Here is a 57,671-nt window from a genome sequence, read left to right as displayed (position 1 = left end):
CGCGGGTCTGATCTACAACCGTGGTTCTGTCGATGGGCACCGCCTGAGGCACGTACTGAAACACGGGAATCGGGGGGTGACCGACCCCTCGAAGGTGACTCACACCCAGTTCAACAGCCACGGCCGCGATCTCTTGCACACCATTGATGAAGCCTGGCTGCTCAGGGGAAAGCCACTCACCGTCAATGGACGAGACGAGTACATCGTCCCTATGGGCAGACCGGTCGGTACACAGGGGCAGACTTCCGTCAAGATAATTACCGAAGAGGGTTCGAGTAGGATCGTCACGGCGCACCCGGTATAGGTCGCTCCTAATCGCCTTGAGGGGATGCAATCCGTGATTCTGTGCAATGCCTGCAACGTGGGTCGCGTTTCAGCGTTTCGATTCACTGGCGACGGACGTCGCCTCTGGGTCTGCCACGAATGCGATGCCGTGTGGCTCGGTGACGCAGCGCCCGAGGGGCCCCCGGACGGAACGCTCTATCAATATGTCCAGCCCTACCAGGGCCCGGGAACTCCCACGGATTGGGAGCAGATCGAACCCGTCAGGGAATGATTCTGAGCCGCTGTGCATTCAGTTGGCCCTGAATGCACAGCGGCTCAGGTGCATTTTTCAACCCGCTTCAGGGAACGAAGCGGCGTTGCAGCCCGACCTGACCTTCATAAAGGGAACGATGATGCGCATGTCGTACATCCGCCGTGCGGTGGCCGCGGCGATTGTCGCTTGTCTTACCGGTGCGTGCGGGCAGAGCACCGGAGCGGGCAGCGTGGCTACCGCCGACGGGACGCCTTCGGCGAACGGCACTTCACGTCAACCGTGGACCGAGGCGGATCTTGATCGAGTCGCGTTGGACAAAAGCGACGGCGAGAAGTTCGGCAGCATACCGATGAGCACGAGCCCGTCCGAGAGAAGGGCTCAGCCTGTCGAGTGCAGTCCGATCGCCCAGACTCTCGGGCGGAGCAGCAGTGCCTATGCGGCCAACGCGCGGATCAATCGCACGTACAGCGGCAAAGGGGCCCGCCGTGGGGCCGTCATGACCCTCGCCTCGCACAGGATCGGCGATGCGAAACGGGTCGTGCAGGAATTCAGGAAGTCGGCCGACAGCTGCACCGACTTCACGGAAGGCCGAATGTCCTACGAAGAGGTCGAGGTGCAACCCGACCCAGGATACGGGGACGACTCGGTCTCCATTCGGTTGGTCGAGGTCGTTTCGTATCCGGACGGCGTGAAGATCCGCGTCCCCCACGCGGTCGTGGTGCTGAGGGAAGGCACGACGGTCGCCATGTTCCACAACTTCGAAAGGCCGAACTCCTCGGTCAGGAAGAAGCCGACCGGAATCCCGGACGAGCTGATCAAGGCGCAAGTGGAAAAGATCCGACACTTCGACGGAGCGAAGTAACTGTCGTCCGTCCGTCGCCGCTCGCCACTCGATACGCAACACCCAACGGGAGAAACAGACGCGCATGTCTACCAGAGCACGCAGGAGAACAGGCAGGCCGTGGCGGCAGGTGGCTCTGGCCACGGCCGCGGTGCTGACGGGCACCCTCATTCAGGCGGCGGGTGCTCCCGCGGTCGCCCAGGCGTGGCAGAAGCCCGCGCTGCCGAAGGCGGAGAAGCCGGTCGCCGGGGGCCCGGCGGGCAAGGCGGTGCCCCGCAAGGTCATGAAGGGTCCCCGCACCCCCGCCACGGCCCCGGCCACGGCCTGGCCGAAGGCCACGGCCGCGACGGTGACCCTGCAAGAGGACGCCACCCGCGTCAAGGGCACCCCCCTCACCCTGGACACCCGCGGTACCAGGGCCAAGGACGCCGCGGACGGTACCTACACCGTCCGGGTCCTGTCCAGGAAGGCCGCACGCAAGACCGGTGTGGACGGGCCCGTCTTCACCCTGACACCCGGTGAGGGCGGCACCCACCGCTCCGGAAAGGTCCGAGCCGGGCTCGACTACTCCTCCTTCGCCGGTCTCTACGGCGGCGGCTACGCCTCCCGTCTGACCCTCGTCGAACTGCCTGCCTGCGCCCTGACGACGCCGCAGAAGAAGCAGTGCCGTACGACGCGGCCGGTGACGACCGTCAACAACGCCGACAAGCAGACGCTGACCGCGAAGTCGGTCTCCCTCACCTCCGGCTCGGCGACCGTCCTCGCGGCCACCACCTCCGCGAGCAGCGACAAGGGCGACTACAAAGCCACGTCCCTGTCGGCCTCCTCGACCTGGAACACGGACCTGAGCAGCGGCTCGTTCGCCTGGGCGTACGACATGGCGGTGCCCAAGGTGCCCGGCGGGCTTGTGCCGCAGGTCGGGTTGTCGTACTCCTCCGGCGGTGTCGACGGCCGGACCGGCAACAGCAACAACCAGGCGTCCTGGGTCGGCGACGGCTTCGACCTGGCGCCCGGCTTCATCGAGCGCAGCTACAAGAGCTGCGAGAAGGACGGGGCGACCAACGCCGACGGGAAGGACCCGGGCGACCTGTGCTGGGCGTACGACAACGCCACCCTGTCGCTGAACGGCTCCGGCGGTGAGCTGGTGCCGAACGGCACCAACTCCTGGAAGCTGCAGAACGACGACGGCACGAAGGTCGACCGGCTCCACGGTGACAGCGACAACGTGCGGTCCAACGGAGCCCGCGATGACGAGTACTGGCGGGTCACCACCCCCGACGGCACCCGCTACTACTTCGGCTACAACCGGTTGCCCGGCTGGGCCAGCGGCAACGAGACCACGGACTCGACGTGGACCGTGCCGGTCTTCGGCAACAACGCCGACGAGCCCTGCCACGCCTCCACGTTCGCCGCGTCCTGGTGCCAGCAGGGCTGGCGCTGGAACCTCGACTACGTCGTGGACCGGCGCGGCAACGCGGTCGCGTACTACTACGACAAGGAGACCAACTCCTACGGCCGCAACCTCAAGGCCGCCGACGACACCCCTTACGTCCGCGGCGGCACCCTGGACCGCGTCGAGTACGGGCTGAAGTCCAACGCCATGTACTCGGCGAAGGCGCAGGCCAAGGTCGACCTCACCAGCAGCGAGCGGTGCATAGCCGACAGCTCCACCACCTGCTCGTCCATCTCCACGGGCTCCCAGTACTGGTACGACACACCCTGGGACCTGAACTGCGAGGCGGGCACCGACTGCGACAACGGCCGGTACTCCCCGGCGTTCTTCACCCGCAAGCGCCTCACCGAGGTCGCCACCCAGGTGTACGACGGCAGCGGCTACAAGAACGTCGACTCCTGGAAGCTGACCCACCGCTGGGGCATGGCCGACACCGACTACCAGCTGCTGCTCGACTCCGTCCAGCGCACCGGTCATGACGGCACGTCCTCGATCACCCTGCCGAAGACCACCTTCGCCTACAAGCAGCTCGCCAACCGGCTCGACAGGACCGGCGACGGCTACGCCCCGTACATCAAGTCCCGGCTGTCCACGATCGCCGACGACTCGGGCGGCCAGATCGACGTCACCTACTCGGCCCCCGTCTGCGACTTCGACGCGTTGCCGACCCCGCAGACCAACACCACCCGCTGCTTCCCGCAGTACATCGGCGGCAGTTCGAGCGACGACCCCGAGCTGCAGTGGTTCAACAAGTACGTCGTCGACTCCGTCACCTCGACCGACCGTACCGGCGGCTCGCCCGACCAGGTCACCATGTACGACTACCTGGACGGTGCCGCCTGGCACTACGACGATGACGACGGCATGTCCAAGGCGAAGCTGCGGACCTGGTCGCAGTGGCGCGGATACGGCCACGTACGGGTGCGCACGGGAGGCCAGGGCGGCGCCTCGGCCATGAGGACGCAGACCGACTCGTACTTCCTGCGCGGCATGGACGGCGACCGCAAGGACCCTTCCGGCGGCACCAAGTCCGTCAGCGTCACCCTGGGCGACGGCGAGGGCGACCCGATCACCGACCACGAGTCGCAGGCCGGGTTCGCGTACAAGACCGTCACCTACTCCGGCCCCGGCGGCAAGGTCCTCGAGAAGACGGTGAGCCGGCCCTGGTACAAGGAGACCGCGAAGAAGGTCCGCGACTGGGGCACCGTCACCGCCAACTTCACCGGCACCGCCTCCACGAAGTCCTGGACCTCGCTGGACGACGGCGAGGGCGCCAAGTGGCGGATCACCTCCGGTTCCGAGACCCACGACCCCGCCACGGGTCTCGTCGTGCAGAGCGAGGACCTGGGCGACACGACGACCGCCGCCGACAACCAGTGCACCCGCACCACCTATGTCGCCGGCAGCGTGCCGCTGGCCACCCCGGCCCGGGTCGAGACGGTCGCCAAGGCGTGCGACGCCACCCCCAGCCGTCCGGCCGACGTCATCTCCGACGTCCGCACCGCCTACGACGGCGGGGCCTACGGCGCCGCGGCGACCAAGGGTGACCCCACCAGGACGGCGAAGCTCAAGACGTACAACGGCACCACCGCGGTCTATCTGGAGTCCAGCTCCACCTTCGACGGCTACGGCCGGGCGCTGACCACCACCGACCTCACCGCCGACGTCACGGTCACGTCCTCCGGGGTGCTCACCCGGACCGCCCGCAGCGGCGGACGGACCACCACCACCGCGTACACCCCCACCTCGGGCTTCCCGACGAGCAGCACGGTGACCACCCCGCCGGCCACGGCCGGGGACAGCGCCACCGCCCAGACCTCGACCACCACCTACGAGGCGCTGCGCGGACTGCCGCTCACCGAGACCGACACCAACAGCAAGGTCACCTCCTACGCGTACGACGCGCTGGGCCGTGTCACCAAGGTGTGGCTGCCGGACCGGACGACGGGCCAGACCCCGAGCAGCGAGTTCACCTACACCATCACCGACGGCAAGCCGGTCGCGGTGGGGACGAAGACCATCGGCAACTCGGGTGCCCAGGACACCTCCTACACCCTCTACGACGGCTTCCTCCGCCCCCGCCAGACGCAGTCGCCCGGCCCGGACGGCGGAACGCTGCTGACGGACACCTTCTACGACGAACGCGGCCTCACGACGAAGGAGTTCGCCACCTACTACGTCACCGCCGCGCCGTCGACCACGCTCTTCAAGCCCGCTGACGCGCTGAGCGTGGAGACCCAGAACCGGTACACCTATGACGGCCTCGGCCGGGTGACCGAGCTGAAGGCGATCGCCGGCAACGGCGACGGCGGAGAGGTCCTCGGCGTCACGAGGACGCTCTACGGCGGCGACCGCACCACGGTCATCCCGCCCGTCGGAGGCACCGCTCAGACCGCCGTCACCGACGCCCGCGGCCGCACCACCGAACTGCGTCTGCTGCACTCCCGTTCCGCCGACGCCGCCTACGACACCACGTCGTACGCGTACTCGCCGCGTGGTGAGCTGATCAAGGTCACCGACCCGGCGGGCAACGCCTGGACGTGGACGTACGACCTGATGGGCCGGCTCACGGACACCACCGACCCGGACAAGGGCGCCGGTCACCTGGAGTACGACGACCGGTCCCTGATGACCACCTCGAAGAGTCCAAAGGGCGTCCTGGCCTACGTCTACGACGGCCTGGGCCGCAAGACCGAGATGCGGGACAACTCCGCGTCCGGGACGCTGCGTGCCAAGTGGGTCTACGACACCATCAGCGGCGCCAAGGGGCAGCTCGCCTCCAGCTCCCGCTTCAGCGGCGGCCAGGAGTACAAGACGAGCGTGGTCGCCTACGACCGGCTGTACCGCCCGCTGCGCACCTCCGTCACCATCCCGTCCTCCGAGGGCGACCTCCAGGGCACCTATCTCTCGTCGACCAGCTACAACGCGTCGGGCACGGTGCAGGGCATCGGTTACCCCAAGGCAGGTGACCTGGCCGCCAACACCGTCACCTACACCTACGAGGACGGCACGCTGCGGCCCATCGGGATCAGCGGGCCGCTGAACATGACCGCGAGCACCCGCTACAGCCTCACCGGCAAGCCGCTGCAGTACTCCATGGCCGCGAACGGCGGGAAGGCGACGTACGAGACCAACACCTACCAGTGGGGCACCCAGCGGCTGGCCACCTCCCGGGTGGACCGCCAGGACATCGCGGGGGTCGACCAGCTCAACACCTACAAGTACGACGAGGCGGGCAACGTCCTGTCCGTCTCCGACACGTCCCGCTCCGGCACCGACAACCAGTGCTTCACCTATGACCACCTCGGTCGGGTGACGGAGGCCTGGGCCCAGTCGACCACCGGCTGCGTCGCCACCCCCAGCGCGAGCACCGTGGGCGGTCCGGCCCCGTACTGGACGTCCTACACCTACGACAAGGTGGGCAACCGGCTCACCGAGACCCGGCACGCCACCGAGGCAGGCGCCTCCGACACCAAGCGGGAGTACGACTACCCGGACCCGGGTGCCGTGCGCCCGCACGCGCTGACGTCGGTGGACAACACCGCCGGGACCGTCAAGTCCCGCGACAGCTTCACCTACGACGACGCGGGCAACACCCGCACCCGGCTGCTGGCCGACGGCACCTCCCAGACCCTGGACTGGGACACCGAGGGCCACCTGACCAAGGTCACCGAACCCGTGGAGGGCGGCAGCGACAAGGTCACCGAGTACCTGTACGACTCGGAGGGCAACCGCCTGATCGGCCGGACCCCGACCGAGACCACGCTGTACCTCGGCCCCACGGAGATCACCCTGGCCAAGGGGTCCACAGCCCCCAAGGCCACCCGCTACTTCGACCTCGGCGGCGGTCACACGGCCGTCCAGGCCAACGACGGGAAGATCTCCTTCACCCTGGCCGACCACCACGGCACGGCCCAGCTGTCCGTGGACGCCACCACCCAGGCCCTGACCCAGCGCCGCACCCTGCCCTTCGGCGGCCCGCGCGGCACCCGGCCGACCTCGTTCGCCGGAACCAAGGGCTTCGTCGGCGGCACCATCGACAAGGCCACCGGCCTCACGCACCTCGGCGCCCGTGAGTACGACCCCGACCTGGGCCGCTTCCTGTCGGTCGACCCGGTCTTCACGGCCGACGACCCGCAGCAGATGCACGGCTACGCCTACGCCAACAACAACCCCCTGACCCACTCCGACCCGGCGGGCACGGAGATCGGGTCCAAGCCCAACTCCTGCCAGTACTCCCTCGCGAACTGCAGCAAGAAGACCCAGAAGGAGGTCGGCTACGACGCGAAGTCGGGCACGACCGACTACCGCCGCGGCAACATCTACAAGCGCTCCCAGGCGGCGAAGAAGTACTGGGTGTCGGCGAACACCCCTGTGTCGAACGACCTCGATCACCTGGCGGACGATTACTGGAGCCCCCGGATGAACGGGGAGTTCACCGACGACTTCTGGTACAACCCGGTCTACGAGTCGTCCCAGAAGGGCCGGGAGGGCACCGCCTGCTTCGGGCGTGAGGGTTGCCGTCAGGCCTACCTGTACGTGCTGCACGGCGGCAAGGACGTCGAGAAGGCCAAGGAACTCGCGGCCACCTACTGCGTCTACAACGCCGACGAGTGCAACGAGAAGGCCGCCGCCGTCGCCCGGGGCAACGTCATCAAGGACGCCGTCGCCACCGCCGTACTGGGCTACCTGGGCGGGGCCATGGGCGCGAGGCCCTGCAACAGTTTTGTCCCCGGCACCAAGGTTCTGATGGCCGACGGCACCACCAAGCCCATTGAGGAGGTCAAGACCGGCGACAAGATACTCGCCACGGACCCCGAGACCGGGCGGACCACGGTCAAGACGGTCACCGCGGAGATCACCGGCAAGGGCCGGAAGAACCTGGTCAGGATCACGCTGTCAGTGGAGGTCGACGGCGAGAGGCGGACCGCCACGATCACCGCGACGGACGGCCACCCGTTCTGGGTTCCGGCGCTGAACGCCTGGGCCGACGCCACCGACCTGACCGTCGGCGAACGGCTCCGCACGTCCACCGGGGCTCTGGTCGAGATCACTGCGGTCGACCGCTGGACCCGGCCGGCCACCGTCCACAACCTCACCGTGGCCGACTTCCACACGTACTATGTGCTGGCCGGCGTGACTCCGGTGCTGGTGCACAACTCCACCGCCTGCGGTCCTGCTCAGTCCGTCAGGAACCTGCCGGAGGTCGCGGCGCCCAAGCCCCTCAAACCCGCTCAGGTCGAACAGGCATGGGCTGATTTCCTGGGCCCCGGCCCGTACACGAACATCCACCCGCGTACCGGGCAGCCGGACCCCAGCCGCCTCGTCTCCGCCGACGGACGCCGCAGCATCCGGATGGGGGACCACGAGATGAACAGCAAGCCCACCAAGTTCCATTACCACCAGGAGACCTGGGACTGGAACTCCGTCACGAACGAATGGACGGTCAGCAACACCATGCAGCGTGTCCCGTTGGGAGTGAAGTGATGCGCGTGGAAGTCCTCGAGATCCTGGATCCCGCACAGCGCATCGTGCGCTTCCGCTGCGAGTCCGGTACTGCCTCGGGCCGCTGGATGGGGTCGGCCCTCGTCGAGGCGGGTCGATATGACGTCGAACTCGAGGTTCCGGAAGAAGTCGTTGAATGGACGGCGGAGGCTTCGGGCACTGCGTCCCTCGCCGAGGCCGCCGGGACGGAGCGCGCCGCTCTGATCACGGGTCAGGTCGTCGGGTACGACGACGGCGACGACCCGGTCGTGGAGATCAGAGTGGGGCCGGACATCCTGCTGGTCGAGATCCCGGAGCGCAGGCAGGAGTTGCTGCGAGAGGGTTTCATCTCTTTCCGGGCACCCGAGATCCAGCTCTACCCGTACGACCTGTGACCGCTTGACCTGACGGCGGCAGCGAGGTCACGACACCGATGCCGCCGCCGACGACGCCCCGGACCCCACCCGGTCCGGGGCGTCGCGGCGTGTCAGGCGGCGCGCCCAGCGCTGGGCCGGTGCCTCGACGCAGTAGTACGTCAGGGCGCACACCGGCAACAGCAGTACATAGAAGGCCACCTCGCGGATCAGGTCGTCGTGGGGGCGGCGGCCGAACGTGTGGTCGCTCACCGCCAGCAGCAGCGGATGCACGAGGTAGACCGAGTAACTGATCGTGCCCAGGAACGTCAGCAGACGTGGGATCCGCCGACGGCGCACCGCCAGCCCGATGCCGAAGGTGACCACGGCCAGCAGGAACGACACGATCCACGCGCGCCGAGTGAAGTGCCCACCGTCGCCGTCGACATACGCGCTCCCGACCGCGCAGGCGACCACCAGGGCCGCCGCGCAGCCCGCCCACGCCCAGCTGCTCTGCCCGGTGTCGGCCCGGTACACCGCCGTACCGAGGAACATCACGGCGAGGATCACCAGCCCCTCCCACACCGGGACCGTGCCGTTGAGGGCGACCAGGGTCAGCGCGAAGCCCCCGCCCAGCAGGCCCCCGAACACCCGCAGCACGCCCGACCCGGTGCTCGCGCAGCAGATGGCGACGGCCATCACGACCGCCGCGAGGGCGATCAGCCGACCGGTGCCGAACTCCTCCGAGAGTGCCGAAGCCGGCAGGGCGAACCCCGCCGCCACACTCAGCGCGGCGAGCCCCGCCAGGGTGACGGCTACCGCGCCGGACCGCCGGTGCTGACGCACCGTGAAAAGTCCGACCACCAGGAGGTAGAAGGCCATCTCGTAGGAGAGCGTCCACAGGACGAGCAGCAGGTTGGGGGTGCCCAACAGCTCCTGGAAGAGGGTGACATGGGCCAGCGCCACCGAGGCGAGGCTCTGTCCGTGGAACTCCCGGATCTCCGCCAGACCCAGGTGGTCGGCCAGCAGCAGACCGGCGACGACGACCGCGCACAGAGGGTAGATACGGAAGAAGCGGCCGGTCCAGAACGTCCCCACCGAGCCCCTGCGTTCCAGCGACGCGGGGATGATGTAACCGCTGACCAGGAAGAACACCATGATGCCGTAGCGGCTGGTGTTGAACTCCGGCATCAGCTCCCGTCGGAACTCCGCCATGAAGGAGTACGACGAGTGGTCGAACACCACCACGAGCGCCGCGATACCGCGCAGCGCGTCCAGCCAGCCGAGCCGCGACACACCGGACGCGGCCGGCCGGGGCGTCGCGGGGAGTGAAGACTTCATACCCGTTCTCACGTGCGGCCTTTCCCTGGTGTTCAGCCCGGCTGTCACCTGCCGGCGGCGAGGACTGCGGGCTCGCCCCGCCATCCTCCACGGGGGCCGGCACTCCTGACGAGAAGGGCCCCGCCGCGCGACTCCCGCTGCCCTCGCGGGTCTCGAAGGGCGGCATTCGGCGCGATGTCTGGCTCGTGGTGATTCGGGGGATGTCGATCTCTTCGCGTGGGCAGCTCTCGGGGAGGGAGACCGGAAGGCCGGGGGAGGGGCACTCATGTGGGTGGCGTTGGCGATTCTCGGGGTGCTGCTCGTGTTCAACGGTGAGGTGCGGGTGCTCGCGGTCGCCGCCGCGGTGCTCCTGCTCTGGCTGGGGCACAAGCGCAGCAACATGCTGATGACGGCGGCCGGGGCGGGGGCTCTCGCCCTGCTGTGGTTCGTGGCGTTCTAGGTCGTGTCCGCAAAGTCCCGTCGTCCGCCCGGAGGGCGGGCCCCGCTGCGCCTGCCGCTCGGCGACGACAGTACGTGGGTGGGCGAGAGGACCTCAGTCCGTCGCGGGGCGCAGCCGCTCGTAGCAGTCGTAGTTGCGCTGGGCGGTGATCTTTCCGTCGCGGAACTCGAGGAACGTCGCGATGTGGGCCCGCAGCACCTGCCCGGCGGCCAGGTCGCCGACGGGTACGGCCAGGGCGCCGGACCAGGTGACCTCCAGGGCGACCTGGGTGCCGGAGGCGACCGCGTTGATCACGTCGAAGTGCTGGCCGGCGAGCAGGGACCGGCCCTGCCGCGACGCGGCGATCAGGTCGGGCAGCCGGCGGACGGTGCCGTCCGGGAAGAGGGCGTTGGGCAGCTGCGTGTGGACGGCGTCCGGGTGGAAGAAGGCGGCTAGTTCCTCGTCCGGGGCGAAGCGGGACACCGCCTGGTGGTAGCGGACGGCGGTACGGACATCGGGGTGCTCAGCGAACTCCGGCATGCCTACAACCTTAGTTGTGCAACCATGGTTGCACAATCCGGGTTGTCCAATGGCAGAGTGGGTCCATGCAGCAGCAGCCACTCGACCCGCACGATCTCGACACCGGCACCCTCGCCCTCTTCGCCGGTCTCGCCACGGCCTCCACCGTCCAGGACGAACTCGCCGACCTCGGCTTCCCCGACCTGCGGATGTCCCACGGCTATGTCTTCCAGCACCTCCTCCACGCCCGGCCCACCATCGGCGACCTCGCCGAGAAGCTCGACATGACCCAGCAGGGCGCCTCCAAGGCGGTCGCCGAACTGGAGCGCCTCGGCTACGCCGAACGCCTGCCCGACCCCGAGGACGCCCGCGTCCGGCGCGTCACGCTCACGCCGCGCGGTCACGAAGCCGTCGCCGCCGCCCGCCGTGTGCGGGCGGCGCTGGAAGACCGCCTCCGGCAGCGGTTCGGCGCCCCGGCCCTCGATGCGGCGCGCACCCTCCTCGCCGACCTCCTCGACACGCTCGGGGGCGCCGCGGCCGTCCGTCGCCGCGAGGTGAGGCCGCCCCGCTGACCCCGTGGCCGGCGCTCCCTCAGCCCCCTGCCACTCCCGACTTCAGCCCCGCCCCGCACAGCGGGACCACCGCCGTGCGGGTCCCCAGCGCCCCCTCCCGTACGGCGGCCCAGCAGGCCACTCCCGTCGCCTCGACGAACAGGCCCCGGGAGGCGAGATCGCGCTGGGCGTGGCGGAGTTGGTCCTCGGTGACGGTGAGGAATCTGCCGCCGGAGTCGCGTACGGCCCGCAGGATCTGGCGGGCCCGGGGCGGGCGCGGGATGGCGATGCCCTCGGCGTGGGTCGGCGCCATGGGGGTGGTGCCGACGAGATCGTCCGCGCCCTCGGCCCACGCGTGGGCCAGGGGGGCGACCGCCGCCGACTGGACGGCGTACAGGGCCGGCCGGCGGTCGATCAGGCCCGCCGAGTGGAGTTCGGCGACGGCGAGAGCGGCGCCGAGCAGCAGCGTGCCGTTGCCGACCGGGACGACCAGGACGTCCGGGAGCCGGCCGCCGAGGTCCTCCCACAGCTCGTGGACGTAGGTCTTCGTGCCGTGGAGGAAGTAGGGATTGTAGACGTGCGAGGCGTAGAAGACGCCCTCCTCGTCCGCCGCCTCGCGGGCCGCGGCGGCCGCCGCCTCGCGGTCCCCCTCGACGATCCGGAGCTGCGCGCCGTGCACGTCGATCTGCTCCAGCTTCTTGGCCGAGGTGCCGACGGGGACGTACACCGTGCAGGGCAGCGCGGCGCGCGCACAGTACGCGGCGATCGCCGTGCCCGCGTTGCCGCTGCTGTCGGCGACGACCCGGCTCGGCCCCAGCCGCAGGGCCAGTTCGGCGAGGAGCACCGCGCCCCGGTCCTTGAAGGACAGCGTCGGCATCAGATAGTCGAGCTTCGCGGAGACGCCGTCCGCGAGCTCGACGAGCGGGGTGCGGCCCTCGCCGAGAGAGACCGACGGTGTGGCGAGGGGAAGGCACTCGGCGTACCGCCAGAGCGAGTTCACCCGGCCGGCCAGGGACTTGAAGGGCGCGGGGGTGGGCGCGAAGTCGAGGTCCAGAGGGCCGTGGCAGGCCGGGCAGCACCAGGCGAGGGAGGCGGCGGGGACGCGGGTGCCGTCCGTCGGGCAGAAGCGATCCGGCAGAGGTGTCATGCACGCAGGGTAAGTGGGTGCGTCGCCGACGGTGATGTATGACGGTGTGTCATGGCAGTGGCATGGCAGTGGCATGGCCATCGTGTTGCGGTCGCCGTTCCCTGGTGTGCGGGGGCTTGTGCAATTCCTTCAAAGGCCTCAATCTTTCGGCTGACGCACAGGAACCCCACAGAGTTTTGACATGGGCATGATCTTCATGGCGCCCTCTCGCGCGTCCGCGTGTGTGCGTCGCCCCCACCAGCGCACCACCGATCGAGGAGGACCCTCAGATGGCAGTGATGCGTCAGAACCGGCGAAGACTGGCCCTGATCGGCGCGGCGGCCACCGCGGCGCTCGCCTCCGGGCTGGTCTCCGCCCTCCCCGCCACCGCCGCGACGGACGGCCGGATCCAGTACGCCGGCGCGGCCGACGCCGTGAAGGACAGCTACATCGTCACCCTGAAGACGGACGCCAAGGCCGGCTCCGGCAAGGGCAGGGCCCTGGCCGAGCGGTACGGCGCCGAGATCGAGCGCACGTACACCAAGGCACTCAACGGCTATGAGGTCGAGGCCACCGAGACCGAGGCGAAACGATTCGCCGCAGACCCGAACGTCGTCTCCGTCGTCCAGAACCGCACCTTCCGCATCACGGCGACGCAGCCCAACCCGCCCTCCTGGGGCCTGGACCGCATCGACCAGCCGGCGCTGCCGCTCAACCAGAGCTACAGCTACGACGACACCGCGGGCGAGGGCGTCACCGTGTACGTCATCGACACCGGTGTGCGCATCTCGCACAGCGACTTCGGCGGCCGCGCCGTGGACGGCTACGACGCCGTCGACAACGACAACACCGCCCAGGACGGCCACGGCCACGGCACCCATGTCGCGGGAACCGTCGCCGGCACGGCGTACGGCGTCGCCAAGAAGGCCAAGATCGTCGGCGTGCGCGTCCTGAACAACTCGGGCCAGGGCACCACCGCGCAGGTCGTCGCGGGCATCGACTGGGTGACCGCCAACGCCGTCAAGCCGGCCGTCGCCAACATGAGCCTCGGCGGCCCGGGCGACACCGCGATCGACACCGCCGTCCGCAACGCCGTCGCCTCCGGCGTCACCTTCGCCGTCGCGGCCGGCAACGAGACGACCAACGCCTCCACCCGTTCGCCCGCCCGCGTCACGGAGGCCATCACCGTCGGCGCCACCACCAGCTCCGACGCCAAGGCGAGCTACTCCAACTACGGCACCGTCCTGGACCTGTTCGCCCCCGGCTCCTCCATCACCTCGGCCTGGCGCACCAGCGACACGGCGACCAACACCATCTCCGGTACGTCGATGGCGAGCCCGCATGTCGCCGGAGCCGCCGCGCTGTACCTGGCGGACAACCCCACGGCCACCCCGGCGGCCGTCCAGGCGGCCCTGGTGAACGCCGCCACCACCGGTGTCGTCACCAGCCCCGGCACGGGCTCGCCCAACCGTCTGCTGAACGTGGGTGGCGGTGGGACCACACCGCCGCCGACCGGGCCGCGCTTCGAGAACACGGCCGACTACGCGGTCAACGACAACTCCACCGCGGAGTCGCCGATCACCGTCAGCGGTGTCACCGGCAACGCGCCGTCCTCACTCAGCGTGCCCGTGAACATCGTCCACACCTATATCGGTGACCTTCAGGTGCAGTTGGTCGCTCCCGATGGCACCGCGTACACGCTGAAGGCGTACGGCGCCGGCGGCAGTGCGGACAACATCAACACCACGTACACGGTGAACGCCTCCTCGGAGGTCGCCAACGGCGTGTGGAAGCTCCGGGTGAGCGACAACGCCGCGCTGGACACGGGCCGCATCGACTCATGGGCCCTCCAGTTCTGATCCCGGACCCCGGTCTCTGACCCCCTGGCCCCGGGCTTCCCGTCCCGGGGTCGAGATTCCGGATCCCGGCCGTACCGCTTCCCGGTCCGGCCCCACCGCGGGGCGGGCGGGAGCGACACCACCGGTGCCGGGCCCTCTGGGTCCGCGCCCCGCGTGTCGCCCCCGCCCGGCCCGCGCTTACCATGCGCCAAGCCGTACGAAAGTCGTACGCCAGTTCCCCTGACTCCGGCGCAAGGAGCATGCGACCCGTGGCCACACCCCCGCCCCCCGGGGCCCAGCCGCCCCAGGGCGGCCCGTTCCCGCCTCCGGGGCAGCCGCAGTCCGGGCAGCCGCAGTCCGCGCCGGGACAGCCGTACCCGGCCTGGCCCCAGCCCTGGGGCCAGGCCTGGGGACGGTCCTACCCGGCGCCGCTGCCCCCGCAGGTCAACGGGCTCGCGATCGCCGCGCTCGTCCTGGGCCTCATCTGTCTGCTGCCGGGCGCGGGTCTGCTCCTCGGCGTCCTCGCCCTGGTGCAGATCAAGCGGAAGGGGGAGCGCGGCAAGGGCATGGCGGTGGCCGGAATCGCCCTGTCGGCGACCGGCGCGCTGCTGATGACGCTCGCGCTCACCACGGGCGGCGCGCGCGACGCGTGGGACGGCTTCCGGGACGCGGCGAGCGGCGCGGGCACCACCTTCTCGGTGAAGAAGGGCGAGTGCTTCGACGCGCCCAACGGCTCCCTGGAGGGCTACGCGTACGACGTGGACGTGGTGCCGTGCGAGGGGAGGCACGACGCCGAGGTGTTCGCCGAGTTCTCGCTGCCGGACGGGGCGTTCCCTGGCGACGACGAGGTCGAGGACGCCGCCGGCGACCGGTGCTACGACCTCTCCGCCTCGTACGTCATGGACACCTGGGCGATGCCGGCCGACGTCGACGTGTACTACTACACGCCCACCCGGCAGAGCTGGCGGTACGGCGACCGCCAGGTGGCCTGCGTGTTCGGCAACGAGGACGCGGAGGCCGGCCTGACCGGCTCGCTGCGTCAGGACGGGACCACCCTCGACGCCGACCAGTTCGCGTTCCTCCAGGCCGACGCCCTCCTCAACGAGGCCTTCGAGGGCCTGCCCGACACGGACTACGTCAGCGACGACCTGCCCGCCCACAAGGCGTGGGCGCCCGAGGTGGCCGACGCCCTGGAGCAGCAGGCGGCGGCCCTGCGGGCGCACGACTGGGAGCCCGGCGCCGAGAAGGCGGTGACCGCCTACGCCAAGGCTCTGGACCGGGCCCGCGAGGAGTGGCAGGGGGCCGCCGACGCGAGTGACGCCGACGAGTTCAGTGACCACTGGGACCGGGCGCACCGGCTGACCGACGGCCCCAAGGCGGTCACGGCGCGCGAGGCTCTGGGTCTGGCCACCACCCCGGAGATCGGCGACGAGGAAGGCGCGGGCGAGGGCGGCGGTGAGGGTGAGCCCCGCGCGCAGGTGTGACGTTCGTCCATAGCGGGGAGAAAGTGCCTGCGTAAAGGCCTCCCCGGGCACATGTCATCACATCGAGTGATTCCTTGGCCTTTGCTTGCATGGCACAACCGACGGTTGCCAGGCTGTTGCTGTCTGTACAGCCTGATGGGAGCGGCCAGTGACTTTCGGTGAGCAGCCGGCGTACCTGCGTGTCGCGGGTGATCTCCGCAAGAAGATCGTGAACGGATCGCTGCCACCGCACACCCGTCTCCCCTCCCAAGCGCGGATCCGCGAGGAGTACGGCGTCTCCGACACGGTCGCGCTGGAGGCGCGCAAGGTGCTCATGGCCGAGGGGCTGGTCGAGGGCCGCTCCGGATCGGGCACCTATGTGCGGGAGCGGCCCGTGCCGCGCCGGGTGGCCCGCTCCGGGTTCCGTCCCGTCGGCGGGGCGACGCCGTTCCGGCAGGAGCAGGCAGACGTCGCCGCACGCGGCACCTGGGAGTCCCGCAGCGAACAGGTCGAGGCGAGCGGCGCGATCGCGGAGCGGCTGGCCATCCAGCCCGGGGACCGGGTGATGTGCACGAAGTACACGTTCCGGGACGCGGGCGAGGTGATGATGCTCTCCACCTCCTGGGAGCCCCTCGCCCTCACCGGGCGGACCCCCGTGATGCTCCCCGAGGAGGGCCCGCTCGGCGGTATGGGCGTCGTCGAGCGCATGGCCGCCATCGACGTGATCGTGGACAACGTCACGGAGGAGGTCGGCGCCCGCCCCGGCCTCGCGGAGGAACTCCTCGCCCTGGGCGGCGTCCCCGGGCATGTCGTCCTGGTCGTGCAGCGGACGTACTTCGCCTCGGGGCGCCCGGTGGAGACGGCGGACGTGGTGGTGCCGGCCGACAGGTACCGGGTCTCCTACCACCTGCCGGTCAAGTGAGCGACGCCGTCGGCCTGTCGGGGCCTGCCCGCCCGTCCCGGGATTCCCTGCGTTCCGTGTGTATCGGACGGTGACGCGGGCATGGGTCAAGTGGCCTCTGCCTGAGGGAAGTTGGAGACGTCGGGGCTTTCGGGGGTGTCCGAACACCGTTCGAATCCGGTCGTTCTTGCCGTCGGGGCGACGGTGTGCCCGAATGGCCTCCCGGAATGCCCTGGAGGCGCTGGACGGCTGCTCGTTGGGGCGCGGAAAGGCGCGCAGGTGGTGAGCGGCGGCGCGTTCGACGGGGTGCGCCCCTCTCATCTTGGCTTGTTGCGTACCTCTTTGTGAAAAGACGGATTCGCTGCGTAAAGGTTAGGCGTACGCTCGGGCATATGCGGATTGCGGTTTCCTTAGGTGGCGGGGTGCGGCGGAATCCGGGGACGGGACTCGGATCGGCCGAGGCGGGAAGGAGCGGTGGGGGTCGATGAACGACGGCACGATCACTCTTCCCTGGCTCGTCATAAGGCAGGACGACAACGGCAACCGCTATCGCGTCGGCCGGTACGCGACCCGCGCCGAGGCGCAGAAGATCGCGGACAGCCTCGACAATCGCGGACACAAGCAGCTCTACTGGGTCGAGCGCATCGGGCAGAACGGCCAGAACGGCCAGAGTGGGAGCAAGTGATTCACCCCGCCCGACGCCTCCGCCCGCTCCCGTAGGCTCCCGCGCATGACCGAACCGATCGTGGTGGTGGGTGCCGCCCTGCTGAAGGACGGCCGGCTGCTCGCCGCGCGTCGCAGCGCGCCGCCCGAGCTGGCCGGACGCTGGGAGTTGCCCGGCGGCAAGGTGGAGCCCGGCGAGTCCCCCGAACAGGCCCTCGTGCGGGAGCTGCGCGAGGAGCTCGGCGTCGAGGCGAAGTCCGCCGAGCGGGTGCCGGGGGAGTGGCCGGTGGGTTCCGGCTATGTCCTGCGCGTCTGGATCGCGCATCTCCTCTCCGGGGAGCCCCGGCCACTGGAGGACCACGACGAGCTGCGCTGGCTCAGTGCCGACGAGGTGTGGGACGTCGACTGGCTCGACCAGGACGTTCCGGCCGTGATGGAGACCGTGCGGCTGGCCTGGGGGCCCGGGGGCGTCTGAGCGCCCCGTATCGACGGAGCCGTCCGCGAGTATCCCGGCCGCGCCCGTCGTGCTCGCCTGCGCGCCGCGCGCCTGCTGCCCTTGCCGACGTGTCCTGCTGTGTCTCCTCGCCGCGCCCCTGCCGCCTTCCCTACGTGTCCCGCCGTACCGTCTTGCCGCGTCCTGCCGTGCCTCCTCGGCATGCCCTCAGGTCCGCGCTCGTCGCGCCCTCGGGTCCGCGCTCGTAGAGCGGTTCCGTGCGCCCTTTTCTGACGCGTCGCGTGCGGGGGGATGCGCTCACTGCGCTCTTTGTGCCACAGTGCGCCCTCATGCGCGGTACTCGAGGTTGGATATCGGGTATGTGCCCATTAACCCCATGAAACCGGACAGGGTCCGCTTCTGACTGGGAAGTGATCGGCGTGATCGACAACGGTGACGACTGCGCCGAGTGGACCTTTCCCGCGGAGCCCGGCGCCGTGCGGACCGCTCGTGCCGTGGTTCGCGACCGGCTGCGCGCATGGGGGCTCGACTCCGTCGGGGACATCGCCGCCCTGCTGGTGAGCGAGTTGGTGACCAACGCCCTGCGGCACGCCACCGGCCCCATAGGCGTACGTCTCGTACGCTCCGACGGCTCGCCGGGCACCCTGCTCGTCGAGGTCTCCGACCCGCTGCCCGACCCGCCGCGCGAGCGGACCGCCGACCTGGACGACGAAGGTGGCCGAGGACTGCGGCTCGTGGCCTGCTCCGCGCGGGACTGGGGTACCCGGCCCGGTGAATCGGGCAAGACGGTCTGGTTCGAGTTGACGGTTCCCGACTGACCGGACCCATGGGCGTACGAGGTGAAAGACCTGGTGCACGACCGGCGTCCACGGCGTACGGACCGGGCAAGGGGCGGCTCCCCGGGGCGCGCGTGCGACCGATGGGTTCAAGCCAGTAGCGCTGGCTGGAGTCTTTGGTTCGAGCGGGCAACGCCTGGTTAGAAGACTTGGGAGTATGTCCCAGCCGGTCCAAAAACGATCGGGACCGTGCTGTGATCGTGAACACCGTGTTGTGCGGCGCCGTAGTGCTGGATACTGCGGGCAGCCGCCCCTGGTGACCGAAGCCGGACGCGGTGAGCTGGAGGGGACGGTTCGCGTGAGCGAGATACCAGCGAAGGCCACGGAGTCCACGGAGCCGAAGGGCCCGACGGACCGCGCGAGGCCCGAGGCCGCAGACGATTCCGGCCTGGGCCGCGCCACACGCGACGACGTCACGCGCGAGGGCGGAAGCGCTTCCGTCGAGGCGGGCGGCGACGCCCAGGGGCCCGCGTCCGGAAGTCGACCGTCGGTCGGCCGTCCGGCGGCGGCCGGGGATCGGGCGGCCGACGCCGTCGCGGCCGCCGGTGTCCTGGCCGGTCAGGGGCCCGGTGATCCGATGTGGCAGACCAGCCCGCCCGGCTCGATATACGACTACATCAAGGTGGCCTCGTTCTCCATCGGCCCGGACGGCCTCGTCGACCAGTGGAGCCTGCGCGCCGAGCAGTTGTTCGGGATCTCGGCCGCGCGGGCCGTGGGCATGGACCCCATTGAGGCGTTCGTCGACCCCGACCGGCGCGAAGAGGGCCAGCGGAAGATGGCCGAGGTCCTCGACGGCCGGGAGTGGACCGGAGTCGTGCCCTTCCGGATGCCTGGCCCCGAAGGGGTCGAGGGGCTCGCTGAGGTCTATGTGATGCCCACCACCGTCGAGGGCGGCGAACGGGCCGCCGTGTGCATCGTGGTGGACGTGCGCACACTGCGGCGCATCGAGACCGACCTCGCCGCCTCGCAGGCGATATTCGGCCAATCTCCTTTTGGTTTCCTGCTGATAGACACCGACCTCCGGGTGCGGCGCGCCAACCAGCGGTTCGCCTCCATCTACGGCGGCCACGTCGACGACCATCGCGGCCAGGGCGTCCACGACTACCTCCAGTCCCCGGAGGCCGAGCGGGTCGAGGCGACCCTGCGCCGGGTCCTGGAGACCGGCGACTCCATCACCGACATGCACATCTCCGGGTTCGTGCCCGGCTCCGAGGAACGCCGCCACTGGTCCGTCAACCTCTACCGGGTGCACAGCGGCACCGGCCGCCCCATCGGCATCGCCTGGCTCGGCATCGATGTGACGGCCCGCCGCTCCGCCGCCCGCGAGGCCGCCGCCGCACGGCGCAATCTCGCCCTCCTGAACGAGGCCGGTTCCCGCATCGGCAACTCCCTCGACCTGGAGACCACCGCCCGCGAACTCCTCGACGTCGTCGTCCCCAACTTCTGCGACCTCGCCACCGTCGACCTCTACCAGGGACTCCTCGTCGGCGACGAGACCCCGCCCGGACTCGCCGACGGCAGCGCCGAACTGCGCCGCGTCGCCTTCGCCAGCGCCGTCTCCGACGCGCCGTTCGTCGGCGGGCCCGCCCCGGTGCGCGTCGGCGCGGTCCACCACTACCCGTTCAACTCGCCCTGCGCGGACGCCCTGCGCACCGCCCGCCCCCAGCAGGTCCCCGAAGAGGGCAACCTCATCCAGACGACGCTCGCCGTGCCGATGGTCGCCCACGACACCGTCGTCGGGCTCGTGCAGTTCTCCCGCACCAAGGGCAGCGAACCCTTCGGGGAACGCGACCGGGCCCTCGCCGTGGAACTGGCCGCGCGCGCCGCCGTCTGCATCGACAACGCCCGCCTCTACCGGCGCGAACACGAACGCGCCCTCATCCTCCAGCGCTCCCTGCTGCCGCCGGGCGACCCCGAGGCGTCCGGCCTCGACATCGCCTGCCGTTATCTGCCGGGCAACGCGGCCACCGAGGTCGGCGGCGACTGGTTCGACGTCATCGAACTCCCCGGCCACCGCACGGCACTTGTCGTCGGCGACGTCATGGGCCGGGGCCTGCGCGCCGCGGTCGCCATGGGCGAACTCCGCACGGCCGTACGCACCCTGGCCCTGCTCGACCTCGAACCCGCCGAGGTCCTCTCCGCGCTCGACGAGATCGCCCGCGGCCTCGGCAACCCCGGCGGCGTCCAGTCCGCCTCCCGCACCGCCGCCAGCCGGCCCCGCGACAAGGACCTCTCCGAGGTGTACCTCGCGACCTGCGTGTACGCCGTCTACGACTCGGTCACCCGGCGCTGCACCTTCGCCAATGCCGGGCATCTGCCGCCCGTGCTGGTCGAACCCGGCGAGAGCGCGCTGATGCTCGACGTGCCGCCCGGCATGCCGCTCGGCGTCGGTGGTGAGCCGTTCGAGGAGGTCGAGGTCGAACTGCCCGAAGGCGCACTGTTGGCGCTCTACACGGATGGACTGGTCGAATCACGCGACCATCCCCTCGACGAGGGCCTCCAGGCATTCGTCGGCGCCCTCACCGACCCCGCCCAGCCACCGACGGGGCGCTCCGACGGCCCTCGGTCGCTGGAGGACGTCTGCGACCACGTGCTCAACACCCTCGACACCCATCACGGCGAGGACGACATCGCCCTTCTGATGGCACGTGTCCAGGGACTGCCGTCCGACTCCGTCGGCGACTGGACCCTGCCCCGTGAGCCGCGCAGCGTGGGACGCGCCCGGGAGTACGCCCGGGGCCAGTTGCTCAGCTGGGACCTCGAACCCCTGGTCGACACGGCCGAGTTGCTCGTCAGCGAGCTGGTCACCAACGCGCTGCGCTACGGCGAGGGCGAGATACGGCTCCGCCTGCTCCTCGACAGGACCCTCGTCTGCGAGGTCTGGGACGCCGGGCTCGTCCAGCCGCGCCGCCGACGCGCCCGCGACACGGACGAGGGCGGCCGGGGGCTCCAACTCGTCGGCCTGCTCTCCGCCGCGTGGGGCTCCCGCCGCACGCCCCGCGGCAAGACCGTGTGGTTCGAACTGCCGCTCCCCGGAGAAGAGGGCGGCCTCACGGACCCGGCGGAGGCGTTGCTGAGCCTGTTCTAGGGGGAGGTGACACGCGGTCCAGGGCCTGTCGTTTGGATCACGCCGACTTCGGGCCACGGCACCTTCACGCTGCCGGTGAGTGGGGCTTGGTGCGTGCAGCTGCAAGGCGGAGGAGGGCGTCAACGCGGAGCGTTGGCTACCGACGACAACGCGGCAGATGTGCGTGCCAAGCCCCGCGGCCCAGACGTGATCCCAACGACAGGACCTAGCCGAAGCTCGCCGCCCTGCGGGCGCGGGTCGCGGTGCCGCCGAAGCAGGCCGGGCCCCGTGGGGTGATCCGGCCGCCCTCCTGGGTGTCCCCGAGGAGGATGCCGCCCAGCAGCGCCCCGGCCATCCCGTCGCCGATCGGCCCCTCGTACGGCTCGCCGTACTCCCGCACGTCCTGCTCGGCCAGCCGCCAAGCCTCCCGGGCCAGGGAGTGGGCACGCCGGGCACGCTCGACATCAGCGGTCTCCACGGCGGCGACCTCATCGCCCAGGGGCACCGCCTGGTCGGCTGCGCGGTCCTCGGCGGTTTCGTCCTCCGGGGGTGCCGCCTCCCCGGCCGCGCCGTCTTCGGCGGCCTCATCGCCCAGGGGCACCGCCTGGTCGGCTGCGCGGTCCTCGGCGGTTTCGTCCTCCGGGGGTGCCGCCTCCCCGGCCGCGCCGTCTTCGGCGGCCTCATCGCCCGGGGGCACCGCCGGGGCCGCCGCGCCGTTTTCGGCGGTCTCGCGCTCCGGGGGTGCTGCCTGGTCGGCTGCGCGGTCCTCGGCGGTTTCGTCCTCCGGGGGTGCCGCCTCCCCGGCCGCGCCGTCTTCGGCGGCCTCATCGCCCGGGGGCACCGCCGGGGCCGCCGCGCCGTTTTCGGCGGTGTCGTCCTCCGGGGGTGCCGCCTCCCCGGCCGCGCCGTCTTCGGCGGCCTCATCGCCCAGGGGCACCGCCGGGGCCGCCGCGCCGTTTTCGGCGGTGTCGTCCTCCGGGGGTGTCGCTTCCCCGGCCGCGCGGCCCTCGGCGGTTTCGTCCTCCGGGGGTGCCGCCTCCCTGGCCGCGCGGTCCTCGGCGGTTTCGCGCGCCGGGGGTGCCGCCTCCCCGGCCACGCCCTCCCCGGCGGTCCTGCCCCCGGAGGGCGCAGCCTGGCCGGCCGCACCCGCCTCGGTGCTCTCGTCGCCCGGAGACGCCGCCGCGTCGGCCCGCTCGGCCCCGCCGACCCCAGACCCCTTGGCCCTCCTGTGCACTCCGGACCCCTCGGCGCCGCCAGCCCTCTCGGTCCCGTCGGCCCCAGCCCTCTCGGTCCCGTCGGCCCCAGCCCTCTCGGTCCCGTCGGCCCCAGCCCCCTCGGCCCTGTCGACCCCGGTCCCGCCCGCCCCGGCCCTCTCCGCCCCGGCCCCCTCCGCTCCGGTCGGCCCTTCCCGGAGTGCCGCCGTCTCGGCGATGGCCGCGCAGCGTTCCGCTTCTGTGAGGCGGGTTCTTGCCGTTGCTCCCACTGCCCCGCGGTGCGTGGTGACGTAGTCCCTCGTGGTGGCCACCGCGCTGCGGGCCGGGAGCAGCCAGCGGTCCTCGCGGCAGAGGGCGTCGAAGGGGTTGGCGTACGTGCCCTCGCGGGGCGCCCCTTGTTTCGCCGCGGCGGCGGCGCGCGCCACCTCCGCGGCGAGCCGCTCCACCCCCGTCACGAGGACGTCCGCCTGGTCGATGGCGCCCTCGGCGGCCCGCAGATGCGCGGCGGCCGTGAGCGGGTCGCCCGCGTAGGCGAACTGGCGGGCCCGGTTCAGCTCGGCCGTCGCGAACACGAGGCGGTCCTCCGCCTGTTCGGCGTGACCGGCGACGGGGAGCACGACGTCGGGGGCGTAGTGCGCACGGAGCCCGGCGAGGGTGGCGGCCGCCGTCGCCGTACGGCCGGTCAGCTCACGGAAGCGGGCCTCCGCGCTCTGCAGGGCCGGGACCGCGTCGCGTTCCAGGGCGCGCAGCTGGTCGAAGGCGGGCGCGGCGATGTCGAGGCGTCGCTGGGCCATCGTGCAGCGGGCGAGGATCTCCTCCAACAGGGCCCGCTCCTCGCCCGGCGGCAGCGTGCCGGTGGTCTCGTCGAGCCGCTGCCGGAGCCGGAAGGCCGCCTCCACCTCGCGGCGCGCGTCCGCCAGGGCGTCGGTGAAGGGTTGGGCCGCCACAGGGCCCGACCGGGCGACGGCGAAGCGGAGTTCCTCGGCGCTCGTACGGACGCAGTCGTCCGTCTCCACCAGCAGTCGGCGGCCCCGCTGGTGCAGGTCCGGCAACGGGGGCAGATGCTCTTCGAAGGTTCCGGTCGGCGTCGTCCGCAGCGCCGCGCGCCGCTTGCGCCGGACGAGTGAGTACGCGGCGAAACCGGCGACCACCGCGGCGACCGCGACCGGCAGGATCAGATCCGTCGCCGAACTCCCGTCGTCACCGGGCGCCGCGCCGCCCACCCCGACGACCACGGCACGCCGGGCGCCGACCGGGAACGGTGACGGGCCGACGCCGTCGGACCCCGCAGGCCCCGCAGGCCCCGCAGGCCCCGCGGACCACTCGGCGACGGTCGGGGACGCGGCCGCCGCCGCGGGCGTCCGGTGGCCCGTGTCCGGCGAGTCCGTGAACGGGACCAGCAGCAGCCAGACCAAGGCGGTCATCCCGCCGAACGCGGCGTGCGCCACCCGCACCCCTATGTGCGACGTGGCGCCGCGCGACCGGTTACTCCTCGAACGCGACGTCACATTTGGGAGCGTATGGCCGGACCCGCCGGGTCGCGACCGGGAGGAGGCAAAGACGTCCCGGACGCGGCCCGGCCGCCCGCTTCACGGTGCGGCGCCCCGGCCGCGGGCGGCGCTCAGTCCGCCGAGGAGCGCCTCCTGATCTTCGAGCCGAGCCAGACGAGCGGGTCGTACTTGCGGTCGACGGCCCGTTCCTTCAACGGGATGAGCGCGTTGTCCGTGATCCGGATGCCCTCGGGGCAGACCTCCGTGCAGCACTTGGTGATGTTGCAGTAGCCGAGGCCGTGCTCGTCCTGAGCGGTGCGCTTGCGGTCCAGGCCGGTGTCCTCGGCCGCGTCCAGCGGATGCATGTCCAGCTCGGCGACGCGCATGAGGAAGCGGGGGCCCGCGAACGCCGGCTTGTTCTCCTCGTGGTCGCGGACCACATGGCAGGTGTCCTGGCACAGGAAGCACTCGATGCACTTGCGGAACTCCTGCGGACGGTCCACGTCCTCCTGCATCATCCGGTACTCACCCGGACCGAGCCCCTCCGGCGGTACGAACGCCGGAACCTCCCTCGCCTTCTGGTAGTTGAAGCCGACGTCCGTCACCAGGTCCCGTACGACGGGGAAGGCCCGCAGGGGCGTGACCGTGATCGTCTCGTCCCGCTCGAACACCGACATCCGGGTCATGCACATCAGCCGGGGACGGCCGTTGATCTCCGCCGAGCACGAACCGCACTTGCCGGCCTTGCAGTTCCAGCGGACGGCGAGGTCCGGGGCCTGGGTCGCCTGGAGGCGGTGGATGATGTCCAGCACCACCTCGCCGTCGTTGACCTCGACCTTGAAGTCCTCCAGGCCGCCGCCCCCCACATCGCCCCGCCACACCCTGAAGTGGGCCGTGTAGCCGCTCATGACCGTGGCTCCTCGTGGCTGCTCACTCGTACAGCTCCTCTTCGGCGAGGTACTTGACCAGCTCCTCCTTGTCGAAGAGGGCGAGCAGGTCCGGGCGGATGGGATCGGTGGTCTCCCGTGTCAGGGAGATCTGGCCCGCGACGGGGTCGGTGGCCGCGAGCCCGCCCGTCGGGTCGGTGAGCCGGCACAGCAGGTTGAGCCGGCGCCAGTCGCGGTCCATCGCCGGGTGGTCCTCGCGGGTGTGGCCGCCGCGCGACTCGGTGCGCTCCAGCGCTGCCCGCGCCACGCACTCGCTGACCAGCAGCATGTTCCGCAGGTCCAGGGAGAGGTGCCAGCCCGGGTTGAACTGCCGGTGCCCCTCGACCCCGGCCCGGCGCGCCCGCACCCGGAGATCGGCCAGCTTCTCCAGGGCCTGCTCCATCTCGCCCTCGCGGCGGATGATGCCGACCAGGTCGTTCATGGCCTGCTGGAGCTCCTGGTGCAGGGTGTACGGATTCTCCGGCGGCTGCCCTTCGGGGCGGCCCTCGCCCTCGGCGGAGAACGGGCGCAGCGCCTCGGCGGCGGCCGCGTCGACCTGCTCGTCGTCCACCGGGGGCCGTGCCCCGGCGAGGCCCGTCGCGTACTCGGCCGCGTGCAGTCCGGCCCGGCGGCCGAACACCAGCAGGTCGGACAGGGAGTTGCCGCCCAGCCGGTTGGAGCCGTGCATCCCGCCGGCCACCTCCCCGGCCGCGAACAGCCCCGGCACCCCGCGCGCCGCCGCCGTGTCCGACTCGACGGCGATGCCGCCCATCACGTAGTGGCAGGTGGGGCCGACCTCCATGGCCTCCGCGGTGATGTCGACGTCGGCCAGCTCCTTGAACTGGTGGTACATCGAGGGCAGCCGGCGGCGGATCACCTCGGCCGGCATACGGGTCGACACATCCAGGAAGACCCCGCCGTGCGGGGAGCCCCGGCCCGCCTTCACCTCCGCGTTGATGGCGCGGGCCACCTCGTCACGGGGGAGCAGCTCGGGGGGCCGCCGGTTGTGGTCGGGGTCCTCGTACCAGCGGTCGCCCTCCTCCTCGGACTGCGCGTACTTCTCCTTGAAGACGTCCGGGATGTAGTCGAACATGAACCGCTTGCCCTCGGAGTTCCTGAGGACCCCGCCGTCGCCGCGCACCGACTCGGTGACGAGGATGCCCTTCACCGACGGCGGCCAGACCATGCCCGTCGGATGGAACTGCACGAACTCCATGTTCAGCAGCGGCGCCCCCGCGAGCAGCGCCAGCGCGTGCCCGTCGCCCGTGTACTCCCACGAGTTCGACGTCACCTTGAAGGACTTGCCGATGCCACCGGTGGCGATGACGACGGCAGGCGCTTCGAGGACGAAGAAGCGGCCCGACTCGCGCTCGTAGGCGAAGACCCCGGAGACGCGGCCGCCGTCCTTGAGGACCCGGGTGACCGTGCACTCCTGGAAGACCTTCAGCCGGGACTCGTACTCCCCGGTCTCCTTGTGGTCCTCCTGCTGGAGCGCCACGATCTTCTGCTGGAGCGTGCGGATCAGCTCAAGTCCCGTCCGGTCGCCGACGTGCGCGAGCCGCGGGTACTCGTGGCCGCCGAAGTTGCGCTGCGAGATCCGGCCGTCCTTCGTACGGTCGAAGAGCGCGCCCCAGGTCTCCAGCTCCCACACCCGGTCGGGCGCCTCGCGGGCGTGCAGCTCGGCCATGCGCCACTGGTTGAGGAACTTCCCGCCGCGCATGGTGTCGCGGAAGTGGACCTGCCAGTTGTCACCGGAGTTGACGTTGGCCATGGCGGCCGCGATGCCGCCCTCGGCCATCACCGTGTGGGCCTTGCCGAACAGCGACTTGCAGATCACCGCCGTACGGGCGCCCCGTTCGCGGGCCTCGATCGCGGCGCGCAGTCCGGCTCCGCCGGCGCCGACCACGACGACGTCCCACTCCTGTCGTTCGACCACGGACATCTCAAGCACCTTTTGTCGTCAGAAGAGGGTCGGGTCGTCGAACGCGCCGGACGCGAGCAGATACACGTAGAAGTCGGCGAGCGCCACGCTCACCAAGGACGCCCAGGCCAGCTGCATGTGGCGTGCGTTGAGCCTGCCGACCCACTGCCACATCCGGTAGCGCACGGGATGCTTGGAGAAGTGCTTGAGCTTGCCGCCGACGATGTGCCGACATGAGTGGCAGGAGATCGTGTAGGCCCAGATCAGCACGATGTTGATCAGGAAGACGAGCGTGCCGAGGCCCATGTGGCCCCACGCGTAGTTCTCGTCGCGGAAGGCGAGGACGGTGTCGTACGTCAGGATCCCGGCGACGACGATCGCGGCGTAGAAGAAGTAGCGGTGGATGTTCTGGAGGATCAGCGGGAAGCGGGTCTCACCCGTGTACTTCTTGTGCGGTTCGGCCACCGCGCAGGCGGGCGGGGACGCCCAGAAGCCGCGGTAGTAGGCCTTGCGGTAGTAGTAGCAGGTCAGGCGGAAGCCCAGCGGGAAGATCAGGATGATGATCGCCGGTGAGATGCCCCACCAGCTGCCGAAGATCTCCCAGTTGGGTCCCGCGTGCATCGGCTCGCAGCGCTCCGCCAGACACGGGGAGTAGAACGGCGAGACATAGGGGGCCGCGTAGTAGTGCGCGTCCGAGAAGGCCCGCCATGTCGAGTACACGATGAAGGCGAGCAGACCGGCCGCGGTGCCGGCCGGGGCCAGCCACCAGCGGTCGGTCCGCAGATGCGGTGCGGTGATCGCGGCGCGTGTACCGCTGTGCACGCCGCCGCGCTGGGGATGGGGTTCTGTGCCTGGAGGTTCCGTACCAGTGGCCAACGGGGACTCCCGGTCGGTTCTTTTCGGTTGTCGGGCGCTCGGCGTGCCGGGTGCCCGGGGTCAGGGGGCGCGGCGGTCGCGGGCGCCGAGTCCCTCGTCGTCCGAGTCCGTCCACAGCGAGTCGTCGTACGGGGTGTCGGGGATGGGGACGAGTTCGGGGTGCTTGGTCGACGAGCGGGCGACGGCCCCCTCGCGCAGCAGCGCGACGCTTTCGCGCAGGTGATCGGCGTCGGCGCGGACCCGGCGCATGTCGAGCCCACCGCTGCCGATCTGTTGTTCCAGGCGTCCCACCGACCGGTAGAGGTCGTCGAGGCAGCGCTGGACCGATGTCAGTTCATCTTGCACGGACATGACTTGCCCTCACTTCCGCGGATCGTCGAGGACCGAGGCGGCAACGTTCATGCGCCTGCGAGTGTTGCGCGTCACACGTTGCGCTGGGAAGGGATGTGCATCGATTGGCGGATTGCGGGCCTCCTCCGCACGCCTGTGCGCGCTCGGTGTGCGCCGGGGATCACCTACGGCGCATTGCGCCGCACGGGTGGCTTTTCGCTCCCCGTCGCCGTGTCTCCCTCGGTCGGTGAACCCCTTCCTCTTCAGTGTGTGGCCGTAGATGTGATCAGCTCCATATGCACCCAAAAGTGATCATAACGCCCTCCTGGTGAGGGTGCGGTCCTCCGGAGGTAGCAGTGATGTCCCACCACGGCGTCGGACCGCGTGCGGTGATGCGCTCGGTCGCCTTCCTGACCGCGGGTGTGCTCGCGGCGCCCCTGCTCACGGCCTGCGGCGAGGAGGACCCCGCGGGCAGGCCGGCGGCCGGCCCCGACATCGCGCCGGCCGCCCGTGACCGGATCGCCGACGGCGGCACCCTGCGCTGGGCCGTGGACGCCGTACCGGAGACGTTCAACACGTTCCAGGCGGACGCCGACCCCACCAGCGCACGCGTCGCCGACGCCGTCCTGCCGTCGATGTACCGCCTCGACGCCGGGGGGCGCCCCCAGGTCGACACCGACTACCTGGAGTCCGCGAAGATCGTCGAACGCGAACCCCGGCAGGTCGTGCTCTACAAGCTCCACCAGGAGGCGGTGTGGAGCGACGGCCGGGAGATCGGCGCCGCCGACTTCGTCGCCCAGTGGCGGGCCCTGGCCGGCAAGGACTCCGCGTACTGGACCGCCAGGAACGCCGGATACGAACGCATCGAGAAGGTCGAGCGCGGCGGCAACGACCTGGAGGTCCGTGTCACCTTCGCCCGCCCCTACGCCGACTGGAAGTCGCTGTTCTCCCCGCTCTACCCCAAGCAGGTGACGGGCACCCCCGACGCCTTCAACGACGGCGCCCGCAAGAAGCTCAACGTCACCGCCGGCCCCTTCGCCGTCAAGGACGTCGACCGCAAGGGCGGCAAGATCACCCTCACCCGCAACCCCCGCTGGTGGGGCCGCCAGGCCAAGCTGTCGGAACTGGTGCTGCGCGCCGTCCCCCGCGACAAGCGGGCCGAGGCGCTCGCCAAGGGCGAGGTGGACATCGCCGAGATCGACTCGTCCCAGGCGCAGCGGGTCATGCTGGCCGGCAAGGAGGCCCAGGGCCCCGAGGGCTCCGCGAGCCCGCGCGGCTCAGCCGCCCCGCAGGGCTCCCCGGAGGTAAGGGGGGCGGCGCAGGGACTCGGCGGTCCCCTCGCCGGGTCCGGCGGCACCCTCGCCCAGGGGCCCGGCGCCGCGCTGACGCCCGCGCAGTCGCTGCGGTCCTGGGCGATCGCGCACGGCTCCGACCAGAAGGCCGCCGACAAGGAGGCCGGTGCCCGGAAGAAGCGGCGGGCGGCGCTCGCCGAGTACACCGCGCAGCAGTCCGCCCTGCGTGGCTACGAGGTGCGCCGCTCCCTCGAACCGGCCTTCACCCAGCTCGCCCTCAACGGTGCCGACGGCCCCCTCGCCGACGAGCGCGTCCGCCGCGCGGTGGCCCGCTCCCTCGACCGCAAGGAGCTCGCCGGTCTCGTCCTGAAGCCGCTGGGCCTGCCCGCCGTCCCCGTCGGGAGCCACCTCGCCCTGTCCGGCCAGGCCGCCTACGCCGACAGCAGCGGTGCCCTCGGAGGCCAGGACACCGACGAGGCCCGCGCCCTTCTCGCCGACGCCGGCTGGGAGGAGGGCGGCCCGCTCCGGGAGACCGAGAAGGCCGCCGGGGCGGAGGGCGAGAAGACCGCCGGGTCCAAGGAGGAGAAGCCCGAGAAGAAGACGGAGCAGAAGTCCGAGAAGAAGTCGGACGACGAGGCGGACAAGAAGGCGGAGAAGAAGACCGGCGACGAGGACACGTACGTCGTCGGCGACGACAACAAGCCGTACGAGACCGACGACGACAGCCCGCTCGCCCGGGACGGCAGCCAGAACGCCCCCGGCGCCTACGCCCCGCGCGGCACACGGGCGCCCGGCGACGCCGCGCGGGCGCCGCTCGCCAAGAACGGCAAGCCGCTCACCCTCCGCTTCGTCCTGCCGTCGGGCCCGGGCACCGAGTCCCTGCGCACCGTCGGCGAGCGGATCGCGGTGATGCTGGAGCAGGTCGGCATCCGCACGGAGATCTCCAAGGTCGCCGACGACAGCTACTTCAAGGACCACATCGCGAACGGGCAGTACGACCTCGCCCTGTACTCGTGGCCCACCTCCGCGTTCCCCGCCACCGACGCCCGCCCGATCTACGCCAAGCCGGTCCCCGCGGCCGACGGCTCGCTGAGCGTCGAGCAGAACTACACCCGCGTCGGTACCAACCAGGTCGACCAGCTCTTCGACCAGGCGATCTCCACCCTCGACGAGTCCGAGACCCGCTCCCTGATCCGCAAGGCCGACGCCCGCATCTGGGCCGCGGCCGGCTCGATCCCCCTCTACCAGCGCCCCCAGCTCTACGCCGCCCGCCCGCACCTGGCGAACGCCGGAGCCTTCGGCTTCCAGACCCCCGTCTACGAGGACATGGGCTTCCTGAAGGAGGGCACGACGGCGTCGGAGAGCCCCGCCCGCAACTGAGTGATCGACCTCCACGTACGTTCCGACCATCGGACGCGCCGCCCCGCACGACGCAGGGCGGCGCGTCCGGTGGTCGGGGGCCGTCAAGAGGGTCTGACCTGCGGCGGAGCAGGGGGCGTCCGGGCCGGGGAGCCCTCGCTGCCGCGGGCCCGTACCATGGGGTGAGGCCGTGGCGTGTCCAGCCCGGCAGGGCCCGCGTAACACAGACGTACGCAGCAGGGCCGTCCTCACACTCCGGGAGAACGCCGCAACATGGCTGTGACCACACGTCACGACATCCGCAACGTCGCCATCGTCGCCCACGTCGACCACGGCAAGACGACCATCGTCGACGGCATGCTGAAGCAGGCCGGTGCCTTCGCCGCGCACCAGCTCGACTCGGTCGATGACCGCATGATGGACTCGAACGACCTGGAGCGTGAGAAGGGCATCACGATCCTCGCCAAGAACACGGCGGTCAAGTACCACCCGAAGGACGGCGGGGAGCCCATCACGATCAACATCATCGACACCCCCGGCCACGCCGACTTCGGCGGCGAGGTCGAGCGCGGTCTGTCGATGGTCGACGGTGTCGTGCTGCTCGTCGACGCCTCCGAGGGCCCGCTGCCGCAGACCCGCTTCGTGCTGCGCAAGGCGCTCCAGCAGCGGCTGCCGATCATCCTGTGCATCAACAAGACGGACCGCCCGGACTCCCGGATCGACGAGGTCGTCAACGAGACCTACGACCTGTTCCTGGACCTGGACGCCGACGAGGACCAGATCGAGTTCCCGATCGTCTACGCCTGCGGCCGTGACGGCGTCGCCTCGCTGACCAAGCCCGCCGACGGCACCGTCCCGACCGACTCCACCAGCCTGGAGCCGTTCTTCTCGACGATCCTGGAGCACATCCCCGCGCCGACGTACGACGACGCCGCGCCGCTCCAGGCCCACGTCACCAACCTCGACGCCGACAACTTCCTCGGCCGTATCGCGCTGCTCCGCGTCCACCAGGGCGAGCTGAAGAAGGGGCAGACCGTCGCCTGGATGAAGCGCGACGGCTCCGTCACCAACGTGCGCATCTCCGAGCTGATGATGACCGAGGCGCTCACCCGCAAGCCGGCCGAGAAGGCGGGCCCCGGTGACATCTGCGCCGTCGCCGGTATCCCCGAGATCATGATCGGCGAGACCCTCGCCGACGTGGAGAACCCGATCGCGCTGCCGCTCATCACGGTCGACGAGCCCGCGATCTCCATGGTCATCGGTACCAACACCTCCCCGCTGGTCGGCCGCGGCGGCACCGGCAAGGGCGCGGACGCCAAGGCGGCCGTGAAGGACCGCAAGGTCACCGCCCGCCAGGTCAAGGACCGCCTCGACCGCGAGCTGATCGGCAACGTCTCGCTGCGCGTGCTGGACACCGAGCGCCCCGACGCCTGGGAGGTGCAGGGCCGCGGTGAGCTGGCGCTGGCCATCCTGGTCGAGCAGATGCGCCGCGAGGGCTTCGAGCTGACCATCGGCAAGCCGCAGGTGGTCACCAAGGAGATCGACGGCAAGACGTACGAGCCGGTCGAGCGCATGACGGTCGACGTGCCCGAGGAGCACATGGGCGCCGTCACACAGCTCATGGGTGTCCGCAAGGGCCGGATGGACAACATGTCCAACCACGGCTCGGGCTGGGTCCGCATGGAGTTCGTGGTGCCCTCGCGCGGCCTCATCGGCTTCCGTACCGAGTTCCTCACGCAGACCCGCGGCACGGGCATCGGGCACTCCATCCACGAGGGCTTCGAGCCCTGGTTCGGCACCCTGCAGACCCGCAACAACGGTTCGCTCGTCGCCGACCGCTCCGGCGCCGTCACCGCGTTCGCGATGACGAACCTCCAGGAGCGCGGTGTGCTGTTCGTGGAGCCCGGCACCGAGGTGTACGAGGGCATGATCGTCGGTGAGAACTCGCGCGCCGACGACATGGACGTCAACATCACCAAGGAGAAGAAGCTGACGAACATGCGGTCCTCGACCGCTGACGTCGCCGAGTCCATCGTCCCGCCCCGCAAGCTGTCGCTGGAGCAGTCGCTGGAGTTCTGCCGGGACGACGAGTGCGTCGAGGTGACCCCGGAGGCCGTGCGCATCCGCAAGGTCAACCTGGACGCCCGCGAGCGCGCCCGCGCCGCCAGCCGCGCCAAGCACGGCTGACAGACCGTCATCCGCGGTCCCCGAGGCCCCGGTCCACCGCTCAGCGGCGGGCCGGGCCTGCGGTGTGCCCGCACATGGGGAGAGCCCGTGAAGGGACCGGGGCTCCCGGACCACTCGTGAAGGAGCGGTGGGCGAGGGCCGGCCTCACGGCCCGAACCCCTCCGCGGGCTGTCGATGCGCTGTGAAGCGCTGTTCGCATATCGGTGCTCCGGCGATCAAGTTTCGGACATGTAAACAAAAATCCTTCATCGAATGTCCGATTTGCCGGAATCCCGTCTCGCTTGTCAAGCGCGACCAGATGTCAATCTTTGCAATTTTTGCTCAAAATATGGACGGTAGGGAGATCCCTATGCCTTCCGCCCTTGACGCGCGTTGACTCACTTGGCGAAAGTTCCCCCAAAACGCAGAACCCGCCGGTAGCCGGATCTGTGCTGCGCTCAACTCTCCAACCCCCCGGGGGAAGAACACACATGACCAGTCCAACCAAGGCCGAGGGCTCCGGGCCCGCGGTCGCCTTGGACCCCGAACTGGCGGCGACCTCCGAGGTCGACAAGCCCAAGACCCTTGAGGGCCGTTCCCCCGGCCAGCTCATGTGGCAGCGTTTCAGGCGTGACCGTACCGGCATGATCTGCGCCGGGGTAGTGATTTTCTACTTCGTCCTCGCCCTGTGCGCGCCCCTGATGACGGCCCTCAGCGGGACCAACCCGTACACGCTGTACGGGCAGGACCCGACGTATGTCGACACCAACCCGATCCTGGACGACTTCGGTCTGCCGCTCGGCTACTTCGGTGGCGTCTCGGGGGACCACTGGTTCGGAGTCGAGCCGCAGTACGGCCGTGACCTGTTCGCCATGCTGATGTACGGCATGCGCACCTCGCTGTACATGGCGCTGGGCGTGACCGTGCTCCTGATGATCACCGGCGTCATCATCGGTCTCATCGGCGGTTACTTCGGCGGTCGCACCGACTACTGGATCGGCCGGGTCACCGACTTCTTCCTCGCCTTCCCGCAGCAGCTGTTCTTCATCGCCTTCATGCCCGTGGTCACGGCGTTCTTCGTCGACCCGGAGGAAGAAACCCCCACTTACTTCCGGGCGGTGGCGATCCTGATCGTGCTGTGGCTGCTGGGCTGGATGGGTATGGCCCGCCTGGTCCGCTCCACCGTGCTCTCCCTGCGTGAGCGGGAGTTCGTGGAGGCGGCCAAGGTGTCCGGCGCCTCGCCGTGGCGGATCGTCCGCAAGGAGATCCTGCCGAACGTCGTCTCGCCGATCCTGGTGCAGTTCACGTATCAGCTGCCCAGCACGATCCTCACCATCGCGTTCCTCTCCTTCGCGGGTGTCGGCTTCGTCGAGCCCACCCCGGACTGGGGACGGCTGTTCGCCGCCGGCGCCAAGTACGCCGAGCAGGACCCGGCGTTCATGTTCTTCCCCGGCCTCGCGCTGGTGATCTTCATCCTGTGCTTCAACCTCCTCGGAGACTCCGTACGGGATGCGTTTGACCCCAAGTCCGGGCGCTGATCGTCCATTGGTGGGGGGTGGCTGCCGCCCCCGCGTCGGCCTACCAGCCGCGTCAGGCAGTACTCATGGATAACAAACGACAGGTAGGTGCATACACCGTCATGAAGTCGCTCACCTCGCGCAGAGCGCGCGCCATAGTGGTCGCCGTCGCGGCCGGCTCCCTCGTGCTCACGGCGTGCTCGGAGAACAAGGGCAACACCTCGGGGACCGACTCCAAGAAGGACCAGAAGAAGGCCGCCCAGCAGTCGAAGGCCATCACCTACGCCGACGCCGCCGCGTCGACGGGTCCCGCGGCGGAGGTGGCCGGCGCGAAGAGCGGCGGCACCGTCGAGGTCTACCAGGAGGCGGGCCTCTCGCACCTGGACCCGGGCCAGATCTACGTCTCCGACGGTGGCCAGGTCGCCAACCTGATCTTCCGCGGGCTGACGAACTTCCAGGAAGACAGCAAGGGCAACATGTCCGTCGTCGGTGACATCGCCACCGACGCCGGCAAGTCGTCCGACGGTGGTAAGACCTGGACGTACACGATCAAGGACGGCATCAAGGACCAGAACGGCAACGAGATCACCTCGGCCGACGTCCGCCACACCGTCGAGCGCATGTACGCCGAGTTCATCTTCGACGGCCCGAACTACCTGCAGACCTGGCTGAGCGGTCCGAAGTACCGCGAGGCGCTGAAGGACGGCGGCTTCGGCAAGAAGCACCTGCCGGCCTCGGTCCTGGACACCCCGGACGACAAGACGGTCGTCTTCCACTTCGACAAGCCGCGTCCGGACCTTCCGCAGATGCTGGCCATGTCGGGCTACTCCATCGTCCCGGAGAAGACCGACACGAAGGAGAAGTACGACAAGGCCCCGGTCTCCCTCGGCCCGTACAAGATCTCCGAGTACAAGGTCGGCAAGGCCCTCAAGCTGGTCAAGAACGACCAGTGGGACCCGAAGACCGACTCCGTGCGCCACCAGTACGTGGACGGCTGGAACTTCGACTTCGGTGTCACCGAGTCGACCCAGACCAAGCGTCTGATCGCGGACCAGGGCGCCTCCAAGAACGCCATCCAGTTCACCGGCAGCGTCGAGTCCACCCAGATCCAGGACGTCATCACCGACCCGGCCGTCAACAAGCGCACCATCAAGGGCTACCAGCCCTACGTCATGGTGCTGAACTTCAACCTGGACCGGGTCAAGAACAAGAAGGTCCGCGACGCCGTCACCTACGCGGTGAACTCCAAGTCGCTGATCGCCGGTGAGGGTGGCGCCTACGGTGGCGACCCGGCCCCGAACCTGTTCGCCCCGACCCTGCCGGGCTACGAGGCCAAGTACGACCCGTACGGCCGTCTGAAGACGCCGTCCGGCAACATCGAGATGGCCAAGAAGCTCCTGAAGGACGTCCCGGCGTCCGAGAAGAAGCTGGTCTTCGCCTACCGCAACACCGAGAACGAGCAGAAGCGCAAGGTCGCCCTCGAGGACGCGCTGTCCAAGGTCGGCATCGAGGTCGTCGGCAAGGAGATCGACGCCGCGAGCTTCTACGAGCAGATCGGCAAGGTCAAGAACTCGTACGACATCTACGTGACCGGCTGGGGCCAGGACTGGCCGTCCGCGGGCACGGTCGTCACCCCGATCTACGACGGTGACCAGATCGCCGACGGTTCGCCGAACTACTCGCACGTGAACGACCCGAAGGTCCAGGAGCTGATCAAGAAGGCCCTCTCCGAGGAGCCGACCGCGGCCCAGAAGACCTGGCAGGAGGCGCACCACTACATCCTGGAGAAGATCAACCCGGCTGCTCCGCTGTGGTACGCCAAGCAGTTCCAGCTCTACGGTTCGAACATCGGCGGTGCCCGCTACAGCACCGAGTCGAGCTACATCGACGTCAACAACCTGTTCCTGAAGTCGTAACTCCCTACGGCTGATCGCGGGGGTGCGCACCAGGCGGAGCGCATCCCCGCGGTTCCGTGAAACCGTCCACCCTCTCTGCAGAGAGCAGCCTCCCCGCCATGCTTCAGTTCATCATCCGGCGCCTGGCCGGTGCCGTCGTCACCTTGTTCCTGATCGGCGCCGTCACGTTCTTCCTCTTCATCGCCGGGCCGTCCGACTACGCCTCTCTGGCCTGTGGCAGGGACTGCTCCCCGACGAGGATCGCGGACATCCGCGAGGCGCTCGGCCTCAATCTGCCGGTCGCCACGCAGTTCTGGCAGTTCATGTCCGGCATCGTGATGGGCCGTGACTTCCCGGACGGCCACTGCGCCGCCCCGTGCCTCGGCCAGTCGTTCTACTCGGGCGACATGGTCTGGGACACGATCATCGACCGCTTCCCGACCACCCTCACGCTGACCGTCGGTGGCACGATCTGCTTCCTGATCTTCGGTGTGGGTGCCGGCATGGTCTCCGCCTTCCGGCGCGGTTCCACGCTCGACAAGGTGGCCACGGGCTCGTCGATGGTGCTCAGCTCCTTCCAGATCTACTTCCTCGGCCCGATCGCGCTGACGGTCCTCGTCTACAGCACGGGCTGGATGGAGGACCCGAAGTACGTCCCCATCAGCGAGGACCCGGTCGGCTGGTTCGTCGGGATGTCCATCCCGGTGGTCGTGATGGCCACGATCTTCACCGCGCAGTACACGCGTATGGCACGCGCCTCCATGATCGAGCAGCTCGCCGAGGAGCACGTACGCACGGCTCGGGCCAAGGGCATGACGAAGAAGTACGTCTTCTTCCGCTACGCCTGGCGCGGCTCGCTCATCCCGATCGTCACGGTCCTCGGCATCGACATCAGCTCCATGCTGGGCGGCGCCGTGGTCACGGAACTCACCTTCTCGCTGCAGGGCATCGGCCGCCTGGCCGTGAACGGCGCCATGACGAGGGACCTCCCCCTGACGATGGGCGTCATGATGTTCGGGGCCTTCTTCATCCTGATCGTGAACATCCTCACCGACATCGCGTACGCCTGGATCGACCCGCGCGTCCGGCTCTCCTAGGAAGAACGAACCACCGTGACCACACTGACCAAGACCGAGGACGCCCCGGCCCCGACCGGGCCCGAGAGCTTCCTCTCGGTCCGTGACCTGCGGGTGCAGTTCTCCACCGAGGACGGCATCGTCAAGGCCGTCGACGGGCTCTCCTTCGACGTCGAGCGCGGCAAGACCCTGGGCATCGTGGGTGAGTCCGGCTCCGGCAAGTCCGTCACCAACCTGTCGATCCTGGGCCTGCACAACCCGAGGACCAGCACCATCGACGGTGAGATCCTGCTCGACGGGCAGGAACTCGTCACCGCCACCGACAAGGAGCTGGAGCAGCTCCGCGGCAACAAGATGGCGATGATCTTCCAGGACCCGCTGACGGCCCTGTCGCCGTACTACACGGTGGGCCGGCAGCTGTCCGAGCCGTTCATGAAGCACCGCGGCGTCTCCAAGAAGGAGGCCAAGGACCGGGCCATCCAGATGCTGGAGAAGGTCGGCATCCCGCAGCCCAAGGTGCGCTTCGACGACTACCCGCACCAGTTCTCCGGCGGTATGCGCCAGCGCGCGATGATCGCCATGGCGCTGATGTGCGACCCCGACCTGCTGATCGCCGACGAGCCCACGACCGCGCTCGACGTGACCGTGCAGGCCCAGATCCTCGACCTGCTCAAGGACCTCCAGCAGGAGTTCGGCTCCGCGATCATCTTCATCACCCACGACCTCGGCGTCATCTCCAACATGGCCGACGACCTGCTGGTGATGTACGCGGGCCGCGCGGTGGAGCGCGGCAGCGTCAAGGAGGTGCTGCGCACGCCCCAGCACCCCTACACCTGGGGCCTGCTCAGCTCGATGCCGCGCCTCGACGGCGACATCCACGAGATGCTGACGCCGATCCCCGGCTCGCCGCCCTCGCTGCTCACCCCGCCCCCCGGCTGCCGCTTCCACCCGCGGTGCGCGTTCAAGGACGAGGTCGCCGGCACGCTGTGCAGCGACACCCGTCCGCCGCTCGCCGACGGCCGCGCCGCCGCGTGCCACCTGACCGCGGAGCAGAAGCAGACCATCTTCATCGACAAGATCCAGCCCCGGCTGCGCTAGGGAGAACCGAGATCATGAGCGACAACCTCACCCTCCCCGCACAGCAGGGCCCCACCGACTCCTCGACGGAGACCCTCCTCGAGGTGCAGGGGCTCACCAAGCACTTCCCCATCTACGGCGGCTTCCCGATCAAGCGCAAGGTCGGCGCCGTGCAGGCCGTCGACGGTGTCGATCTGACCGTCGGCGTCGGCGAGAGCGTCGGCCTGGTGGGCGAGTCCGGCTGCGGCAAGTCGACCACCGGCCGGCTGATCACCCGGCTGCTGGAGCCGACCGCCGGCAAGATCAGCTACATGGGCCAGGACATCACCCACGCCTCGCGCAGGCAGCTGGCGCCGGTGCGGTCCGAGATCCAGATGATCTTCCAGGACCCGTACTCCTCGCTGAACCCGCGGCAGACCGTCGGCTCCATCATCAAGTCGCCGATGGAGGTCAACGGGATCGAGCCCGAGGGCGGCCAGGAGAAGAAGGTCCGCGAGCTCCTGGAGCTGGTCGGCCTCAACCCGGAGCACTACAACCGCTTCCCGCACGAGTTCTCCGGCGGCCAGCGCCAGCGCATCGGCGTCGCCCGCGCCCTGGCACTGAACCCGAAGCTGATCGTGGCGGACGAGCCGGTCTCCGCGCTGGACGTGTCGATCCAGGCGCAGGTGGTGAACCTGCTGCAGAAGGTGCAGCAGGAGCTGGGCATCGCCTTCCTGTTCATCGCCCACGACCTCGCGATCGTCCGGCACTTCTCGCAGCGCGTCGCGGTCATGTACCTCGGCAAGGTGGTCGAGGTCGGCGACCGTGACTCCATCTACAACCGGCCGCGCCACCCGTACACCCACGCCCTCCTCTCCGCGGTCCCCGAGGTCGCGGTCGACGACGAGGCCGGGGACAAGGAGCGGATCCGTCTCTACGGCGACGTCCCCTCCCCGATCTCCCCGCCGTCCGGCTGCCGCTTCCGCACCCGCTGCTGGAAGGCGCAGGACAAGTGCGCCAGCGAGGAGCCGCCGCTGCTGCAGATCTCCGGCAACCGTGACGGCCACCTGACGGCCTGCCACTTCCCGGAGGACCCCACCACGGAGGCCCGCGCCGAGGACGTCGTGCTCGACCCGGCGCTGAAGGCGCTGGAGAAGGACACGGCCGACGACGCCGAGTCGAAGCCGGCCAAGGACTGACGGCCGACCGATCCAGGGGCCCGGGGGCGGAGTTGCACGACTCCGCCCCCGGGCTGTTTCGTCTTTCCACGGCGAATGTCCACGGCGAAGTCGTCTGTACGGGGGTGGCGAGCAGGTGCGACGCGTGACGGAGGGCCGGACGGCCGAGGCCGTTCTGTTCGATGTGGACGGGGTGCTGATCGACAGCGCCGATGCGCACAGCCGGGTCTGGCGGGCCTGGGCGCGACAGCGGGGGCTGGACCCCGAGGCGGTGTGGGCGGCGACACAGGGGCGGCGCCGGGCGGACATCCTGCGGCTGGTGGCGCCCGAGCGGGAGCCCGCCGAGGAGCACCGGGCACTGGACCGGCTGATGGCCGCCGAGGAACCCGGCTTCCGGGCCTTCGCCGGGGCCGCCGAACTGCTGCGCGCGCTGCCGGCGGGCCGCTGGGCCGTCGTCACCTCCAGCCGCGCGGAGCCCACCCGGGCCCGGCTCGCCCGCACGGGGCTGGTCGTGCCCGGGGTACGGGTGTGTGCCGAGGACGTCTCCGAGGGCAAGCCGTCGCCGGAGGGGTACCGCACCGCGGCGGCCCGGCTCGGCGTCGATCCGGCCCGCTGTCTCGTCGTCGAGGACGCGCCCGCCGGCGTCGCGGCGGGCATCGCGGCCGGCTGCACCGTCTACGCGGTGGCCTCCACGCACGCTGCCCGGGAACTGGGCGCGGCCCACGCCTGTTTCGGGTCGCTGGCGGAGGCCGCGGAGGCCGTGCTGCGCGCGGTGGCCGGGAGCGGAACCGGGACCGGTGAGGACGGCGTGGTGAAGGACGTAGCCGATGCGACGTCGACGTCACGCGTCACCGAGGAGTGATCCGTCCATGTCCGAACCCGACGAGCTGCGCGACCACGACCTCTCCCTGCTCCCGGAGGACACCGCGCAGGACCTGGACTTGGCCGAGGGCATCCTCGGTCTGCTGACCGGCTGGTCGGCGGAGCGGCTGCGCCTCGCGCGGGAGGCCGCCGAGCCGGACCCGGAGCAGGTGGCCCGCTGGACGGCCGACAGCGAGAGGTACGCCGTGCTGCTGCGGCGCGTGGGCAGGATGAGCCCGCCGGAGCTGCGCGGTGTGGTCGAGGAGCTGGGGCCGGTGGCCCGGCGGGCCGTGGAGGAGGGCCGGTGACCGACGGGCGGCCGCCGGGCACGGCCGGGGAACCGAAGGCCCCCGACCCCCTGCTGCACGCCCTGTCGCCCGAGCGGCACGCACAGGTCTACCGGGACGTCGTCGCGCCCGCCGTGCTGGTGGGAGAGGCGTCCACCCGGCCGAAGGTGACCGTGCTGGGCGGGCAGCCGGGGTCCGGGAAGTCCAATGTCGCGCGGGCGCTGATCGGCGACCGGGACGTCGCGCGGATATCCAGCGATGCCATTCGCGAACTCCACCCGAAGTGGCCCGAGCTGCTGCGCGCGGACGACACCACCGCGGGCTTCCACACCCACCACGACGCCCGCGCCTGGGTCGAGACCGCGATCGGCGACGCCGTCGACCGGCGGCTCGACGTGCTCTTCGACACCGCCCAGGACGACCCCGAGCGCACCCGCCGTCTGCTGAACCGGTTCCGTGAGGCCGGGTACGAGATCGACGTGGTGTTCGTGGCCGGCGGCTCCGCGCTCAGCCGGCTGGGGGTGCTGGAGCGGTACCACACCGACCGGATGGCCCAGGGCGGCGCCCGTTTCGTGGAGGACCCCGACCGTTCCTTCCCCGGCGTGCTCGCCAGCGCCCGGGTCATCGACGGGGAGCGGCTGGCGGACTCGGTGACCGTCTACCGCCGCGACGGCACCGCCCTGTACCGCAACACGCTCGGCGCCGACGGCGACTGGACGCGGCCCGTCGGCACGGATGCCGCGCTGCGCACGGAACGCGAGCGCGGCTGGACGCGGGCCGAGTCGGAGTGGTTCGCCACCACGGCCGAGAAGCTCGCCAAGGTGAAGCCGGAGGAACTGGGCGAGCCCCTCCGGCCGCGCTGGCGGGGGCTGGTGTCGGACGCGATCGCCGCCGCCCGGCCGTACGCCGACCCGGCGGTGGCCGACCGGCTGTCCCGGCTGAGGACGAGCCTGGGGGCACCGGCCGCCCAGGGCCCCGGAATCTCCTCGGCGGCGACCATGCGATCACCGGGGACCACCGCGAACCGCCCCCAGGGGACGACCGCGCCACAGGCAACGCCGGGCGCCCGACCCCCCGACCGCCCGACCACACCGCCCCCACCCCCGACCCCAGGACCGCCCCGAAGCCGCTGAGTCGGCCAGGTGTCCGGGCGAAGAGGTGAGGGTGGCCGGGCGAAGAGGTGAGGGTGGCCGGGCGAAGAGGTGAGGGAGGCGGGCTGACCGCAGAGGCGACCGCGCGGGAAGCGGATGCCTGACAACGGCCCTTGGCGGGCGCCGGGGTGAGCGGGGTGGGCTGGCCGCGGTGGTGACGGCGCGGGAAGTGGGTGCGTGACTCCGGTCCCCGGCCGGGGGGCCACCGCCCGACGAGACGATCGCCGCGCCCCACTCGTGGGCACCGCCTACCCCGCGCATCCCCGTACCCCGCCCGCGTCCACCGCACCCCCCGGCCCCTACGCCAGTCGTACCCTCGGGTCGATCACCGCGTACACCGCGTCCACCACGATGTTCGCCACCACGATCGCGGTCGCGGCGACCAGGACCACGCCCAGGAGGAGGGGGAGGTCGTTGTCGCGTACGGCCTTGATGGACAGGGCTCCGATGCCGTGGAGGCCGAAGGTCTCCTCCGTGATGATGGCGCCGCCGAGGAGGTAGCCGAGGTCGAGGCCGAGGATGGTCACGATGGGGCCCATCGCGCCGCGCCAGGCGTAGCGGAAGAAGACGGTGCGGCGGCCCAGGCCCTTGGCGCGGGCCGTGCGGACATAGTCCTCGGCGAGGGTCTCGACGAGCTGGGAGCGGGTCATCCGGGTGTAGTTGGCGGTGAAGATGAGCGCCAGCACCAGCCAGGGCAGCAGCAGCCCCTTGAACCAGGCGGCCGGGTCCTGGGTGAAGCCGACCGCGTCGGAGGGGCGGGGGAGCAGCCGCCACTGGTCGGAGAGGTAGTACATGGCGACCACCCCGACGATGTAGATCTGCAGCGACGAGCCGACCAGGGACGCGGAGGACGCGATCTTGTCCAGTGCACGGCCCTGCCGGACCGCCGCGACCATGCCGGTGCCCACCCCGAACAGCACGAACACGACCGCGCTGCCGAGGGAGAGGGAGAGCGTGGTCGGGAAGCGGTCGGTGATCAGGCCGAGGACCGGCTCGTGGTTGGTGAAGGAGTAGCCGAGGCAGGGCGCGGGGCACCGGCCGAGCCCGGTGTAGTCGCGGCCGACGAACAGGGCCGTGAGCCAGTGCCAGTACTGCACCGGCAGCGGATCGTCGATCCCGAGGTTGTGCCGGACCAGGGCGAGCGTCTGCGGGGTGCACAGCTTGCCGCAGGCGGCGCGGGCGGGGTCGCGCGGGGCGACGTAGAAGAGGGCGAACGTGAGGGCGCTGATGACCAGGAGGATCAGCAGCGCGCTCAGCGTCCGGCGTGCGACGAAACGGAGCATGGCCGACCGGGATCCTCGGGCTCAGGACTTGGCCTACAGCTTGTAGATGAGGAACGCCGAGAACAGCGGGTCGAACTGGGCGCCGCCCACCTTGGTTCCGTACAGGTAGTAGCGCCGCTGGTAGGTCTCCGGGATGATCGGCGCCTCCTTGGCCATGATCTCCTTGTCGAGCGCCGCCCAGGCCGCCTCCTGCTTGACGGTGTCCGCGATGCCGGCGTCCTTCTTGATCGCCGTATTGACCCAGCCGACGTTCAGTTGCGAGACGTTGGGGGCGTTGTCGGCGATGGTCGCGCCGTCGAAGAGGGGCTGGATCAGGGTGTAGGCGGCGGGCCAGTCCGGCGACCAGCCGTACCACATGACGTCGAACGTGTTGTCGATCTGCCCGACCTGGTCGTAGTAGCTGGTGGACTCCACCGGTTTCACGACCGGGTCGAAGCCCGCCTCCTTCAGCGCGTTGACGATGACCACCTTGGTCTTGTCGTACGCGTCGTTGCCGCCCTGCGGATAGGTGTAGACGATCTTCTGGCCGAGCTTCCCGGCCGCCTTCAGCAGCGACCTGGCCTTGGCCGTGTCCCCGCGCGGGTTCTTGAGCTTGCCGTACACGTCGAACTTCACCCTCCCCGCGATGTCCGGGCTGAGGACGGTCGTCGCGTAGTCACCGGCGGACGGGCCGCCGTAGATGGAGCGGATCTGCTCCAGGGGCCAGGCGTGGTTGAGGGCCTGGCGCACCTTGACGTCCTTGATGCGGCGGCAGTTGATCGCGTAGTAGTACAGGCCCGTCAGCAGGCCGTTGACCGTGCGCTTCTGGAGGTCGGGGGTGCCGATGACCTTCTGGATGCGTTCCGCCGGGACACCGCTGTAGGCCATGACGGCGTACTGGTCGGTCCCGGAGTCGGCGATCAGTCGGTCGGTGGCCTGGAGCGCCTCCGGGCCGAACTCGAAGACCACGGAGTCCGGGTAGGCCGTGCGGATGGGGTCCGTCGTCGGATCCCAGTGCGTGTTGCGCACCAGGGTCATGGACTTGTCGACGGAGTGCTGCTTGATCCGGTACGGGCCGCAGGAGACCGGGTCCTTGTCGTACTTCTCCTTGCTGTCGTGCGCGACCGGCACGGCTCCGTAGGAGTGCATCGCCAGCGCCCAGTTGAGGTCGGGGCGGGCCGTCTTCAGCTGGAAGGTGATGGTCTTCTTCGCGGTGTCCGTGACGACCGAGTCGAGGTGCTTGCCGCCGTACGGGCCCTTGTACAGGGAGCGGAAGTCGGTGGAGCCGGTGAGCCAGGTCTGGACGTAGGTGGCGCCCTCGGTGGTGAAGCTCGCGAAGCCGCGCTCGATGCCGTGCCGTACGTCGTCGACGGTCAGTTCGCTGCCGTCCTCCCACTTCAGGCCGTCCTTGAGGGTGAACGTCCAGGTCCGGCCGCCGTCCGTCATGGTGCCGGTGTCGGTGGCGAGGTCGCCGACGAGCTTCATGGAGCCGTTCGGGGCGATCCGGTACCCGGTGAGGCAGCGGACGTAGAGGTTCGCGACCGTGGAGTTCCAGGCGAAGTAGATGCGCTGCGGGTCGAGGTGGGAGAAGTCGTCGGGGCCGAGCGCGTGGAGGGTCCCGCCCTTGCGGGCCCCGGTGACCTCCGGTGCCGGGCCGGTGGAGTCCTTCGCCGTGCCGACGGTCACCTTGGAGTACGAGGCGGAGGCGGCCGAGCCGCCCTGGGCGCCGCCGCCCCCGCTGCTGCACGCGCTGAGGACCAGGGAGCCGCCGGCCGCCGCGACCGAGCCGGCGATGACGAAGTTTCTGCGGGAGATCGACATGGGTGTCCTGCCTGAATCAGGGGTGAGGAGGGTGAAGCCCGGAGGGAGAGAGGGGGCTCAGCGTCTGGCCTTCGGGTCGAGCGCGTCGCGGACCGAGTCGCCGAGCAGGTTGAACGCGATCACGAAGATCACCATCGACAGGCCGGGGAAGAGCATGTACGTGATGTCGTTCTGGTAGACCTGCGCGCCGCGCTGGATCATCACGCCCCAGTCGGGCGTGGGGTCGCTCAGCCCGACGCCGAGGAAGGCGAGGGCCGCCTCCGTGGTGACGTACATGGGCAGCGCCAGGGTCGCCTGCACGAGGATCGGCGTCCACAGGTTGGGCAGCAGCTCCCGGAAGACGATCCGGGCCGCGGAGGCGCCGGTGACCTTGGCCGCCTCCACGAACTCCCGCTCGCGCAGGGCGAGCACCTCGCCGCGCAGCAGCCGGGCGATCGGTGCCCAGCCGAACGCGGTCATCACCGCGATCAGGCTCACGACCGTCAGCCAGGTGGGGGTGTTCTGGTCGGGCCGGACCAGGATCGAGATCAGCACCGGCCACATGGCGATGAAGAACAGCGTGGAGGGGAACGCCAGCAGGATGTCGACGAGCCGGCCGACCAGGTTGTCGACCCGGCCGCCGTGGTAGCCGGCCGTGATGCCCACCGTGATGCCGAGGGCGGTGACCAGGAGGGTGGTCGCGGTGGCGATCAGCAGGGAGTTGCGGATGCCGTAGAGGAGGAGGGTGAGGACGTCCCGGCCGAGCTGCGGTTCGACGCCGAACCAGAAGTCGCCGCTGATCCCGCCGTTGGGCGCGATCGGGAAGCCGAACTGGTTGAGCAGGCCCGGCTGGTTCTGCCCGTACGTCGTGTACGGGTCCTTGCCGTACACCTTCGCGATCAGCGGGGCGCCGATGCCCGCGACGAAGAACAGCAGCACGATGTACGCCGACACGACCCCGGCGCGGTCCCGGCGAAACCGCCGCCAGGCGATCCGGCCGGGCGAGCTGGTGCCGCCGCCGCGGGGCGGAGCGGTGGACGCCGGGGGTGCGGCACCGGTGTCGGGGGCCGCCTCGTACGGCGTGGCGGCGGAGGGTATCGGCGAGGTCATGGCGCTCCCGGCCCGCAGGTGTCAGGGACGAGCGTGAGGTGGGGGGCGCCCGGGTGACGGGCGTCCCTGACGTGACCCTTCAACTCGCCCCGCGCCGCGTCAATGCGCCTTCCACGGCTTTGAGCTGGACTTTTGCCCCTTGACCAGCGGCTGGCCCACCGGTTGACGCCCCTTGGCCCCGCCATGACCGGCCCGAGGGCCACCCCGAACTCCGCTCTTACCGCCCCGAACCCCGCTCTTACCGGCCGAAGCCGGACCCACGCCGACGAACGCGCCCCGCCGAATGTGCCCCGCCGAATGTGTCACGCCGTCACGACCGCGCTCCCGGTGCCCTTCTCGGTGCCCCTGCCCGGTGCCCCTCTTACGGACCCCGCAGACGTGCGGTATGCGTGCTCTCCGCCGATATTGGCCGGTAACGGGATCACTGAGGAGGAGGCACTCCATGCGCGGAGCCACGCATGCCAGATGGGCCGCGGGCGCGGTCGCGGTGGCGCTCACCGCGACCGGCTGCGGCGGTGGGGACGGCGGCGGCAGCGGCGGCGGTGACAGCGGCGCGGTGCTCAGCTCCTCCTGGGGTGACCCGCAGAACCCGCTGGAGCCGGCCAACACCAACGAGGTGCAGGGCGGCAAGGTCCTCTCGATGATCTTCCGAGGGCTGAAGCAGTACGACCCGAAGACCGGCGAGGCCGAGGACATGCTCGCCGAGAAGATCGAGACGACGGACTCGCAGAACTTCACGATCACCGTCAAGGACGGCTGGACCTTCAGCAACGGCGAGAAGGTCACCGCCAAGTCCTTCGTGGACGCGTGGAACTACGGGGCCAGCCTGAAGAACAACCAGAAGAACGCGTACTTCTTCGAGTACATCCAGGGCTACGACAAGACCCACCCGGACGACGGCAGCAAGCAGACCGCCGACACCCTCTCGGGCCTGAAGGTCGTCGACGACCGGACGTTCACCGTGGCGCTGACGCAGAAGTTCTCGACGTTCCCCGACACCCTCGGCTACAACGCGTACGCCCCGCTGCCCCAGTCGTTCTTCACCGACCACGACGCCTGGCTGAGCAAGCCCGTCGGCAACGGCCCGTACGCCGTCGACTCGTACACCAAGGGCTCCCAGCTGTCGGTACGGAAATGGGACGGCTACCCCGGCGGGGACAAGGCCCAGAACGGCGGCGTGGACCTGAAGGTCTACACGGACAACAACACCGCCTACACCGACCTGATGGCCGGCAACCTCGACCTCGTCGACGACGTCCCCGCCGCCCAGCTGAAGAACGTCAAGGCCGACCTCGGCAACCGGTACATCAACACCCCTGCCGGCATCATCCAGACGCTGTCCTTCCCGTTCTACGACCAGGCCTGGAACAAGCCCGGATCGGAGAAGGTCCGCGAGGGCCTGTCCCGCGCGATCGACCGCGAGCAGATCACCGACACCATCTTCCAGAAGACCCGCACCCCCGCCACCGACTGGACCTCACCCGTGCTCGGCGAGGAGGGCGGCTACAAGGAGGGCCTGTGCGGTGACGCCTGCGAGTACGACGCGGACGCGGCCAAGAAGCTGATCAAGGAGGGTGGCGGCCTCCCCGGCGGCCAGGTCAAGATCACGTACAACGCGGACACCGGCTCCCACAAGCAGTGGGTCGACGCCGTCTGCAACTCCATCAACAACGCCCTCGACAACGACCAGGCGTGCGTCGGCAACCCGGTCGGCACCTTCGCCGACTACCGCAACCAGATCACCCAGCGGAAGATGAGCGGCCCGTTCCGCGCCGGCTGGCAGATGGACTACCCGCTCATCCAGAATTTCCTCCAGCCGCTGTACTACACCAACGCCTCCTCCAACGACGGCAAGTGGTCCAACGCCGACTTCGACAAGCTCGTCGACGAGGCCAACGCCGAGGAGGACACCGCGAAGGCCGTGGAGAAGTTCCAGCAGGCCGAGGAGGTCGTCCGGGACAACATGGCCGCCATCCCGCTCTGGTACCAGAACGGCAGCGCGGGCTACTCCGAACGGCTCTCCAATGTGTCGCTGAACCCGTTCAGCGTGCCGGTGTACGACCAGATCAAGGTCAGCTGAGCCGTCCGGGCGGGCGCCCCGGCGCCCACCCACTACCTCCGGAGCCCGCATGGGACGGTATGTGATCCGGCGCCTGCTGCAGATGATCCCGGTCTTCGTGGGCGCCACCCTCCTGATCTTCCTGATGGTGAACGTCATGGGCGACCCCATCGCGGGCCTGTGCGGCGACCGGGAGTGCGACCCGGCGACCGCCGCCCAGCTCCGCAGGGAGTTCGGCCTCGACAAGCCCGTGTGGCAGCAATACCTGACCTACATGGGCAACGTCTTCACCGGCGACTTCGGCACCGCCTTCAACGGGCAGGAGGTCACCGAGCTGATGGCCTCCGCCTTCCCGGTCACCATCCGGCTGACGATCGTCGCGATCCTCTTCGAGATCGTCATCGGCATCACGCTCGGCGTCGTCACCGGGCTCCGCCGCGGCCGGCCCGTCGACACCGGCGTCCTGTTGACCACCCTGGTCGTCATCTCGGTCCCCACCTTCGTCACCGGTCTGCTGCTCCAGCTGCTGCTCGGCGTGGAGTGGGGCTGGATCAGCCCGTCGGTCTCCTCCGACGCCCCCTTCGACGAGCTGATCGTCCCCGGACTCGTCCTCGCCTCCGTCTCCCTCGCGTACGTCACCCGGCTGACCCGTACCTCGATCGCGGAGAACGCCCGCGGCGACTACGTCCGCACCGCCGTCGCCAAGGGCCTGCCCCGGCACCGGGTCATCCGCAAGCACCTGCTGCGGAACTCCCTGATCCCGGTGGTCACCTTCATCGGCACCGACATCGGGGCCCTGATGGGCGGGGCCATCGTCACCGAGCGGATCTTCAACATCCACGGCGTCGGCTACCAGCTCTACCAGGGCATCCTCCGCCAGAACACCCAGACCGTCGTCGGCTTCGTGACCGTCCTCGTCCTCGTGTTCCTCCTCGCCAACCTGCTCGTCGACCTCCTCTACGCCGTACTCGACCCGAGGATCCGCTATGCCTGAGCCGCTGCCCGAGGAGCCGCACGTGTCGGGCGGCCAGCGCGCCCCCGAGGGCGGGGCGATCGCCGCGACGGGGCAGGACGGCACCATGGATCTGGCCACCACCGAGGGCGAGACCCTGGAGAAGGGCCTCGGCAACGCCGACGCCGGCGGCCCGGCGGACAAGGCCCGCAGCCTCTGGTCCGACGCCTGGCGCGACCTGCGCCGCAACCCCGTCTTCATCATCTCGGCGCTCGTGATCCTCTTCCTCGTCGTCATCTCCCTGTGGCCGTCGCTGATCGCCTCCGGCAACCCCCTCAAGTGCGACCTCTCCAAGGCCCAGGAGGGCTCGCAGCCGGGCCATCCCTTCGGCTTCGACGGCCAGGGCTGCGACGTGTACACGCGGACCGTGTACGGGGCACGGATCTCGATCTCCGTCGGCGTCTGCGCCACGCTCGGCGTCGCGATCCTCGGGTCGGTGCTCGGCGGGCTCGCCGGCTTCTTCGGCGGGATCTCCGACTCGTTCCTGTCCCGGATCACCGACGTCTTCTTCGCCATCCCGGTGGTGCTCGGCGGTCTGGTGCTGCTGTCGGTGGTCACCAGCAACAGCGTCTGGCCGGTGATCGGGTTCATGGTGCTGCTGGGCTGGCCGCAGATCTCCCGCATCGCCCGCGGCTCCGTCATCACCGCCAAGCAGAACGACTACGTCCAGGCCGCCCGCGCGCTCGGCGCCTCCAACTCCCGCATGCTGCTGCGGCACATCACCCCGAACGCCGTGGCCCCGGTCATCGTCGTCGCCACCATCGCGCTGGGCACCTACATCGCCCTGGAGGCCACCCTGTCCTACCTCGGGGTCGGTCTGAAGCCGCCCAGCGTCTCCTGGGGCATCGACATCTCCGCCGCCTCGCCGTACATCCGCAACGCCCCGCACGCCCTGCTGTGGCCCTCCGGCGCCCTCGCGATCACCGTCCTGGCGTTCATCATGCTCGGCGACGCGGTCCGCGACGCCCTCGACCCGAAGCTGAGGTGAGCCGTCGTCATGCTGCTCGAAGTGCGTGATCTCCGGGTGGAGTTCAGGACGCGGGACGGGATCGCCAAGGCGGTCAACGGGGTCGAGTACGCGGTCGACGCCGGACAGACGCTCGCGGTGCTCGGGGAGTCCGGGTCGGGGAAGTCGGTCACCGCGCAGGCGATCATGGGGATCCTCGACATGCCGCCGGGGCGGATCACCGGCGGCGAGATCCTCTTCAAGGGCCGGGACCTGCTGAAGCTCAAGGAGGACGAACGCCGGAAGGTACGCGGCGCCGAGATGGCGATGATCTTCCAGGACGCGCTCTCGGCCCTGAACCCCGTCCTCACCGTGGGCGACCAGCTCGGCGAGATGTTCGTCGTGCACCGGGGCATGTCGAAGAAGGACGCCCGCGCCAAGGCCGTCGAGCTGATGGACCGGGTCCGCATCCCGGCCGCGAAGGAACGCGTACGGGACTACCCCCACCAGTTCTCCGGCGGTATGCGCCAGCGCATCATGATCGCGATGGCGCTGGCCCTGGAGCCCTCCCTGATCATCGCCGACGAACCGACGACGGCCCTCGACGTCACCGTCCAGGCCCAGGTCATGGACCTCCTCGCGGAGCTGCGCCGCGAACTGGACATGGGCCTCATCCTCATCACCCACGACCTCGGCGTCGTCGCGGACGTCGCCGACCGCATCGCCGTCATGTACGCCGGCCGCATCGTGGAGTCCGCCCCCGTCCACGACATCTACAAGGCCCCCGCCCACCCGTACACCCGCGGCCTGCTCGACTCCATCCCGCGCCTGGACCAGAAGGGCCAGGAGCTCTACGCCATCAAGGGCCTCCCGCCCAACCTCACGAAGATCCCACCCGGCTGCGCCTTCCACCCGCGCTGCCCCATGGCCCGCGACGTGTGCCGCACCGACGTGCCCCCGCTGTACGAGGTGACCCCCTCGGACGGCACCCGGGTGAGCGCCTGCCACTTCTGGAGGGAGTGCCTTGATGACCGAGTCGACCGCCACGTCAACGGTTGAGCCGATCCTGGAGGTCAGTGGACTGGTCAAGCACTTCCCGTTGACCCAGGGTGTGCTGTTCAAGAAGCAGGTCGGCGCGGTGAAGGCCGTGGACGGGGTGGACTTCACGCTAGGCGCGGGGGAGACCCTCGGCATCGTCGGCGAGTCCGGCTGCGGCAAGTCGACCGTGGCCAGGATGCTGGTCAACCTGGAGCGGCCCACCGCCGGGACGATCAAGTACAAGGGCGAGGACATCACCAAGCTCTCGGGCAGGGCCCTGAAGGCGGTGCGCCGCAACATCCAGATGGTCTTCCAGGACCCGTACACCTCCCTCAACCCCCGGATGACGGTCGGCGACATCATCGGCGAGCCGTACGACATCCACCCCGAGGTCGCCCCCAAGGGCGACCGGCGGCGCAGGGTGCAGGAACTCCTCGATGTGGTCGGCCTCAACCCCGAGTACGTCAACCGCTATCCGCACCAGTTCTCCGGCGGCCAGCGCCAGCGCATCGGCATCGCCCGCGGGCTGGCGCTCCGCCCCGAGATCATCGTGGCCGACGAACCGGTCTCCGCGCTCGACGTGTCCGTCCAGGCCCAGGTGATCAACCTGCTGGAGCGGCTCCAGGGGGAGTTCGGGCTGAGTTACGTCTTCATCGCGCACGACCTGTCGATCGTGCGGCACATCTCCGACCGGGTGGGCGTGATGTACCTCGGCCGGATCGTCGAGATCGGCCGCGACGCCGAGATCTACGACCACCCCACCCACCCCTACACCCAGGCGCTGCTGTCCGCCGTGCCCGTCCCCGACCCCGAGGCCCGGGAGCACCGCGAACGGATCATCCTCTTCGGCGATGTGCCCTCCCCGACGAACATCCCCTCCGGGTGCCGCTTCCGCACCCGCTGCTGGAAGGCCCGCGAGAAGTGCGAGCGGGAGGTGCCGTCGCTCGCGGTCCCGGCGGAGTTCCGGCACGGGTTCGGTCCGGCCGCCCATGACTCCGCCTGCCACTTCGCGGAGGAGAAGCAGGTCGTCCCGCCGGAAGAACCGCTGGAAGAACCGCCGGACGATCATGCCGGGGGAGCCGTATAGCGGTACAAACGCACACCAATCGCGTTAACAAGCAGGCAACTTGACTGACGTCGTTCCGATATACGGACGCGCGAAGCTGAACAGCGTACGGCCGTGCGGGTGCCGTAAACGGGCCGGGGCGCGCCATGTCGCCCCGGCCCGTTGCTGTGCCCGCTCCCCGGTTCCTACTCCAGACCCAGCGACCGCTTCAGGAAGTCCACCTGGAGCAACAGCAGGTTCTCCGCCACCTGTTCCTGCGGGGTCATGTGCGTGACCCCGGAAAGCGGCAGCACCTCGTGCGGGCGGCCGGCCGCGAGGAGCGCGGAGGACAGCCGCAGGGCGTGGGCGAAGACCACGTTGTCGTCGGCCGTGCCGTGCACGATCATCAGCGGCCGGTGCGGCGGCTCGGGCGAGGAGAGCCCGCCGTCCGTCACCAGCGAACTCCCCGTGTACGCCTCCGGGTTCGCGGCCGGGTCGCCGAGATACCGCTCCGTGTAGTGGGTGTCGTACAGCCGCCAGTCGGTGACCGGGGCGCCCGCGATCCCGGCGTGGAAGACGTCCGGTCGGCGCAGTACGGCCAGGGCGGCCAGCCAGCCGCCGAACGACCAGCCGCGGATCGCCACCCGTGACAGATCGAGGGGATGCGACCGCGCGAGGTCCTGCAGCGCGTCCACCTGGTCGTCCAGGGAGAGCGTGAAGTCGCCGTCGATCGCCTTCTCCCACGCGGGGGAGCGGCCGGGCGTGCCCCGCCCGTCGGCGACCACCACCGCGAAACCCTGGTCGGCGAACCACTGCGAGGTGAGGTGCGCGTTGTGTGCCGCCAGCACCCGGGGGCCGTGCGGACCGCCGTAGGGGTCCATGAGGACCGGCAGGGGTGTGACGCCGTCGTAGTCCGTCGGCATAAGCAGGGCGCACGGTACGCGGCGTGCGCCCCCCTGTGTGAACTGTACGCGCGGGGACATACCGGGGTCTTCCGCGCAAGTCGCCACGGTGGCCACCTGCTTGCCCTCCCGCAGCACCCGCACCTGGGACCCCGCCCGGTCGGGCACGGCGGACACCAGGACCGTCACACCGCCGGAACGCACCGCGGAGTGCACGCCGGGCTCCTCGGAGACCCGCTCCACTCCCAGCTCGTTCACGCGGTAGACGTGCACCTGGCCGATCTCCGGCTCGGCCGCCCTCTCGCCCGCCGACGCCGAGACCAGTACATCGTCGTCGGACACGTCCAGCACCGCCCGGACGTGCAACTGCGGTCCCGTCAGAGGGCGTTCGCCCACCGCCAGCACCCGCGCGCCGCCCTCGTCCGCGACACGCACGAGCTGCCCCGACGGACTCCACGAAGGCACTCCGGGGAAAAGATCAAGCCAATGTGGATCTTCGTCGGCGTGCACCATCCGGGTCGCCCCGGTGTCCGGGTCCACCGCCAGGAACAGCTGGCTGCGCTGGTCCCGCGCCTGCACAAGGAGCAGCGGCGCCCCCGCCCCTGACCAGTGCACATGCGCCAGATACGGATAGCGGGCCCGGTCCCACACGACCTCCGTGCGCGTCCCCGCCAGGTCGATCACGAAGAGCCGCACCTCCGCGTTGGCGGTGCCGGCCGCCGGATACGCCACCCGCCGCGGGTCCCTTTCCGGCTGCGCGGGGTCCGAGATCCACCAGCGACGCACCGGCGTGTCGTCCACACGCGCCACAAGCAGCCGGTCCGACTCCGGCGACCACCAGAAACCACGTGAACGGCCCATCTCCTCGGCCGCGATGAACTCCGCCAGACCGTGGGTGACGTTCTCCGTGCCCTCCTCGGTGAGCGCCCGGTCGTCGCCGCCCTCCGCCTCCACCACCCGCAGCGTGCCGCGGGCGACGTACGCGACGTACCGGCCGTCGGGGGAGGGGCGCGGGTCGATCACCGGTCCCGGGACGTCGAGTCCCCGTGCCGTACCGGCCCGCAACTCCGCCACGAAAAGCCGCCCTGACAAGGCGAAAGAGGCCAACTCCACGGCCGCGTCGGTGGCATAGCCGACGATGCCGGCGCCGCCCTCACGGCTGCGCTCGCGGCGCGCCCGTTCCTCGGTGGACAATTCCTCGGACGAGCCGCGCAGCAGCGCCCCCGGGTCGGCCGCCATCCGCTCGGCACCCTCCGGGAGGTCCAGTACCCACAGCTTGTTGGCCCGGTCGGTACCGGACGAGGAACGCAGGAACACGACACGGGAACCATCGGGAGCGACGGAGAACGCGCGCGGCGCGCCGAGGCTGAACCGCTGTGTCCGGGCGTGCCGACGGGGGAAGGACTCGGGCTCGGTCGTCATGTGCCGACCATATTGGCCATGCGCCCCCTTGTGCGGCCGTGCGCCGATCGATGCGCGCGTTTGGATAGTTATGATCACTACCGCTGAGTGGGTATGAACCTGCTGGCCGCTGTACGGATTCACAACTGCGTCACCCGCGTCATCGTCCGACGACGTTCTCACCGTCGCCGTTCGACAACTGCTTCACTCCCCAGGTCCCAGGGAACTTTTTGGAGGTGAGCCGCCGTGGCACTCTCGATTTCGGCGGTGGTGCTGCTGGCGATCATCGTCTTCATCCTGATCAAGAAGTCAGGGCTGAAGGCACCACACGCGATCATCTGCATCCTGCTCGGGTTCTACCTCGCCTCCTCGACCATCGCGCCGACGATCAGCGAGCTGACCACCAACATCGCGGGCATGATCGGCAGCATCAAGTTCTGAGACCTCAGGCCGCCCCCGGGCCCGCCCTCGCACCCGTCCTGGTGAATGCCCGCGCCCCGCGCGGGCACGGATCGGGCGCCTCGTAGGGTGGGCCCATGACCGATCTGCCCGCCCGCCGACTGCTCCTGGTGCACGCGCACCCGGACGACGAGTCGATCAACAACGGCGCGACCATGGCCAAGTACGCGGCCGAGGGAGCACGGGTGACGCTGGTGACCTGCACCCTCGGTGAGGAGGGCGAGGTCATCCCGCCCCACCTCGCGCATCTCGCGCCCGACCGCGACGACGCCCTGGGCCCCTACCGGGTGGGCGAGCTGGCCGAGGCCATGAAGGAACTCGGCGTCACCGACCACCGCTTCCTCGGTGGCCCCGGCCGCTACCGCGACTCCGGGATGATGGGCGTCGAGCAGAACGAGCGGCCCGGCGCCTTCTGGTCCGCCGACGTCGACGAGGCCGCCGCCCACCTCGTGGCGGTCGTCCGCGAGGTGCGCCCCCAGGTCCTCGTGACCTACGACCCGAACGGCGGCTACGGCCACCCCGACCACATCCAGGCCCACCGCGTCGCCATGCGCGCCGTCGACCTCGCCGCCGACCCCGGCTTCCGCCCCGACCTGGGCGCCCCCTGGGAGATCGACAAGGTCTACTGGAACCGGGTGCCGCGCGGTGTGATCGTCGAGGGCTTCGCCCGGCTCCGCCGCGACCTCGCCGAACCCGGCCGGCTGCCCTTCGAGCGGGCCGCCGACGTCACCGAGGTGCCGGGCGTGGTGGACGACCACCTCGTCACCACCGAGATCGACGGCACCGGCTTCGCGGCAGCGAAGGCCGCCGCGATGCGCGCCCACGCCACCCAGATCGAGGTCGCCGAACCCTACTTCGTCCTCTCCAACGAGCTGGCCCAGCCCCTCCTCACCACCGAGTACTACGAGTTGGTGCGCGGCAGACGCGAAGGCGGCAGCCGGGAGAACGACTTGTTCGAGGGGATTCCCGGCAGGTCTTTCGAGGAAGTCCAGAACGGAACGGGCCTGTGATGCGTACGACTGTGTATGACGAACGAGTGGCACGTCCGTGCGACGGCCGAGAGGCGGTCGCGCGATGAAGCCGACCCAGCCGCCCGCGGGCGGACAAGGCAGCATGCTCGCCCAGCCGTTGACCCTGCCCTCGCTCCCTCGGATCGCCGCCTACCTGGGCCTCCTGCTGCTGGGAGCCGTGCTCGGGGTGGCGGGCGGGCTCGCCCAAGCGGCCTGGTTCCCGCTCGGATTGCTGCTGGCGCTGATCGCCGCGGCCGGGCTCTTCCTGGGCGGCGCCCGGGCGACGGGCGGCCGGGCGGGGGCCGTTGCGCCGGCCGCCGGCTGGATGATCTCCGTGGTGCTGCTGACCTCGACCCGGCCGGAGGGCGACTTCCTCTTCGCCGCGGGAGTCGGCTCGTATCTCTTCCTGCTCGGAGGCATGGCTGTGGCTGTGATGTGCGCCACCCTTGGGTGGGGGCGGCAACCGGCCGGGTCCGACGCCCGACTTGGGAAGTGACGTACCACTTCGCCGCAGTCGGGGGGTGCGGGTCCGGTGTGGGTTTCCCACGCGGTCGTGGGATACGCGCCGGAAGTGGCCAGTATGGTGGTGCGCGCCGCCGAGCTGCCCGCTGAGTTGAGGTCGTGACGGGCGGCGGAGCAAACCGGGAGAACCTGCCTTGAGTCGTGAAACTGACACTTCGTCCTCCGGGGCCAATGGGCGCGGCAGCACCGCGTACCCGTCGGGGACACCGCCGTACGGCACACCCATGGCCACCGAGGCCGGTGCCGAAGCGGCCCGGTCGGCCGCAGGCGAGCGGCCGGACGGCCCCAAGACCGAAACCACGCTGACGACCCGGGTCCGGATCAACATCCCCGGGTCCCGGCCCATCCCGCCGGTCGTCGTGCGCAAGCCGGTCGGTGACGGCGAGGTCCCGGCGGACGACGCCGGCTCCGAGTCGGAGACCACCGGCACCACGGCCATGCCCGTGCTGACGAACACCCCGGCACCCGTGCCGGAGCCGTCCCCGGCGGCCGACGACAAGCCGGCGAGCGACTGGTTCGCGCCACGCAAGAGCGCCCCCGCGGGCAAGGGCCCGAGCGGCGGCCACAGCAATGGCGCCGGGTTCTCCGCCGGTGCGGCGGCCGCGGCCGGCGGCCCGGCCCCCCGTCCCGGCGGCGGCAACGGCGCAGGCAGGCCGCCCGGCGC

Annotated in this window: 43 protein-coding genes and 1 pseudogene (1 of these 44 running past the window's edge); 32 read left to right on the top strand and 12 right to left on the bottom strand. The window is 70.2% G+C overall.

Translation table 11 applies throughout. The features are described 5' to 3' along the window. From M8J73_RS28585 to M8J73_RS28570, 4 genes are all read left to right on the top strand, one after another. On the top strand, window positions 1-304 hold the 3' end of the coding sequence (locus M8J73_RS28585; protein ID WP_079054636.1) for a polymorphic toxin-type HINT domain-containing protein. It extends 6,575 nt beyond the left edge of the window; only the last 304 of its 6,879 coding nucleotides appear in the window; its start codon lies off the left edge, out of view; its stop codon occupies window positions 302-304. Between the two features lie 337 nt (window positions 305-641). Beyond that, window positions 642-1,400, top strand: coding sequence for a hypothetical protein (locus tag M8J73_RS28580; RefSeq protein ID WP_055536759.1), 759 nt, complete (start codon window positions 642-644; stop codon window positions 1,398-1,400). A 64-nt stretch (window positions 1,401-1,464) separates the two neighbouring features. Then, the gene (locus M8J73_RS28575) at window positions 1,465-8,319 is read left to right on the top strand and encodes a polymorphic toxin-type HINT domain-containing protein (RefSeq protein WP_079054635.1); all 6,855 of its coding nucleotides are present in this window, start codon (window positions 1,465-1,467) and stop codon (window positions 8,317-8,319) included. Beyond that, window positions 8,319-8,711 (top strand): hypothetical protein, encoded by a 393-nt coding sequence (locus M8J73_RS28570; protein WP_055536758.1) that lies wholly within the window; start codon window positions 8,319-8,321, stop codon window positions 8,709-8,711. Before M8J73_RS28575 ends, M8J73_RS28570 begins: the two co-directional genes overlap by 1 nt. A 27-nt stretch (window positions 8,712-8,738) precedes the next feature. Here M8J73_RS28570 and M8J73_RS28565 read toward each other — a convergent pair whose 3' ends face one another. Further along, window positions 8,739-10,010, bottom strand: a complete 1,272-nt coding sequence (locus tag M8J73_RS28565; RefSeq protein WP_055536757.1) for an acyltransferase family protein — start codon at window positions 10,008-10,010, stop codon at window positions 8,739-8,741. A gap of 265 nt (window positions 10,011-10,275) precedes the next feature. On the opposite strand from M8J73_RS28565, the gene M8J73_RS28560 reads away from it, so the two are divergent. Further along, window positions 10,276-10,449 (top strand): hypothetical protein, encoded by a 174-nt coding sequence (locus tag M8J73_RS28560; RefSeq protein WP_167738777.1) that lies wholly within the window; start codon window positions 10,276-10,278, stop codon window positions 10,447-10,449. Between the two features lie 93 nt (window positions 10,450-10,542). Here M8J73_RS28560 and M8J73_RS28555 read toward each other — a convergent pair whose 3' ends face one another. Then, window positions 10,543-10,968, bottom strand: a complete 426-nt coding sequence (locus M8J73_RS28555; protein ID WP_249829255.1) for a nuclear transport factor 2 family protein — start codon at window positions 10,966-10,968, stop codon at window positions 10,543-10,545. A gap of 65 nt (window positions 10,969-11,033) precedes the next feature. Here M8J73_RS28555 and M8J73_RS28550 point away from each other — a divergent pair, with 65 nt between their 5' ends. Continuing rightward, window positions 11,034-11,519: a MarR family winged helix-turn-helix transcriptional regulator gene (locus M8J73_RS28550; protein WP_249829254.1), complete on the top strand. Its 486-nt coding sequence runs from the start codon at window positions 11,034-11,036 to the stop codon at window positions 11,517-11,519. A 19-nt stretch (window positions 11,520-11,538) separates the two neighbouring features. Here M8J73_RS28550 and M8J73_RS28545 read toward each other — a convergent pair whose 3' ends face one another. Beyond that, window positions 11,539-12,645 (bottom strand): pyridoxal-phosphate dependent enzyme, encoded by a 1,107-nt coding sequence (locus M8J73_RS28545; protein WP_055542979.1) that lies wholly within the window; start codon window positions 12,643-12,645, stop codon window positions 11,539-11,541. A gap of 269 nt (window positions 12,646-12,914) precedes the next feature. Here M8J73_RS28545 and M8J73_RS28540 point away from each other — a divergent pair, with 269 nt between their 5' ends. From M8J73_RS28540 to M8J73_RS28510, 7 genes are all read left to right on the top strand, one after another. Continuing rightward, entirely contained in the window at window positions 12,915-14,483 is a 1,569-nt protein-coding gene (locus M8J73_RS28540; protein WP_249829253.1) for a S8 family peptidase, read from the top strand. Between the two features lie 248 nt (window positions 14,484-14,731). Continuing rightward, window positions 14,732-15,946 (top strand): DUF4190 domain-containing protein, encoded by a 1,215-nt coding sequence (locus tag M8J73_RS28535; RefSeq protein WP_249829252.1) that lies wholly within the window; start codon window positions 14,732-14,734, stop codon window positions 15,944-15,946. Between the two features lie 148 nt (window positions 15,947-16,094). Further along, complete coding sequence (locus tag M8J73_RS28530) at window positions 16,095-16,847, top strand: GntR family transcriptional regulator (protein WP_055538431.1); 753 nt, start codon at window positions 16,095-16,097, stop codon at window positions 16,845-16,847. A 463-nt stretch (window positions 16,848-17,310) separates the two neighbouring features. Continuing rightward, window positions 17,311-17,511 carry an SPOR domain-containing protein gene (locus tag M8J73_RS28525; protein ID WP_055538432.1) on the top strand — a complete coding sequence of 67 codons (201 nt, stop codon included), beginning with the start codon at window positions 17,311-17,313 and terminating at the stop codon, window positions 17,509-17,511. 45 nt (window positions 17,512-17,556) lie between these two features. Continuing rightward, window positions 17,557-17,964 carry a (deoxy)nucleoside triphosphate pyrophosphohydrolase gene (locus M8J73_RS28520; RefSeq protein WP_055538433.1) on the top strand — a complete coding sequence of 136 codons (408 nt, stop codon included), beginning with the start codon at window positions 17,557-17,559 and terminating at the stop codon, window positions 17,962-17,964. A gap of 389 nt (window positions 17,965-18,353) precedes the next feature. Next, entirely contained in the window at window positions 18,354-18,761 is a 408-nt protein-coding gene (locus tag M8J73_RS28515) for an ATP-binding protein (RefSeq protein WP_055538434.1), read from the top strand. 316 nt (window positions 18,762-19,077) lie between these two features. After that, window positions 19,078-21,867, top strand: a complete 2,790-nt coding sequence (locus M8J73_RS28510) for a SpoIIE family protein phosphatase (protein ID WP_372504031.1) — start codon at window positions 19,078-19,080, stop codon at window positions 21,865-21,867. 205 nt (window positions 21,868-22,072) lie between these two features. Here M8J73_RS28510 and M8J73_RS44955 read toward each other — a convergent pair whose 3' ends face one another. The 5 genes from M8J73_RS44955 to M8J73_RS28475 form a co-directional block, all read right to left on the bottom strand. Next, a complete protein-coding gene (locus M8J73_RS44955; RefSeq protein WP_283947081.1) occupies window positions 22,073-24,568 on the bottom strand; it encodes a hypothetical protein in 2,496 nt (831 codons plus the stop codon). A gap of 113 nt (window positions 24,569-24,681) precedes the next feature. Next, a complete protein-coding gene (locus M8J73_RS28490) occupies window positions 24,682-25,458 on the bottom strand; it encodes a succinate dehydrogenase/fumarate reductase iron-sulfur subunit (protein ID WP_055543386.1) in 777 nt (258 codons plus the stop codon). Window positions 25,459-25,480: 22 nt separating this feature from the next. Further along, entirely contained in the window at window positions 25,481-27,418 is a 1,938-nt protein-coding gene (locus M8J73_RS28485) for a fumarate reductase/succinate dehydrogenase flavoprotein subunit (protein WP_249829249.1), read from the bottom strand. A gap of 18 nt (window positions 27,419-27,436) precedes the next feature. Next, window positions 27,437-28,273, bottom strand: coding sequence for a succinate dehydrogenase subunit SdhC (sdhC, locus tag M8J73_RS28480; RefSeq protein WP_055540189.1), 837 nt, complete (start codon window positions 28,271-28,273; stop codon window positions 27,437-27,439). A 60-nt stretch (window positions 28,274-28,333) separates the two neighbouring features. Next, window positions 28,334-28,624, bottom strand: a complete 291-nt coding sequence (locus M8J73_RS28475) for an Rv0250c family protein (protein WP_055540190.1) — start codon at window positions 28,622-28,624, stop codon at window positions 28,334-28,336. A gap of 338 nt (window positions 28,625-28,962) precedes the next feature. Here M8J73_RS28475 and M8J73_RS28470 point away from each other — a divergent pair, with 338 nt between their 5' ends. The 10 genes from M8J73_RS28470 to M8J73_RS28425 all read left to right on the top strand — a co-directional run bounded on the left by M8J73_RS28470 (window position 28,963) and on the right by M8J73_RS28425 (window position 42,423). Further along, window positions 28,963-31,275, top strand: a complete 2,313-nt coding sequence (locus M8J73_RS28470; protein WP_249829248.1) for an ABC transporter family substrate-binding protein — start codon at window positions 28,963-28,965, stop codon at window positions 31,273-31,275. A 258-nt stretch (window positions 31,276-31,533) separates the two neighbouring features. Continuing rightward, a complete protein-coding gene (gene typA / locus M8J73_RS28465) occupies window positions 31,534-33,441 on the top strand; it encodes a translational GTPase TypA (protein ID WP_055536916.1) in 1,908 nt (635 codons plus the stop codon). 470 nt (window positions 33,442-33,911) lie between these two features. Then, window positions 33,912-34,958: an ABC transporter permease gene (locus M8J73_RS28460; RefSeq protein ID WP_055536908.1), complete on the top strand. Its 1,047-nt coding sequence runs from the start codon at window positions 33,912-33,914 to the stop codon at window positions 34,956-34,958. A gap of 101 nt (window positions 34,959-35,059) precedes the next feature. Continuing rightward, window positions 35,060-36,853, top strand: coding sequence for an ABC transporter substrate-binding protein (locus tag M8J73_RS28455; protein WP_206187747.1), 1,794 nt, complete (start codon window positions 35,060-35,062; stop codon window positions 36,851-36,853). Window positions 36,854-36,951: 98 nt separating this feature from the next. After that, window positions 36,952-37,929 carry an ABC transporter permease gene (locus M8J73_RS28450; RefSeq protein WP_055536910.1) on the top strand — a complete coding sequence of 326 codons (978 nt, stop codon included), beginning with the start codon at window positions 36,952-36,954 and terminating at the stop codon, window positions 37,927-37,929. Between the two features lie 15 nt (window positions 37,930-37,944). After that, complete coding sequence (locus M8J73_RS28445) at window positions 37,945-39,006, top strand: ABC transporter ATP-binding protein (protein WP_055536911.1); 1,062 nt, start codon at window positions 37,945-37,947, stop codon at window positions 39,004-39,006. Window positions 39,007-39,020: 14 nt separating this feature from the next. After that, on the top strand, window positions 39,021-40,163 hold the full coding sequence (locus M8J73_RS28440; protein WP_055536912.1) for an ABC transporter ATP-binding protein: 1,143 nt from the start codon (window positions 39,021-39,023) through the stop codon (window positions 40,161-40,163). A 124-nt stretch (window positions 40,164-40,287) separates the two neighbouring features. After that, a complete protein-coding gene (locus M8J73_RS28435; protein ID WP_240500914.1) occupies window positions 40,288-41,004 on the top strand; it encodes an HAD-IA family hydrolase in 717 nt (238 codons plus the stop codon). Between the two features lie 7 nt (window positions 41,005-41,011). Continuing rightward, window positions 41,012-41,311 (top strand): hypothetical protein, encoded by a 300-nt coding sequence (locus M8J73_RS28430; protein WP_055536914.1) that lies wholly within the window; start codon window positions 41,012-41,014, stop codon window positions 41,309-41,311. Beyond that, window positions 41,308-42,423 carry a zeta toxin family protein gene (locus tag M8J73_RS28425; protein ID WP_249829247.1) on the top strand — a complete coding sequence of 372 codons (1,116 nt, stop codon included), beginning with the start codon at window positions 41,308-41,310 and terminating at the stop codon, window positions 42,421-42,423. Before M8J73_RS28430 ends, M8J73_RS28425 begins: the two co-directional genes overlap by 4 nt. A gap of 317 nt (window positions 42,424-42,740) precedes the next feature. Here the strand turns inward: M8J73_RS28425 and M8J73_RS28420 are convergent, their stop codons facing one another. The 3 genes from M8J73_RS28420 to M8J73_RS28410 are packed head-to-tail and all read right to left on the bottom strand — an operon-like array spanning window position 42,741 to window position 46,613. Next, on the bottom strand, window positions 42,741-43,724 hold the full coding sequence (locus M8J73_RS28420; RefSeq protein ID WP_055539296.1) for an ABC transporter permease: 984 nt from the start codon (window positions 43,722-43,724) through the stop codon (window positions 42,741-42,743). 33 nt (window positions 43,725-43,757) lie between these two features. Beyond that, window positions 43,758-45,524, bottom strand: coding sequence for an ABC transporter substrate-binding protein (locus M8J73_RS28415; protein ID WP_055539297.1), 1,767 nt, complete (start codon window positions 45,522-45,524; stop codon window positions 43,758-43,760). A 57-nt stretch (window positions 45,525-45,581) separates the two neighbouring features. Beyond that, on the bottom strand, window positions 45,582-46,613 hold the full coding sequence (locus M8J73_RS28410; protein ID WP_055539298.1) for an ABC transporter permease: 1,032 nt from the start codon (window positions 46,611-46,613) through the stop codon (window positions 45,582-45,584). A 442-nt stretch (window positions 46,614-47,055) separates the two neighbouring features. On the opposite strand from M8J73_RS28410, the gene M8J73_RS28405 reads away from it, so the two are divergent. The 5 genes from M8J73_RS28405 to M8J73_RS28385 are packed head-to-tail and all read left to right on the top strand — an operon-like array spanning window position 47,056 to window position 52,755. Continuing rightward, window positions 47,056-48,693: a peptide ABC transporter substrate-binding protein gene (locus M8J73_RS28405; protein WP_055539299.1), complete on the top strand. Its 1,638-nt coding sequence runs from the start codon at window positions 47,056-47,058 to the stop codon at window positions 48,691-48,693. Between the two features lie 49 nt (window positions 48,694-48,742). Continuing rightward, the gene (locus M8J73_RS28400; RefSeq protein ID WP_055539300.1) at window positions 48,743-49,666 is read left to right on the top strand and encodes an ABC transporter permease; all 924 of its coding nucleotides are present in this window, start codon (window positions 48,743-48,745) and stop codon (window positions 49,664-49,666) included. Continuing rightward, window positions 49,659-50,672 (top strand): ABC transporter permease, encoded by a 1,014-nt coding sequence (locus M8J73_RS28395; RefSeq protein ID WP_055539301.1) that lies wholly within the window; start codon window positions 49,659-49,661, stop codon window positions 50,670-50,672. The genes M8J73_RS28400 and M8J73_RS28395 overlap by 8 nt, the downstream gene beginning before the upstream one ends. A gap of 9 nt (window positions 50,673-50,681) precedes the next feature. Then, window positions 50,682-51,689 (top strand): ABC transporter ATP-binding protein, encoded by a 1,008-nt coding sequence (locus tag M8J73_RS28390; protein WP_249829246.1) that lies wholly within the window; start codon window positions 50,682-50,684, stop codon window positions 51,687-51,689. Next, on the top strand, window positions 51,658-52,755 hold the full coding sequence (locus M8J73_RS28385; RefSeq protein ID WP_249829245.1) for an ABC transporter ATP-binding protein: 1,098 nt from the start codon (window positions 51,658-51,660) through the stop codon (window positions 52,753-52,755). The genes M8J73_RS28390 and M8J73_RS28385 overlap by 32 nt, the downstream gene beginning before the upstream one ends. A 164-nt stretch (window positions 52,756-52,919) precedes the next feature. Here M8J73_RS28385 and M8J73_RS28380 read toward each other — a convergent pair whose 3' ends face one another. Beyond that, window positions 52,920-55,037, bottom strand: coding sequence for a S9 family peptidase (locus M8J73_RS28380; protein WP_055539356.1), 2,118 nt, complete (start codon window positions 55,035-55,037; stop codon window positions 52,920-52,922). Between the two features lie 225 nt (window positions 55,038-55,262). Here M8J73_RS28380 and M8J73_RS28375 point away from each other — a divergent pair, with 225 nt between their 5' ends. The 4 genes and pseudogenes from M8J73_RS28375 to M8J73_RS28360 all read left to right on the top strand — a co-directional run. Next, a complete protein-coding gene (locus M8J73_RS28375; RefSeq protein ID WP_005480627.1) occupies window positions 55,263-55,457 on the top strand; it encodes a hypothetical protein in 195 nt (64 codons plus the stop codon). Window positions 55,458-55,552: 95 nt separating this feature from the next. Further along, window positions 55,553-56,485 carry an N-acetyl-1-D-myo-inositol-2-amino-2-deoxy-alpha-D-glucopyranoside deacetylase gene (mshB, locus tag M8J73_RS28370; RefSeq protein WP_055539355.1) on the top strand — a complete coding sequence of 311 codons (933 nt, stop codon included), beginning with the start codon at window positions 55,553-55,555 and terminating at the stop codon, window positions 56,483-56,485. 64 nt (window positions 56,486-56,549) lie between these two features. Next, complete coding sequence (locus M8J73_RS28365) at window positions 56,550-56,981, top strand: DUF6113 family protein (protein ID WP_055539354.1); 432 nt, start codon at window positions 56,550-56,552, stop codon at window positions 56,979-56,981. 160 nt (window positions 56,982-57,141) lie between these two features. Next, a pseudogene (locus M8J73_RS28360) lies at window positions 57,142-57,671 on the top strand (hypothetical protein); the annotation flags it as partial.

Source organism: Streptomyces neyagawaensis, from assembly GCF_023516595.1.
GTDB classification, from domain to species: Bacteria; Actinomycetota; Actinomycetes; order Streptomycetales; family Streptomycetaceae; genus Streptomyces; species Streptomyces neyagawaensis.
This window is presented reverse-complemented; position numbering and strand designations above follow the sequence as displayed.

Excerpts from the sequence above, each read along its gene's own strand:
- M8J73_RS28575 (WP_079054635.1), top strand. The coding sequence starts at position 1,465 with ATGTCTACCAGAGCACGCAGGAGAACAGGCAGGCCGTGGCGGCAGGTG.
- M8J73_RS28570 (WP_055536758.1), top strand. The coding sequence starts at position 8,319 with ATGCGCGTGGAAGTCCTCGAGATCCTGGATCCCGCACAGCGCATCGTG.
- M8J73_RS28565 (WP_055536757.1), bottom strand. The coding sequence starts at position 10,010 with ATGAAGTCTTCACTCCCCGCGACGCCCCGGCCGGCCGCGTCCGGTGTG.
- M8J73_RS28560 (WP_167738777.1), top strand. The coding sequence starts at position 10,276 with ATGTGGGTGGCGTTGGCGATTCTCGGGGTGCTGCTCGTGTTCAACGGT.
- M8J73_RS28555 (WP_249829255.1), bottom strand. The coding sequence starts at position 10,968 with ATGCCGGAGTTCGCTGAGCACCCCGATGTCCGTACCGCCGTCCGCTAC.
- M8J73_RS28550 (WP_249829254.1), top strand. The coding sequence starts at position 11,034 with ATGCAGCAGCAGCCACTCGACCCGCACGATCTCGACACCGGCACCCTC.
- M8J73_RS28545 (WP_055542979.1), bottom strand. The coding sequence starts at position 12,645 with ATGACACCTCTGCCGGATCGCTTCTGCCCGACGGACGGCACCCGCGTC.
- M8J73_RS28540 (WP_249829253.1), top strand. The coding sequence starts at position 12,915 with ATGGCAGTGATGCGTCAGAACCGGCGAAGACTGGCCCTGATCGGCGCG.
- M8J73_RS28525 (WP_055538432.1), top strand. The coding sequence starts at position 17,311 with ATGAACGACGGCACGATCACTCTTCCCTGGCTCGTCATAAGGCAGGAC.
- M8J73_RS28520 (WP_055538433.1), top strand. The coding sequence starts at position 17,557 with ATGACCGAACCGATCGTGGTGGTGGGTGCCGCCCTGCTGAAGGACGGC.
- M8J73_RS28490 (WP_055543386.1), bottom strand. The coding sequence starts at position 25,458 with ATGAGCGGCTACACGGCCCACTTCAGGGTGTGGCGGGGCGATGTGGGG.
- M8J73_RS28485 (WP_249829249.1), bottom strand. The coding sequence starts at position 27,418 with ATGTCCGTGGTCGAACGACAGGAGTGGGACGTCGTCGTGGTCGGCGCC.
- M8J73_RS28475 (WP_055540190.1), bottom strand. The coding sequence starts at position 28,624 with ATGTCCGTGCAAGATGAACTGACATCGGTCCAGCGCTGCCTCGACGAC.
- M8J73_RS28470 (WP_249829248.1), top strand. The coding sequence starts at position 28,963 with ATGTCCCACCACGGCGTCGGACCGCGTGCGGTGATGCGCTCGGTCGCC.
- M8J73_RS28460 (WP_055536908.1), top strand. The coding sequence starts at position 33,912 with ATGACCAGTCCAACCAAGGCCGAGGGCTCCGGGCCCGCGGTCGCCTTG.
- M8J73_RS28455 (WP_206187747.1), top strand. The coding sequence starts at position 35,060 with ATGAAGTCGCTCACCTCGCGCAGAGCGCGCGCCATAGTGGTCGCCGTC.
- M8J73_RS28450 (WP_055536910.1), top strand. The coding sequence starts at position 36,952 with ATGCTTCAGTTCATCATCCGGCGCCTGGCCGGTGCCGTCGTCACCTTG.
- M8J73_RS28440 (WP_055536912.1), top strand. The coding sequence starts at position 39,021 with ATGAGCGACAACCTCACCCTCCCCGCACAGCAGGGCCCCACCGACTCC.
- M8J73_RS28430 (WP_055536914.1), top strand. The coding sequence starts at position 41,012 with ATGTCCGAACCCGACGAGCTGCGCGACCACGACCTCTCCCTGCTCCCG.
- M8J73_RS28420 (WP_055539296.1), bottom strand. The coding sequence starts at position 43,724 with ATGCTCCGTTTCGTCGCACGCCGGACGCTGAGCGCGCTGCTGATCCTC.
- M8J73_RS28415 (WP_055539297.1), bottom strand. The coding sequence starts at position 45,524 with ATGTCGATCTCCCGCAGAAACTTCGTCATCGCCGGCTCGGTCGCGGCG.
- M8J73_RS28410 (WP_055539298.1), bottom strand. The coding sequence starts at position 46,613 with ATGACCTCGCCGATACCCTCCGCCGCCACGCCGTACGAGGCGGCCCCC.
- M8J73_RS28405 (WP_055539299.1), top strand. The coding sequence starts at position 47,056 with ATGCGCGGAGCCACGCATGCCAGATGGGCCGCGGGCGCGGTCGCGGTG.
- M8J73_RS28400 (WP_055539300.1), top strand. The coding sequence starts at position 48,743 with ATGGGACGGTATGTGATCCGGCGCCTGCTGCAGATGATCCCGGTCTTC.
- M8J73_RS28395 (WP_055539301.1), top strand. The coding sequence starts at position 49,659 with ATGCCTGAGCCGCTGCCCGAGGAGCCGCACGTGTCGGGCGGCCAGCGC.
- M8J73_RS28390 (WP_249829246.1), top strand. The coding sequence starts at position 50,682 with ATGCTGCTCGAAGTGCGTGATCTCCGGGTGGAGTTCAGGACGCGGGAC.
- M8J73_RS28385 (WP_249829245.1), top strand. The coding sequence starts at position 51,658 with ATGACCGAGTCGACCGCCACGTCAACGGTTGAGCCGATCCTGGAGGTC.
- M8J73_RS28380 (WP_055539356.1), bottom strand. The coding sequence starts at position 55,037 with ATGACGACCGAGCCCGAGTCCTTCCCCCGTCGGCACGCCCGGACACAG.
- mshB (WP_055539355.1), top strand. The coding sequence starts at position 55,553 with ATGACCGATCTGCCCGCCCGCCGACTGCTCCTGGTGCACGCGCACCCG.
- M8J73_RS28365 (WP_055539354.1), top strand. The coding sequence starts at position 56,550 with ATGAAGCCGACCCAGCCGCCCGCGGGCGGACAAGGCAGCATGCTCGCC.